This window comes from Streptosporangium sp. NPDC000396, assembly GCF_042898655.1.
GTDB lineage: Bacteria > Actinomycetota > Actinomycetes > Streptosporangiales > Streptosporangiaceae > Streptosporangium.
Genome location: NZ_JBIAZA010000008.1, coordinates 224,648 through 281,906, shown reverse-complemented (window position 1 = coordinate 281,906; position 57,259 = coordinate 224,648). Strand labels below are relative to the sequence as shown.

General features: G+C 70.6%; 47 protein-coding genes and 2 pseudogenes (2 of these 49 cut by a window edge). 22 read left to right on the top strand and 27 right to left on the bottom strand.

Annotated features, from left to right (window positions below):
- The 3 genes from ACFY2X_RS15735 to ACFY2X_RS15725 all read left to right on the top strand — a co-directional run.
- Positions 1–1,578 carry the 3' portion of a DUF5682 family protein gene (locus ACFY2X_RS15735; RefSeq protein ID WP_389938399.1) on the top strand. The gene continues 759 nt to the left of window position 1, outside the view, so 1,578 of the gene's 2,337 nt are visible here — the last part of the coding sequence; its start codon lies off the left edge, out of view; it ends in the stop codon at positions 1,576–1,578.
- Positions 1,578–2,732 (top strand): VWA domain-containing protein, encoded by a 1,155-nt coding sequence (locus ACFY2X_RS15730; protein WP_389938396.1) that lies wholly within the window; start codon positions 1,578–1,580, stop codon positions 2,730–2,732. The genes ACFY2X_RS15735 and ACFY2X_RS15730 overlap by 1 nt, the downstream gene beginning before the upstream one ends.
- Positions 2,733–3,026: 294 nt before the next feature.
- Positions 3,027–3,743 (top strand): sulfotransferase family protein, encoded by a 717-nt coding sequence (locus ACFY2X_RS15725; RefSeq protein WP_389938393.1) that lies wholly within the window; start codon positions 3,027–3,029, stop codon positions 3,741–3,743.
- A gap of 52 nt (positions 3,744–3,795) precedes the next feature.
- Here ACFY2X_RS15725 and ACFY2X_RS15720 read toward each other — a convergent pair whose 3' ends face one another.
- Entirely contained in the window at positions 3,796–4,236 is a 441-nt protein-coding gene (locus ACFY2X_RS15720) for an acyl-CoA thioesterase (RefSeq protein WP_389938389.1), read from the bottom strand.
- 1 nt (position 4,237) lies between these two features.
- On the bottom strand, positions 4,238–4,867 hold the full coding sequence (locus ACFY2X_RS15715; protein WP_389938387.1) for a TetR family transcriptional regulator C-terminal domain-containing protein: 630 nt from the start codon (positions 4,865–4,867) through the stop codon (positions 4,238–4,240).
- Positions 4,868–5,017: 150 nt separating this feature from the next.
- Between ACFY2X_RS15715 and ACFY2X_RS15710 the strand changes: the two genes are divergently transcribed.
- A complete protein-coding gene (locus ACFY2X_RS15710; RefSeq protein WP_389938384.1) occupies positions 5,018–6,229 on the top strand; it encodes a low temperature requirement protein A in 1,212 nt (403 codons plus the stop codon).
- A 23-nt stretch (positions 6,230–6,252) separates the two neighbouring features.
- On the opposite strand, the gene ACFY2X_RS15705 is transcribed toward ACFY2X_RS15710, so the two are convergent.
- Complete coding sequence (locus ACFY2X_RS15705; RefSeq protein ID WP_389938382.1) at positions 6,253–7,713, bottom strand: MFS transporter; 1,461 nt, start codon at positions 7,711–7,713, stop codon at positions 6,253–6,255.
- Between the two features lie 150 nt (positions 7,714–7,863).
- On the opposite strand from ACFY2X_RS15705, the gene ACFY2X_RS15700 reads away from it, so the two are divergent.
- The 3 genes from ACFY2X_RS15700 (at position 7,864) to ACFY2X_RS15690 (ending at position 11,128) form a co-directional block, all read left to right on the top strand.
- Positions 7,864–8,604, top strand: coding sequence for a TetR/AcrR family transcriptional regulator (locus ACFY2X_RS15700; protein WP_389938379.1), 741 nt, complete (start codon positions 7,864–7,866; stop codon positions 8,602–8,604).
- 129 nt (positions 8,605–8,733) lie between these two features.
- Positions 8,734–10,014, top strand: coding sequence for an MFS transporter (locus ACFY2X_RS15695; RefSeq protein WP_389938553.1), 1,281 nt, complete (start codon positions 8,734–8,736; stop codon positions 10,012–10,014).
- A 109-nt stretch (positions 10,015–10,123) separates the two neighbouring features.
- Positions 10,124–11,128: an enolase C-terminal domain-like protein gene (locus ACFY2X_RS15690; protein ID WP_389938377.1), complete on the top strand. Its 1,005-nt coding sequence runs from the start codon at positions 10,124–10,126 to the stop codon at positions 11,126–11,128.
- A gap of 82 nt (positions 11,129–11,210) precedes the next feature.
- Here the strand turns inward: ACFY2X_RS15690 and ACFY2X_RS15685 are convergent, their stop codons facing one another.
- The 3 genes from ACFY2X_RS15685 to ACFY2X_RS15675 form a co-directional block, all read right to left on the bottom strand.
- On the bottom strand, positions 11,211–12,080 hold the full coding sequence (locus tag ACFY2X_RS15685; protein WP_389938374.1) for a fructosamine kinase family protein: 870 nt from the start codon (positions 12,078–12,080) through the stop codon (positions 11,211–11,213).
- 130 nt (positions 12,081–12,210) lie between these two features.
- Complete coding sequence (locus ACFY2X_RS15680) at positions 12,211–13,428, bottom strand: 4-hydroxybenzoate 3-monooxygenase (RefSeq protein WP_389938371.1); 1,218 nt, start codon at positions 13,426–13,428, stop codon at positions 12,211–12,213.
- 276 nt (positions 13,429–13,704) lie between these two features.
- Positions 13,705–14,001, bottom strand: coding sequence for a hypothetical protein (locus ACFY2X_RS15675; RefSeq protein ID WP_389938368.1), 297 nt, complete (start codon positions 13,999–14,001; stop codon positions 13,705–13,707).
- Positions 14,002–14,209: 208 nt separating this feature from the next.
- Here ACFY2X_RS15675 and ACFY2X_RS15670 point away from each other — a divergent pair, with 208 nt between their 5' ends.
- Together ACFY2X_RS15670 and ACFY2X_RS15665 are read left to right on the top strand one after the other, a co-directional pair.
- Positions 14,210–14,518, top strand: coding sequence for a hypothetical protein (locus ACFY2X_RS15670; protein ID WP_389938365.1), 309 nt, complete (start codon positions 14,210–14,212; stop codon positions 14,516–14,518).
- A 40-nt stretch (positions 14,519–14,558) separates the two neighbouring features.
- The gene (locus ACFY2X_RS15665) at positions 14,559–16,541 is read left to right on the top strand and encodes a hypothetical protein (protein ID WP_389938362.1); all 1,983 of its coding nucleotides are present in this window, start codon (positions 14,559–14,561) and stop codon (positions 16,539–16,541) included.
- A gap of 10 nt (positions 16,542–16,551) precedes the next feature.
- Here the strand turns inward: ACFY2X_RS15665 and ACFY2X_RS15660 are convergent, their stop codons facing one another.
- Positions 16,552–17,028, bottom strand: a complete 477-nt coding sequence (locus ACFY2X_RS15660; protein ID WP_389938359.1) for a hypothetical protein — start codon at positions 17,026–17,028, stop codon at positions 16,552–16,554.
- 499 nt (positions 17,029–17,527) lie between these two features.
- On the opposite strand from ACFY2X_RS15660, the gene ACFY2X_RS15655 reads away from it, so the two are divergent.
- Positions 17,528–18,355, top strand: coding sequence for a helix-turn-helix domain-containing protein (locus tag ACFY2X_RS15655; protein ID WP_389938356.1), 828 nt, complete (start codon positions 17,528–17,530; stop codon positions 18,353–18,355).
- On the top strand, positions 18,346–18,552 hold the full coding sequence (locus tag ACFY2X_RS15650; RefSeq protein ID WP_389938353.1) for a DUF397 domain-containing protein: 207 nt from the start codon (positions 18,346–18,348) through the stop codon (positions 18,550–18,552). The genes ACFY2X_RS15655 and ACFY2X_RS15650 overlap by 10 nt, the downstream gene beginning before the upstream one ends.
- A 379-nt stretch (positions 18,553–18,931) precedes the next feature.
- On the opposite strand, the pseudogene ACFY2X_RS15645 reads toward ACFY2X_RS15650, so the two are convergent.
- Positions 18,932–19,090: pseudogene (locus tag ACFY2X_RS15645) on the bottom strand (transposase); the annotation flags it as partial.
- 423 nt (positions 19,091–19,513) lie between these two features.
- Between ACFY2X_RS15645 and ACFY2X_RS15640 the strand changes: the two are divergent.
- Together ACFY2X_RS15640 and ACFY2X_RS15635 are read left to right on the top strand one after the other, a co-directional pair.
- On the top strand, positions 19,514–21,295 hold the full coding sequence (locus ACFY2X_RS15640; RefSeq protein ID WP_389938350.1) for a hypothetical protein: 1,782 nt from the start codon (positions 19,514–19,516) through the stop codon (positions 21,293–21,295).
- Between the two features lie 3 nt (positions 21,296–21,298).
- Positions 21,299–21,637 (top strand): annotated as a pseudogene (locus ACFY2X_RS15635) (transposase); the annotation flags it as partial.
- Positions 21,638–21,724: 87 nt separating this feature from the next.
- Here the strand turns inward: ACFY2X_RS15635 and ACFY2X_RS15630 are convergent.
- Positions 21,725–23,182, bottom strand: a complete 1,458-nt coding sequence (locus ACFY2X_RS15630) for an LCP family protein (protein ID WP_389938347.1) — start codon at positions 23,180–23,182, stop codon at positions 21,725–21,727.
- Positions 23,183–23,361: 179 nt separating this feature from the next.
- Here ACFY2X_RS15630 and ACFY2X_RS15625 point away from each other — a divergent pair, with 179 nt between their 5' ends.
- Both ACFY2X_RS15625 and ACFY2X_RS15620 read left to right on the top strand, forming a co-directional pair.
- Positions 23,362–23,574, top strand: coding sequence for a hypothetical protein (locus ACFY2X_RS15625; RefSeq protein ID WP_389938345.1), 213 nt, complete (start codon positions 23,362–23,364; stop codon positions 23,572–23,574).
- 4 nt (positions 23,575–23,578) lie between these two features.
- The gene (locus tag ACFY2X_RS15620) at positions 23,579–24,517 is read left to right on the top strand and encodes an alpha/beta hydrolase (protein ID WP_389938342.1); all 939 of its coding nucleotides are present in this window, start codon (positions 23,579–23,581) and stop codon (positions 24,515–24,517) included.
- A 48-nt stretch (positions 24,518–24,565) separates the two neighbouring features.
- Here the strand turns inward: ACFY2X_RS15620 and ACFY2X_RS15615 are convergent, their stop codons facing one another.
- On the bottom strand, positions 24,566–26,056 hold the full coding sequence (locus ACFY2X_RS15615; protein WP_389938339.1) for an alpha/beta hydrolase family protein: 1,491 nt from the start codon (positions 26,054–26,056) through the stop codon (positions 24,566–24,568).
- Positions 26,057–26,222: 166 nt separating this feature from the next.
- On the opposite strand from ACFY2X_RS15615, the gene ACFY2X_RS15610 reads away from it, so the two are divergent.
- Both ACFY2X_RS15610 and ACFY2X_RS15605 read left to right on the top strand, forming a co-directional pair.
- Positions 26,223–27,350, top strand: coding sequence for an exonuclease SbcCD subunit D (locus ACFY2X_RS15610; RefSeq protein ID WP_389938336.1), 1,128 nt, complete (start codon positions 26,223–26,225; stop codon positions 27,348–27,350).
- The gene (locus ACFY2X_RS15605) at positions 27,351–31,253 is read left to right on the top strand and encodes an AAA family ATPase (RefSeq protein ID WP_389938333.1); all 3,903 of its coding nucleotides are present in this window, start codon (positions 27,351–27,353) and stop codon (positions 31,251–31,253) included.
- Positions 31,254–31,356: 103 nt separating this feature from the next.
- On the opposite strand, the gene ACFY2X_RS15600 is transcribed toward ACFY2X_RS15605, so the two are convergent.
- From ACFY2X_RS15600 to ACFY2X_RS15585, 4 genes are read right to left on the bottom strand one after another with little or no spacing between them, the layout of a single operon-like run.
- The gene (locus tag ACFY2X_RS15600; protein WP_389938331.1) at positions 31,357–32,706 is read right to left on the bottom strand and encodes a threonine/serine exporter ThrE family protein; all 1,350 of its coding nucleotides are present in this window, start codon (positions 32,704–32,706) and stop codon (positions 31,357–31,359) included.
- A 39-nt stretch (positions 32,707–32,745) separates the two neighbouring features.
- Positions 32,746–35,814, bottom strand: coding sequence for a chromosome partitioning protein ParA (locus ACFY2X_RS15595; protein WP_389938328.1), 3,069 nt, complete (start codon positions 35,812–35,814; stop codon positions 32,746–32,748).
- Positions 35,815–35,837: 23 nt separating this feature from the next.
- Positions 35,838–37,019 carry a hypothetical protein gene (locus ACFY2X_RS15590; protein ID WP_389938326.1) on the bottom strand — a complete coding sequence of 394 codons (1,182 nt, stop codon included), beginning with the start codon at positions 37,017–37,019 and terminating at the stop codon, positions 35,838–35,840.
- Complete coding sequence (locus ACFY2X_RS15585) at positions 37,009–38,226, bottom strand: hypothetical protein (RefSeq protein ID WP_389938323.1); 1,218 nt, start codon at positions 38,224–38,226, stop codon at positions 37,009–37,011. The genes ACFY2X_RS15590 and ACFY2X_RS15585 overlap by 11 nt, the downstream gene beginning before the upstream one ends.
- 147 nt (positions 38,227–38,373) lie before the next feature.
- Here ACFY2X_RS15585 and ACFY2X_RS15580 point away from each other — a divergent pair, with 147 nt between their 5' ends.
- The 3 genes from ACFY2X_RS15580 (at position 38,374) to ACFY2X_RS15570 (ending at position 41,868) form a co-directional block, all read left to right on the top strand.
- A complete protein-coding gene (locus ACFY2X_RS15580; RefSeq protein ID WP_389938321.1) occupies positions 38,374–39,507 on the top strand; it encodes a winged helix DNA-binding domain-containing protein in 1,134 nt (377 codons plus the stop codon).
- Between the two features lie 354 nt (positions 39,508–39,861).
- Positions 39,862–41,004, top strand: coding sequence for a Scr1 family TA system antitoxin-like transcriptional regulator (locus ACFY2X_RS15575; protein WP_389938318.1), 1,143 nt, complete (start codon positions 39,862–39,864; stop codon positions 41,002–41,004).
- 90 nt (positions 41,005–41,094) lie between these two features.
- Entirely contained in the window at positions 41,095–41,868 is a 774-nt protein-coding gene (locus tag ACFY2X_RS15570; protein WP_389938315.1) for an SAM-dependent methyltransferase, read from the top strand.
- Between the two features lie 6 nt (positions 41,869–41,874).
- Here ACFY2X_RS15570 and ACFY2X_RS15565 read toward each other — a convergent pair whose 3' ends face one another.
- The 7 genes from ACFY2X_RS15565 to ACFY2X_RS15535 form a co-directional block, all read right to left on the bottom strand.
- The gene (locus ACFY2X_RS15565) at positions 41,875–43,881 is read right to left on the bottom strand and encodes a prolyl oligopeptidase family protein (protein WP_389938312.1); all 2,007 of its coding nucleotides are present in this window, start codon (positions 43,879–43,881) and stop codon (positions 41,875–41,877) included.
- Positions 43,878–45,569 carry an ATP-binding cassette domain-containing protein gene (locus ACFY2X_RS15560; protein WP_389938309.1) on the bottom strand — a complete coding sequence of 564 codons (1,692 nt, stop codon included), beginning with the start codon at positions 45,567–45,569 and terminating at the stop codon, positions 43,878–43,880. The genes ACFY2X_RS15565 and ACFY2X_RS15560 overlap by 4 nt, the downstream gene beginning before the upstream one ends.
- Before the next feature lie 100 nt (positions 45,570–45,669).
- Positions 45,670–47,337 (bottom strand): ABC transporter ATP-binding protein, encoded by a 1,668-nt coding sequence (locus ACFY2X_RS15555; RefSeq protein ID WP_389938306.1) that lies wholly within the window; start codon positions 47,335–47,337, stop codon positions 45,670–45,672.
- A gap of 102 nt (positions 47,338–47,439) precedes the next feature.
- Positions 47,440–47,571 (bottom strand): SapB/AmfS family lanthipeptide, encoded by a 132-nt coding sequence (locus ACFY2X_RS15550; RefSeq protein ID WP_389938303.1) that lies wholly within the window; start codon positions 47,569–47,571, stop codon positions 47,440–47,442.
- A gap of 38 nt (positions 47,572–47,609) precedes the next feature.
- Positions 47,610–47,741 carry a SapB/AmfS family lanthipeptide gene (locus tag ACFY2X_RS15545; protein WP_389938300.1) on the bottom strand — a complete coding sequence of 44 codons (132 nt, stop codon included), beginning with the start codon at positions 47,739–47,741 and terminating at the stop codon, positions 47,610–47,612.
- A gap of 4 nt (positions 47,742–47,745) precedes the next feature.
- The gene (gene lanKC, locus ACFY2X_RS15540) at positions 47,746–50,382 is read right to left on the bottom strand and encodes a class III lanthionine synthetase LanKC (protein WP_389938297.1); all 2,637 of its coding nucleotides are present in this window, start codon (positions 50,380–50,382) and stop codon (positions 47,746–47,748) included.
- A gap of 358 nt (positions 50,383–50,740) precedes the next feature.
- Positions 50,741–51,454, bottom strand: a complete 714-nt coding sequence (locus ACFY2X_RS15535; protein ID WP_389938294.1) for a M50 family metallopeptidase — start codon at positions 51,452–51,454, stop codon at positions 50,741–50,743.
- Between the two features lie 82 nt (positions 51,455–51,536).
- On the opposite strand from ACFY2X_RS15535, the gene ACFY2X_RS15530 reads away from it, so the two are divergent.
- Both ACFY2X_RS15530 and ACFY2X_RS15525 read left to right on the top strand, forming a co-directional pair.
- Complete coding sequence (locus tag ACFY2X_RS15530) at positions 51,537–52,457, top strand: amidohydrolase family protein (RefSeq protein WP_389938550.1); 921 nt, start codon at positions 51,537–51,539, stop codon at positions 52,455–52,457.
- A 128-nt stretch (positions 52,458–52,585) separates the two neighbouring features.
- Positions 52,586–53,728 (top strand): magnesium and cobalt transport protein CorA, encoded by a 1,143-nt coding sequence (locus tag ACFY2X_RS15525; protein ID WP_389938291.1) that lies wholly within the window; start codon positions 52,586–52,588, stop codon positions 53,726–53,728.
- Positions 53,729–53,750: 22 nt separating this feature from the next.
- On the opposite strand, the gene ACFY2X_RS15520 is transcribed toward ACFY2X_RS15525, so the two are convergent.
- The 6 genes from ACFY2X_RS15520 to ACFY2X_RS15495 all read right to left on the bottom strand — a co-directional run.
- Positions 53,751–54,818, bottom strand: coding sequence for a hypothetical protein (locus ACFY2X_RS15520; RefSeq protein ID WP_389938288.1), 1,068 nt, complete (start codon positions 54,816–54,818; stop codon positions 53,751–53,753).
- On the bottom strand, positions 54,811–55,161 hold the full coding sequence (locus ACFY2X_RS15515) for a hypothetical protein (protein WP_389938285.1): 351 nt from the start codon (positions 55,159–55,161) through the stop codon (positions 54,811–54,813). The genes ACFY2X_RS15520 and ACFY2X_RS15515 overlap by 8 nt, the downstream gene beginning before the upstream one ends.
- Positions 55,162–55,346: 185 nt before the next feature.
- Positions 55,347–55,763 carry a DUF2730 family protein gene (locus tag ACFY2X_RS15510; RefSeq protein ID WP_389938547.1) on the bottom strand — a complete coding sequence of 139 codons (417 nt, stop codon included), beginning with the start codon at positions 55,761–55,763 and terminating at the stop codon, positions 55,347–55,349.
- Positions 55,764–55,920: 157 nt separating this feature from the next.
- Positions 55,921–56,502 (bottom strand): hypothetical protein, encoded by a 582-nt coding sequence (locus tag ACFY2X_RS15505; RefSeq protein WP_389938283.1) that lies wholly within the window; start codon positions 56,500–56,502, stop codon positions 55,921–55,923.
- 102 nt (positions 56,503–56,604) lie between these two features.
- Positions 56,605–57,024, bottom strand: coding sequence for a cupin domain-containing protein (locus tag ACFY2X_RS15500; RefSeq protein WP_389938280.1), 420 nt, complete (start codon positions 57,022–57,024; stop codon positions 56,605–56,607).
- 101 nt (positions 57,025–57,125) lie between these two features.
- Positions 57,126–57,259 carry the 3' portion of a thiamine pyrophosphate-dependent enzyme gene (locus ACFY2X_RS15495; RefSeq protein WP_389938277.1) on the bottom strand. 2,077 nt of this gene lie beyond the right edge of the window, so 134 of the gene's 2,211 nt are visible here — the last part of the coding sequence; the start codon falls outside the window, past its right edge; its stop codon occupies positions 57,126–57,128.

Below are 57,259 nucleotides of genomic sequence, written 5' to 3'. Positions count from 1 at the left end.
AGCGGATACGGCGCGGGGGTGACGTCGCCGGGCTGGTACCACCACCTGTTCGTCTCGCCCGATCGCCCGGTGGAACGGTGGCTGACGGCGGCCGCGGGGGTGCTGCGCGACGAGGACCTGCCGGTTTCCTCCGCGCACGTCATCGAGGCGGTACGGCTCGCGCAGAGCCTGGCCGTGCTCAGGGGGCGTCCGCTGGCGGGTCTGGAGGAGGCCACCGAGGCGGTCAGAGCCGTACTGTGCGAGGGCGACGACCTGCCGGTGGAGCTGATCCAGCGGCGCATGGTCGTGGGAGACAGGTTTGGCCACGTCCCCGACGCGACCCCGATGGTCCCCCTCCAGCGTCACCTTCGCGAGGAGCAGCGCCGGCTGAAGCTCAAACCCGAGGCGCTGGACCGCGAGCACGATCTCGACCTGCGCAAGCCCCTCGATCTGGAGCGCAGCAGGTTGCTGCACCGGCTGCGGCTGCTCGGAATCGGCTGGGGCACTCCTCAGGAGAGCCGGAGCAAGGGCACCTTCCGAGAGTCGTGGACGCTCGCCTGGCGTCCCGAGTTCGACATCGACCTGATCGAGGCGAGCGCCTGGGGCACCACCGTCCCCGCCGCGGCCACCGCCCGCGTCCGCGATCTCGCGGACGGAGCACGGCCGACCGGCTCGGCCACGCCGCAGGGAGCCTCCGGCCAGACGGCGGCCGGGCCGGGGTCCGGGATGCCGGGTGGCGGGCCGGGCGCCGCGTCCGCCGGGGTCTCGCTGGCCGGCCTCACCGGGCTGGTCGAGCGGTGCCTGCTGGCGGATCTGCCGGACGCGCTGCCGTACGTGCTCGACTCGCTGTCGGCGCGGGCCGCGCTCGACAGCGACGTCACACACCTGATGGCCGCGCTTCCCGCGATGGTCCGCGCCCAGCGCTACGGCGACGTGCGGGGCACCCCCGCCACCGGGCTGGCCGCCATCGTCGACGCCCTGCTCACCAGGATTTGCGTCGGGCTGGGCGGAGCGGTCACCGGGCTGGACGACGACGCCGCCCGCGACCTGCTGCGCCACATCGACGGGGTGCAGGCCGCCGTGGCGCTGCTCGACGGGGGCACCGGGGAGGAAACGCCCCAGGCGCGGTGGCTGAGCACGCTGCGCGGCGTGTCGGGCCGCTCCGACGTGCACGGCCTGATCGAGGGGCGGCTCACCAGGATCCTGCTGGACGCCGGAGACCTCGACTCCGGGCAGGTCGGCCCGCGGATGTCGCGGGCGATGTCGGCCGGGCACCCCCCGGCCCGGGCGGCGGCCTGGATCGAGGGATTCCTGTCGGGCGGCGGGCTGCTGCTCGTCCACGACGCCCGGCTGCTCGCACTGGTCGACGAGTGGCTCACCGGGCTCGCCCCGGAGACGTTCGTGGACGTGCTGCCCCTGCTGCGCCGGACGTTCGGTGCCTTCGCCGCGCCCGAGCGGCGCTCGATCGGTTCGCGGGTCCGCTCGCTCGCGACCGGAACGACCTCCGGAGCGGAAGGCGCGGCGCAGCTCGACGACGAGCGCGCGGCGGCGGCCGTGCGGACCGTGCTGATGATTCTGGGAAAGACGGAGGGCCAGTGATGGACGAGAGGCTGCGCCGCTGGCGGCTGGTGCTCGGCGGGGACGCCGACGGCACCGGGTGCGCACTCGGCGGAACCGACGCCCAGATGGACGGTGCCCTCGCCGCGCTCTACAACAGCGGGGGCACGGGCGAGAGCGAGCGGAGCGGCGGGCTCGGCGCCTCCGCGCCCAGGGTGGCGCGCTGGCTGGGCGACATCCGCTCCTACTTTCCCTCGACCGTCGTCCAGGTCATGCAGAAGGACGCCGTCGAGCGGCTGAACCTGACCCGGCTGCTGCTGGAGCCGGAGATGCTGGAAGCGGTCGAGCCGGACGTTCACATGGTCGGCACGCTCCTGTCGCTCAACCGGGTGATGCCCGAAAAGGCGCGTGAGTCGGCCCGCGCGCTGGTCCGCAAGGTCGTCTCGGAGCTGGAACGGCGGCTCACGCAGAAGACGAAGGCGGCCGTGACGGGGGCGCTGGACCGGTCGGCACGGACCCACCGGCCCAAACGGGTCGCCGACATCGACTGGGACCGCACGATCCGGGCCAACCTGAAGAACTACCTGCCCGAGCGGAACACCGTGGTGCCGTCAAGGCTGGTCGGGTACGGCAGGCGGCAACGGGCGGTTCAGCGCGAGGTCGTGCTCTGCATCGACCAGAGCGGGTCGATGGCCGCCTCCGTCGTCTATTCGAGCGTCTTCGGCGCGGTCCTCGCCTCGATGCGCTCGCTCAAGACGTCGCTGGTGGTCTTCGACACCGCGGTCGTCGATCTCACCGACCAGCTCCACGACCCGGTGGAGCTGCTGTTCGGCACCCAGCTCGGCGGCGGCACCGACATCAACCGCGCCATCGCCTACAGCCAGGGCCTCATCACCCGGCCCACCGACTCGATCTTCATCCTGATCAGCGACCTCTACGAGGGCGGAGTCCGGGAGGAGATGCTCCGCAGGGTCGCCCAGATGACCGCGGCCGGAGTCCAGGTGATCGTGCTGCTCGCGCTGTCGGATGAGGGCGCGCCCTTCTACGACCGCGACAACGCCGCCGCACTCGCCGCCATGGGGGTGCCCGCCTTCGCCTGCACGCCCGATGCCTTCCCCGGCCTGATGGCCGCCGCGATCGAGCGCCGCGACATCGGGCAGTGGGCCGAGCGGGAACTGGAGCGCACGGCCACCTGACCGGCGTCGTGGCGAGGACGGCACGGCGGCCCGTCCCCGCCACGAGGCCAACGCGACTCGGCGCGCCGTTCATACCGCGGTTTTCGTTTGCCTTCCAACTCATAGACAAGATCGCCTGTAAGGGAGCAAGATCGAGAGCGGGGGAGGGGCTCCGGCCGGTAGCGCGCCGCGGGCTCCTCCGGGAGTTCATGCGCGGCCGGGCCCTCGCGGATGCCCCGTGGCGCCGAGGACGCCCCGCCGGAGGGCACACGCCCGCCGAAGCCACGTGGCGGCACCCGACAGGAGGCACGAGAGATGTTGAAGGTGATCGGCGCGGGGTTCCCGCGCACGGGGACGACCTCGCTCAAGGCGGCCCTGGAACGGCTGGGGTTCGGCCCCTGCCATCACATGTTCGAAGTGCTGACACGCCCCGAGCAGGTCGACCGGTGGCTTCCTGTCGCCACCGGCGAACCCGCTGACTGGGACCAGATGTTCGACGGTTACCGGTCGGCGGTGGACTGGCCGGCCAGCTACTTCTGGCAGAGGCTGGCGGAGGCCTACCCCGACGCCAAGGTCATCCTCACGGTCCGCGACCCTCACCGCTGGTATGCCAGTTTCCAGACCCTGATCTCCCGCACCCAGGGCCAGAACCCACCGAACCCCGGCGGGCGCTCACCGGAGGAACTGCCCGAGGCGTTGCGCGCCATCATGCGCTTCCAGCCGGCGCTGGAGGCGATGGGGAAGTCCACCTTCGGAGCGGACTGGCGCTTCGGACAGGACCCGCTCGACGAGGAGCACGCCGTCCAGGTCTTTCGCCGGCACGTGGCCACCGTCCAGGACAGCCTGCCCGCCGATCGCCTGCTCGTCTTCGAGGTCGGTCAGGGCTGGGGGCCGCTGTGCGACTTCCTCGGTGTCGAACCCCCGGCGGACGAGCCTTTCCCGCACCTCAACGACTCCGAGTCGATGCGGCGCAACATCGCGCGGATGATGGCCGGGGAAGAGATGATCTCGCCCTTCGGCTCTGCCCCCTGATGTTCTGAAACCACCGTCTTGATCCGCCCGGCAGGTCTCCCCGCCAGGTGGATCAAGGCGTGACGGCCGTCAGCCGCTGGAGTGACTCGCGCAGGGCCGGGCCTATCGGGCGCGGTTTGCGCGTGGCGGGGTCCAGGAGAACCTGGACGCGGCGGCCCTCGGCGTGCACGACGTCGTGGCCGGGCGACAGCAGGCGGAAGCCGTACACCAGGCTGCTCGTGCCGAGGTGCTCCACCCAGAAGTGCACCGCGGCCTCGCCCACATCGCTGATCGGCACGTGGTAGGTGATGGAGAACTCGCGGACCATGAAGAAGATCTCGGCGAAGTGCGGCTGGGCGGGGTTGAAGATCCAGCCGTGCTCGGCCCAGTAGCCCGACAGCGCCCGCTCCAGCAGCAGGACGTAGCGGGCGTTGTGCACGACGCCCATGGCGTCGAGGTCGTCGAAGTGGACCTGGACGGGCTGGATGTGCCCGATTCGCAGGGCGGTGGTCATGTCAGGCCTCCGGGAGGATGCTGGGGTCGGTCGCGAGGGCGCGGAGCCGGTCGAGGACCGCGCGGCGGGAGTAGGCGTAGGCGCGCTCACGGTGGAGCAGGTGCGTGAGGATCACCACGGCCTTGCCCAGCGCCTCGATCTCGAAGGCGAGCTGTCCGGTGTCCGTGCCGGGTCGCAGATCCCCGGCCTCGACGGCCCGTTCGACGAGCCCGGTCAGCAGGTCCATCCAGGCGCGGCCGGCGGCGGCGATCGCGTCGTGCACCGGCCCCGGCCGGTCGTCGAACTCGCCGTCCACCGCGTTGAAGAAGCAGCTGCCGGGGAGTTGGCCGCCGCCGTAGAAGGCCAGGCGATTCTCGTGCAGTGCCCACAGCCTGCGCAGGCCCCGGGGCTCGCGGAGGGCCGGCCTGACGATCTGGTCGACCCACTGCTGCCGGGCGTGCTCCACTATCGCGAGCTGGAGCGTTTGTTTGTCAGGCCAATGTGCAAAAAGTCCGGATTTGCTGACGTTAAGAGTCTGGCTGATGCGGGCGAGTGACAGGCCTTCGAGTCCCTCGACCGAGGCCAGCCGGACGGCGCTGTCGAGCACCGCCTGGCGGGTCCGCTCTCCACGCTGGAGCCGTCCGTCGATCACGTCGTCACCATAGCAAAGAATATGACCGACCGGTCGGAAATATTTCTCCGCGAGATGGGGAGCCGGGCCGTCCGCCGGTAGAGGTCGCGGTGCTGTCAGCCGCAAACCGGCTTGAATGTGACGAAAGTGAAACGTGGGATAGTAACGGTCATGAGTGATCAGGGGGCCGCGGCGGCTCAGGAGCATGAGCGGCGTGTGAGCTGGCTGGAGTTGTTCTTCGACCTCGTCGTCGTCGCGGCGATCGCTCAGCTCGCCCACCGGCTGGTGGACATCCACGACGTGTGGGCCGTCGCCGCGTATGCCGCGCTGTACTACGCCATATGGAGCGTGTGGACGGCGTTCACCCTCTACGCCAACGTCTCCGCCGAACGGACCCGGCAGCGGTTGATGCTGGTCGCCATGTTCGGGATCGCGGTGATGGCCGCCGCGGTCCCGAGCGCGGCCGGTGGGCATGGCGCCCACCACGACCACACCGACGTGTTCATCATCGCGTACGTCCTCTGCCGGGTGCTGGCCGCTCAGACCTGGCAGCGAACGGGAAAGATCATGGGTGACTGGCCCGCCGTGCAACTGGGGGCGGGCATGACCCCCTGGATCGCCTCCATCTGGGTGGAGCCCCCGGCTCGTTACTACCTGTGGGCGGCGGGCATCGTGCTCGACATCGTCTCCTCGATCGTGCACAGCCACAATCCCGACAAGCTGGTGGCGGTGGTGCGGGCGAGGATGGAACAGGGGCTGAACCGCCGCACCCGGCGAGGAGGCAGGCCGATTCCCTACTCGCTGCCCTCCGCCGCCGAGCTTGACGCCGGTCACCTTCAGGAGCGGCTGGGCCTGTTCGTGATCATCGTGCTGGGTGAGGCCGCCCTGCAGGTGGTGAGCGCGGCCTCGAAGGCCGAGTGGACGTACGAACTGGGCGCCGCGGCCGTGGCGGGCTTCGCCCTGCTCGTGGGCCTGTGGTGGCTCAGCGTACGGTTCGACGTCAACGGTCTCCTGCTGGCGGCGCCCGGTACCCCGCCCGCGCGGGTGATGCTGCCTCTTCACTTCACCGGGACCGCCAGCATCACCGCTGTCGCCGCCGGGCTCGGGGCCGTCGCGAGCGAGCCGGACGGAAGGCTGGGGGCGGGCACGCTCTGGGTGCTCTGCGGCGGCCTCGCTGTCCACCTTCTGTCTTCCTCCGCCGTCGTGATGACGGTGAAGGCTCCGCCGCACTGGCTGCTGGGGTGGGTCCTGCCCTGCGTCGCCGTCCCGGTGCTGCTGGGGGCTTTCGGCGCGGGGCTGCCCGCGTGGTCGATCTCCGTGGCGCTGGTCGCCGTCGTCGGCTGGTACGTCTCCTATCCCCGCGTCAAACGGCTGAGGGCCTGACGCCCGCCGGCCGAAGGCCGCGTTCAGGACTGGGTGGCTTTCTCCGGCTCCTCGGGCCGGGCGCGGAGCGGGAGCAGGAAGGCGGTGAGGAAGGTGGCGGCGAGCATCCCCACCGTGATCCAGATCGTCAGCCGCATCGTCTCGTCGAACCTCCAGTGCCGCTCCAGCAGGCCGAAGAAGATCGTGCCGATCGCGGCCGTTCCCAGCGCGCTGCCGAGCTGCTGGACGGCCGTGAGGGTGCCGCTGGCCGTGCCGGACTCGTGGGGTTCCACCGCCGCCAGCACGATGTCGAAGAACGGAGCCATGATCAGGCTCATCCCGGCGCCGGTGACGACCAGGGCGGGGGCGAGTTGCCACGGGGTGACGCCCATGCCTGCCAGGTCCAGGGTGACGCCTACCCCGATGACGCCCGCCATCATGATGATCGCGCCGATGTGGATCAGCTTGCGACCCGCCTTCTGGGCCAGTCCGGAGGCGTTGACGGCGATGAACCCCACGAGGGTGCCGACGGCGTTCGGCAGACCGGCGAGACCGGCCTTCAGCGGGTCGTAGCCCAGGGCGATCTGGGTGTAGAGGCCGAACACCAGTGAGAAGCCGACCATTCCGGAGAAGAAGACGACGCCGGTGAGCAGGCCGCCGCTGAAGGCGCGCTTGCGGAGCAGGCTCATCACGACCAGGGGGTCGCCGCCCGCGCGCTCCTTGCGGGACTGGTGGCGGCCGAAGAGGACGAAGAGCACGATCGAGGCGGCCATCGAGGCGAAGGTCCAGGCGGGCCAGCCGAGGTCGCGGCCCTGGACCAGCGGGAAGATCAGCAGGAACAAGGCGGCCGACACGAGTCCCACTCCCGTCAGGTCCAATCGTGCGGCGTGCGACGGCCTGGACTCGGGCAGGTAGGAGATCGCGCCTATGAGGGCGAGCAGGCCGATCGGCAGGTTGATCAGGAAGATCATGCGCCAGCCGGTGCCGAAGAGGTCGGCGTCGACGAGCCAGCCCCCGAGGACCGGCCCGGCGACCGTGGACAGGGCCATGACCGGGCCGAAAGCGCCCATCGCCGCGGCCATCTCCTGCGGCGGGAACATCTCCTTGATCATTCCGAGGCCCTGGGGGATCATCGCCGCGCCGAACAGGCCCTGCAGCACCCGCGCGCCGATGAGCATCTCGGGGGAGAGGGCCAGCCCGCACAGCAGCGAGCTCGCGGTGAATCCGAGGACGCCGATCGCGAACATGCGCTTGCGGCCGTAGAGGTCGCCGAGACGGCCGCCGGTGACGAGGCCGACGGCCATGGCCATGGTGTATCCGGCGCCAAGCCACTGGATCATGCTCGACGAGCCGCCCAGGTCGGTCTGGATGGACGGTGCGGCGATGGTGGTGATCATCGCGTCGAGCAGGTCCATCACCTCGGCGGCGAGGATGACGAAGAGCGCGATCCAGCGCCGGCGGTACGGCGTGGCGGTGGTGGGTCCGGTGTCGATCGTGTGGGTCATCGGAGGGCTCCGGTCTGGGAGGTCAGTTGACGAACGCTGTTCGTTTTGTGTGAACACTGTTTTATGGACGAACACTGTTCGTGTCAAGTACAGGGTTCGTTATTAGTACGGTGTTCGCGAACGCGGTTCGTCGCGGTATACGATCGGCGCATGACCGACATCCCGGCTCCTCCGTGGCGCAAGGCACGCAGGGCGAACGCCCCGCGAACCGTCCTGAGCAGGGATCTCATCGTCGCCACCGGCCTGCGGATCATCGACTCCGAAGGGCTGGACGCGCTGAGCATGCGGCGGGTGGCCCAGGAGCTCGGCACCGGCCCCGCCTCGCTCTACGCCCACGTGGAGAACAAGGAGGAGCTGCTCGACCTGATCTACGACGAGGTCATGGGTGAGATCCGGGTGCCCGATCCCGATCCGGAACGCTGGCTGGAGCAGCTCAGAGAGCTGATCATGGATGAGTTCCGGGTGTTCCGCGCCCATGCCGACATCGCCAAGGTCGGCCTCGCCACGGTCCCGACCGGGCCCAACGCGCTGCGGATAGGCGAGGGGCAGCTGGCCATCATGCTCGCCGGTGGGGTGCCCCCCAAGGTCGCCGGCCTGATGGTCGACCGCCTCGGTCTCTACGTCTCCTCCGACGCCTACGAGGGTTCGCTCTACATCACCAGGCAGCGAGCCAGCGGCAAGGACCTGGAGAGTTTCATGGGGGAGTTCTTCGGCCAGGTCGAGGAGTTCTATCGCGGCTTGCCCACCGACCGCTTCCCCAACCTCGTCGCCCAGATCGACAACCTCATGAACCCCGGAGGCGTGGAGCGGTTCGAGTTCGGCCTCGACCTGATCCTGCGCGGCCTGGCCTCCTGCGTCGAAGAGGCGACGGGTCCTACGACCAAGGGCTGACCTGCGAGGCCGATGTCCGGTGCCGGGTGATGACCGTATTGTCTGATCATGTCTACTGCAACGGCTTTTGTATCCCCTGCACCCGCCGTAGGAATATTCGCCGATCGATTCCGCGCCCTCACGATCGGCATGGTGGCGCTCATCTCCTTGGTCGCCTACGAATATCTGGCAGTGGCGACGGCCATGCCGGTCGTGGCGGACAAACTGGACGGGCACGCGCTGTACGGGCTGGCGTTCAGCGGGGCGCTGGCGGCCGGGGTGATCGCGACGGTGCTGAGCGGGAGATGGAGCGACGTCAAGGGACCGATCCCGCCGCTCTGGGCGGGCGTGGCGATCTTCGCCGCCGGGCTGCTGGTGGCCGGGACGGCCTCGACGATGGACGTGTTCATCGCGGGCCGGTTCGTCCAGGGCTTCGGCGGAGGCGTCTTCCAGGTCTCGATGTACGTGCTGGTCTCACGGGTCTACCCGGCCGAGCTTCATCCCCGCGTGTTCTCGATCTTCGCCACCGCCTGGGTGGTGCCCTCCATGGTGGGCCCGGCCATCACCGGCTTCGTGGTGGAAGAGGCGAGCTGGCGCATGGTCTTCATCGGCGTGATGATCCTCCTTCTCCCGGCCGCGCTGCTGCTCTGGCGTGGCCTGGCCGTCGCGCCGATGTCGGACCAGCCGCGGCTGGAGGCACGGCCTCCGATCCTGCGGCGGCTGGGCTGGGCGGCGCTGACCGCGATCGGCGCGGCGCTCATGCAGTACGGCGGCGCGGCCCGCGGCGCCGGGCTGATCCTGCTGCTCGCGGGCCTGGTCCTGCTGGCCATGTCGCTGCCCCGGCTGCTCCCCGCCGGCACCCTGCGCGCGGCCCGAGGCCTGCCCTCGGTGATCGCCCTGCGGGGGTTCGCGGCGGGCGCGGCCATCGGCGGCGAGGCGTTCCTGCCGCTGATGCTCAACCAGGAACGCGGCCTGTCGCTCACCATGGCCGGGCTCGCGCTGACCGGCGGCGCGCTGAGCTGGTCGTTCGGCTCGTGGGTCGTGGGCCGCAAGCGCTTCGACCGGGTCCTCGTCCTGCGCGCCGGCTCCCTGCTGGTCGCCTCGGGTCTCGCGCTGATGGGCCTGACCGCGTTCGCCGTGGTTCCGGTCGCCACCGCCTTCCTCGGTCAGATCGTCCTCGGGCTCGGCATGGGAATCGTGTACCCGACGTTGTCGGTGCTCGTCCTGGAGCTGTCGCGCCCGGGGGAGGAGGGAGAGAACAGCGCGTCGCTGGGCGTCGGAGAGTCGGTCTACACGGTCGTCTCGGCCGCGGTCACCGGCTCGCTCCTGGCGGCGCTGGGCCCTGCGACCCTCACCTACATGCTCTGCTTCGCGCTGACCGCGCTGCTGGCGGTCTCGGGGGCGCTGGTCGCGGCCAGGGTCAGAGCCTGACTACCGTGGCACCATGGGAAGAACGCCACCCTTCTCCGCGTTGAGGGGTGAGTCCCGCCTTCGGGCGGGATTCGCGTTTTCCCGAGCTTGAAGAGATCGAGGGGGGTTCATGCCACGCGTGCGTGAGCTTGAGGTGTTCAGGGTGGTCCTGCCGTACGGCAGGCGGCCGGAGAGCATCCTTGTCCGGCTCATCGATTACGGAGGCATGACCGGGTGGGGCGAGGTCGTCGATCCCGACCCCAAGACCTGGGCGTTGCTGGAAGAGGGGCTGGGGCAGGCGCTGATCGGCGTCGACTGGGAGCACCCCGACGAGCTGGGCGTCGTCCCCGGCGGGTCCGCCGCCGACATGGCCTGCTGGGACTTGTGGACCAGGATGCGCGGAGTCCCGCTCTCCCACGCGCTGGGCGGCAGCCGCACCTCGCTGACGGCCACCGTGAGGGTCGGCACCGAGCGTGACCTGGAGAGCCTGGTCGCGCGGGTGAACCGCCACGTCTGCGCCGGATACTCCCACATCACCATCGACGTCTACCCCGGCTGGGACATCGAGCCGCTGCGCGCCGTCCGTCAGGCCTATCCGGCCCTGGGCATCGGGGTTGACGCGCGCGGTGCCTACACCGACATCGCCGCTCTCGAGGCGCTGGACGCCTATACGCTCACCTCCATCGAACGCCCGTTCACCAACCTCACCGACCATGCCGACCTGCAAGAACGCGTCGCCGCCCCGGTCCTGCTCGAGGTGTCCTCGGTGGCCGAGCTGGACGAGGCGATCACCGTGAAGGCGGGCCGGGCGCTGCTGCTGCGTCCCGCCGCCCTGGGCTCGCTGCGTGAGGTACGGCGGGCGCACGACCGCGCCGTGGCGGCGGGATGGGAGATCGCCTGCGCCGGAGGCCAGGGCACCGGCCTGGCCCGGGCGGCCACGGTCGCCGCGGCCAGCCTGCCCGGCTGCGGCCTGCCCTGTGACGTGGCCGAGCCCCCGCGCAGCGCGCAGATGGTCATCCCGCCGGTCGGCGCCTCCGGCGGCGTCGTGGCGGTGCCGCTCACCCAGCCGGGTCTCGGCCACACCGTCGACGTGGCCCGGGTCCGCCGTCTCGCCAAGGACTCATACGCCATCTGAGCGCCTCCGGTGAGGTTTCCCGGCGGCGAGGCGACGGCCTGTTCTCCAGGTGCCGAGATCGTCCGCCGTGCGGGACACGGTCTCAGCGCCGCCGGGCGAAAGGACCGGCGATCTTACGGACGGTCTCGGCGGCGCCCCAGTCGTCGTGGCCGTGGGCGATGGTGGCCAGCAACTCCCGCAGGTGGAACAGCGGCATGCGGTCCTGCCAGCCGTCGGTCATGGGCGCCGTCTCGGCGTACACGGCGAAGAAGCGGTCGGAGGCGGGCGGGCGCGGTGTGCACCACAGCATGCTGAGGTCGACCTCGGCCCAGTTGTAGGAGACGGCCGGATCCACCAGCGCCGGGGCTCCGGCATGGTCGGACAGGATGTTCCCGCTCCACAGGTCGCCATGGGTCAGCACCGGGGGCCGGGGCGGCACCAGCTCGGGCAGGGCGGCGCACAGACGTTCCAGTGCCTGGCGGTCGCCGCGGTCGAATGCCGCCTCCACCGGCGGCTCGCCCAGCCAGCGCAGGACCCGGTGCCGCGCGAAGAAGGAGTACCCGTCCTCGTCCCAGGCGTTGTCCTGCCGGAGGTGGCCCAGCCAGCCGTCCCGGTGCCAGCCGAAGCGGTCACCGGCCGTCGTGGTGTGCAGGGCGGCGACCTTGTGGGCCAGGTCCTCCCAGAACCGCTCCTCGCCGTCACGGCGGGGCCGGAGCGGCTGGAGCACGAGGAGGTCGGACGTCACCGCCAGCACGTCGGGGGTGACGGCGCCGCCCGTCTCGCGAAGCGCGCGCAGGCCCTCGGCCTCGATCTCGAAGAGGTCGGAGCCGGGCCCGCGCAGCGTCTTGGCGAACACCCGGGAGCCGTCGCGCAGGGTCGCCATGCCCGCCACGGCCACCGTGCCACCGGTGGCCACGTGTGCGGACTCGGCGGCGAGCCCGGCGTCACGAAGCCGCCCCAGAAGAAGATCCATATCGACCACGGGGTCATGGAATCATGACATTTCCGAAAATAACCAGACTCTCCGTGAGGATCATGCGGAAAAGGGATTCGGATCGGCTCTCCACGGCGGCCGCGGTGTTCCGGTCCCCCGCCGATCCGGGTCAGAGATCGATGTCCTTGCCGATGTACAGCTCGGCGAAGGCGGCCGCGGCGGCCCGCGAGCCGAGGATCCGCCGCAGCCTGGCAGCCCCGGAACCCGCGCGGAAGAGGTCGCCCGACGAGGCCCCGTGCAACACCTCCGAAAGCCAATGCGAGAACTCCTGGCATTGCCACACCCGCGGTAGGCAGGCCGCCGAGTAGCCGCTCAGGCCGCTGCCGTCGCCCTTGCCGCAGTACGCGACGAGGGCCTCGCCGAGCAGCAGCGCGTCGTGCAGCGCGAGGTTCATGCCCTTGGCGGCGATGGGTGCCGCGAGATGGGCCGCGTCACCCGCCAGATACAGCCGTCCGTACGCCATCGGCTCCACGACATAACTGTGCATGTCCAGCACGCGTTTCTCGATCAGCCGTCCCTCGGCGAGCGGCCGGGCCCCGTCCGCCGACAGCCGGGCGCGGAGCTCGGACCATACCCGCTCGTGCGGCCAGTTCTCCGGGTCGTCATCGGGCGGGCACTCGAGATAGTAGCGGGTGACCTGGGGGCTTCGAGCCATATGGGCGGCGAAACCGCGCGGATGGATGCCGAAGACGACGCAGTCGGAGGACGGCGGCGCCTCGGCGAGGAGGGCCAGCCAGCCGACGCCGTAGTCATACCGGGCGACGGTGGCGTGTTCCGGCGGCAGGCAGGCGCGCGTCACGCCGCGTGCGCCGTCGCAGCCCGCGATGACATCGCAGTCGACGCGCCGGCGTTCGCCCGTCTCGGGGTCCGTATACGACACCGAGGGCCGATCCGTGTCGATGGCGTGCAGTTCCACATCGCGTACGCCGAAGCAGACATCGCCGCCCGCGTCATCCGCGTACGCCCGCACCAGATCCGTCACCAGCAGCTGCTGCGGGTAGACGAAGTGATGCTGCCCCGACAGCTCGCCGTACCGGAACCTGTGGCGCTCACCTGCGAACCGGAACTCGCATTCGCCGTGCGCCTGCGCGTATTGCAGCAACCGGTCAGCCAGTCCGCGCCGTTCAAGGGCGCGCACCGCCCACTCCTCGATGAAGCCCGCGCGGGGCCGCTGCTCGATGAATTCCCTGCTCTCGGTCTCCAGCAGCACGCAGTCGACGGAGGCGGCACGCAGGATGTTGGCGACCGTGAGACCCGCGGGTCCGGCGCCCACAATGACGACACGGGTGCGCTGTATCGGTGTAGAGGGGGAGGAGGCGACAGTCATCCGAACTCCATCTCGACGGCCTTCCACGGGGGCGGTGTCACCGGGTGCGAAGTGGCTGTGAGCGATCGGCTCCCATCATCTGTCAGGAGCCGGAGCTTGAGAAACTTCGACATTCAGAGCCTGCTCGATGAGCGTGCCAAGGCGGTCTCGCCGGCCCCTGGCCGGATGCGAGAAGAGTCATTCCGTCGGGACGGGAACGCGTCTTCGGGGCCTTCTTGCTGAGCGAAGGAACGTATCCAGCCGTGGGCAGGTGTGATGATTGGGGGCAGCGTGCGGCTAACGGCCCGGCCGCTGTAGCCGCTGGATCTGGAGGCGCAGCTCTCGTTCACGATTCTCACGCTGCTGCTCGCGACGGAGTTCCCGCTCTTCGGCGTCCTTCTCGTCCCAGCGGGCCCTGGTCTCCTTGATCTGGTGCAGGGTGATGTTGGACACGCAGATGATGACGACCGCGATGGCCAGGGGCGTGCTCGCATGGCCGGTGAAAAACAACACGAAAATGGCGATGAAACACACCCATGACGCGGTCTTGGCGGCGATTTCTATCGCGTCGATGTGCTCTTCGAACAGTGACATCCGTTACTCCGATGCTATTGGGGAGTAGTCCGTTCGGCATGAGGGGAAATGACTGAAATGTCACACCAATCCGCTCTCATGGCTATGGCTCCAACGACAGAAGCACGATGGCGGCGGCGTCCGGGCCTTGTCGGCATAGACGATCTATACCTAGTGTGGTATTAAATTTTCCCTTCCATAGCGGGGTCCTGGAGAAGACGGGGGCGGCGTGGCCGAGCGGATGGTGCCCAACCCCCGGCACGAGCGGTTGAGGCAATTGCTCGTGGAGGCCGAGGGCAGGGCACAGGAGGTACGGCAGGCCTACCAGCGCGCGTCCGGAGCGATGCGGTCGGGAAAGGTCTGGACGGGACCGACCGCCGCCAGGTGGACCACCGAGCTGGAAGACCGGCACCACCGGCTGGGGCGGCTCGCGCAGCGGGTGGTGGACGCGATCGAGGAGGAACTGCGCCGGCATCCTCCGCTGGTGACCGAGGCCGAGGCGAACGCCATGCGCCGGGAGATGGCCAGACGCGTGTGACCACCGTGACCGCCCTGATCACGAAGGGGGACGACGCCCCATGGCACCCACCGGCGAGTTCTGCGGGATCGACCCCGGCGAGATGGGGCAGCTCGCCACCTCCCTGAGCGGCGGGGCCGATCGGCTGACCGCGTTCAGCAAGGAGTTCGAGGCAAAGCTCCGCCAGCACGGGATCAGCACCCCCGCGCTGCGGGAGATCGCCGACATCGCCGACTGGGGCAGGACCCAGGTCTCCATGCTTCACGGCCGGATCGACCTGATCAAAACATTGGGCAACGGCGCCCCGGAACTGGGCGGTGGAGGCGGCCGGTCGCCGCTCGTCCGCCTGCCCGACGAGCTGGAGGGGTTCGAGACCGCCCAGGGACTGGCCAGGATGTACGGCGACGACATCCTCGTGAACCACAGCGGCGAACTCCAGGCCGCGCTCATTCACGACCACTCCGACGAGGTCGCCCAGTTGGCGAAGAACCCCCAGGCAGCCGCCGCCTTCTTCGCCCTGTTGCCTGCGAAGGTCCGCGACAGCCTGCCCAGCCTCATCGCGGGCACGGGCAGCAAGACCGCCAAGAAAGACCTGGCCGCCTTCAGCGAGGCCCTCGGCGCTGCGCTGCGCGCCCCCACCCTGGTCCCGGCGTTCGCCAAGGTCAAAAGCGACCTGGTGAAACCGGCCGGAAGCAAGACCGCCGCGTGGAACCGCCTCGCGCTGCTCAAGGGAGCGAACGCCCCTTCCGGCGTCCGCAGCGCGGCGGCCCGCACCCTGGCCCTGGACGAGTTCGCGAAGAAGCCCCGGCAAGACTGGCGCGCCGCCGGACCCACCGAGACGAAGGCGTACGGCCTGCCCTCCGACCTGGTCGCCATGGGATTGGAGGTGCTCGCCGGAGACGGTGCGGCCGCGCGAGACGCGTTCGCGAAGATGGGCGGAGCCGACGTCAAGCTGAGCCAGGCCGAGAAAATGAAACGGTTCCTCGACTACGCCAAGAGCACAGGCAACGGGGACGAGGTGGCCGATGCCTTCGGCCGGGCGCTGGAGGCCGGGACCGGGTCCACGACCGAGAAGCCGGGACGGCACAGCCCGGAGGCCGCCGCCTTCACCCTGGATGCGATGAAGGTCGCAGGCTCTTTCGGTGACGACCTGCCGAGGATCGCCAAGGACTCCATGGTCACCATCGCAAAGTCCTACATCCACGAACTGGCCTCGGGCGCCCGCTTCGACAAAGCCGTGGACCGGGCATCCGGGATGGGGGTCCCGGAGAACTGGATCGCCCTTCCCGGGGTGACCCCGACGTTCTACCTCAGCCCGGGGGATACTCATCGTTTCCTGAAGACCTTTGTTGGAGACAAGCGGCTTACCAATGACTTCGACGCGACCGCAGCCCAATTCCGCCACGACACGCTGAAGGCGGCGGCCCGCCTGGACGCACAGGGCGGGAGCAGGTACTTCGAGGACACGGCGAGGGTGTTCGGCGACCTCGCCAGCGTGGAGTTCAAGGCGACGCTAGATGTGCGCGGCGAGCGGGACGCCACCGACGACTTGATCCGCGACATCACCAAGAACACCTTTGCCCTCGGGATCGACCGGATTCCCCTCATGGGTCCCCTCGCGGATGAGGGCGTGAAAGCGGGATGGGAACTGGCCAAGGCATATGGAATCAGCACCGCCCTCGACGGCTGGGCCGACAGCTTCGAGACACGGGTCGAGGAGGTCACCGGCGCTCGGTCGGACTTCGTCCTGCGCCAGAAGTACGACGTGGCTCACATCCTTCATGAGGCCGGATACCCAGCGAGCGAGCCGCCTGCCGAGCTCATCAGCAAGAGCACTGGCAATCTCAAGACCTATGACGAGCTCTTGGCAGAGGCGAAGCGGGAAGCCAGTGATGACAAGAAATGGGAGCATGTGCTGCGGGAGAAAATGACACCCTACGAACGCTGGATGGACAGTAACGAAAGGCTAGATAAAAAGATCGAGTACTCCTCGCAGTTCCTGACCAGCGAACAAGCCAAAGAGCAGCTAAGAGTCTGGAACTAACTCGACTTCTTTACTGCGGCAAGCAGGGAGTCATCGCGTCCAGTCGCCATGTGGGAGCCTCAGGGGCTACATATACGGTAACCGTGATACCTAGGTCTTTCTTGGTGCCATGGATGAACCGTCCCTCATTGGTATTCATCTGACTGTAGTCATACTCCAACTTGTATCCGAAATTCTGGACAAGAACGTTCTCCATCAGCGCTTGGGCTCGTCCCAGGTGAGAGTCCAATGGTTCGTTGACGCGCTCATCATCTGCCGTAGCCCGCAGTACCCGCCTGAATTTGTCTTTGTCGCAGCGGATATCCTGGTCTGGGCGCTGTAGGATGCGCAGTTTCATCAGTGGGTTCTTGAAGAGATCATTTGTCTCTAGTCGTTGCGCGTCCTTCTGCAGCTCCGCTGCCGCATCCTTCAGCGAAGGCCCGGAAGTGCATCCCGATGACACCATCACCAGTGCCAAACCGGCGACCATTAACCGGGCGAAACGCATTCAGTACCTCCAGGGGGCGGCTGGCGCTGGGACGTACCCAATCCTTACCCACTTAGCCTGCCTTCGCCACACCCTTCCCATGCCCATCCGTCAGCGATGGTTGCCTTCAAGTCGATCGATAGGCCCTGCCTGCCGTCGGCCTCCGTAAGGACATCTCCTCGCGGACCAGAGCCGAGACCCGCCCGGCCCGCGACTTACCTGCTGTCATGGTTTCGCCTTTCGGGTGCTTCCCGATGTCCGCGTCCGGATGCGAAAGGGTGCTTTCTCATTCATGTGTGGCCTGATCCGTCTCCGGTTGAACAGGTGATGAACTGCTTTCTTTATCGCGCTGTCGCGAAGGGAATTTCTGTGCCTAGAATGCCTTGCCGATAGCGGATCGACTACCGGATCGGCAGTCCAAGTTAGAACAGGCGATGACAGTCGTTGGTCTACCAAGGGCTGGACCCGGTATTGCTGATCGGATAATAGGTCCGTTTTTTCTAATTCGAGAGGAAATGCGATGGAAGTGGTGCCGTCTCTCGACCCCGGATCCCCGCGCGTGCGGTTCGGCACCGAGTTGCGCCGCCTTCGGGAGGCCGCACAACTCTCGCAGGCCGCCGTGGCCGGGCGCCTCGGCTGCACCCAGACCCAGGTGAGCCGCCTGGAGAAAGCCACCCGCACCCCGTCGAAGTCCGACGCCGAGAGGCTGGACCAGCTTTTCGGGGCGACCGGCGGCGTCTCCTTCACTCGGCTCTACCAGCGCATCATCGCCCAACCCGGTGGCCCGATCTGGTTCCGAAGCTGGGTCGAGGAGATCGAACCCACCGCCCGTGTCTTGCGCTCCTGGGACCCCCTTCTTGTCCCAGGCCTCCTCCAGACGGAGTCCTACGCTCGCCACGTGCTCGGTCAGGAACCCCGGATCACCTCTGAGGATGTAGAGAAACGTATCCAGGCTCGCGTACAACGTCGGAGAATCCTCGACCGGGACGATCCTCCGCTGCTCCTGGCTCTCATCGACGCCAGCGTGCTGCGGCGTCCGGTGGGGGACTCCGTGGTGATGCGCGAACAGTTCGACTATCTACTGGAGATCGCGCAGCGTCCCAACGTTTCCATCCAGCTCATTGACCAGCGGTGCCTGTCGGGACTGCTGGGAGCGTTCATGATTGCCGAGCTTCCAAATGGACAGCCAGACGTTATCCACTCGGACTCTCCAGCCGAGGGGCAGATTTCGGCTGATTCTGGACTTGTGGCCTCGATATGGAATCGATATGAGGCGATACGACGGTGGGCTTATCCTGATCACATGTCCCTCAAAATGATCGAGGAAGTGAAGCGGGAATGGACCTGAGCGCCGCCGTGTGGCGGAAGTCATCGCGTTCTGGATCGAATGGCGGCCAGTGTGTTGAGGTGGCAGCCAACCTGCCCGGAGTGATCGCCGTTCGTGACAGCAAGAACCCCGACGGCCCCAAGTTGCTCTTCACTCCCACCGAGTGGAAAGCGTTCGTCGGCGGCCTCAAGACCGGCGAGTTCGACTCTCTGTCCTGACCTTTTCCGCTCCTCGGGTCGGCTACAACACCTCCGAGCTCTGAAGTAACGGCCGCGACGCCTGGGCGGACAACGGCAGTCCCGTCCCCGTCCAAGGCGTCGCAGAGCCGGGCTTCGTCAGAAGAGGGCGGGCAGCCGGGGCCAGGCGGCCCTCCGCCGATAGCCCCGGGCGTCACCGTGCCTGCTCCACGCCTCCTCCAATGCCGCGACGGATGTCTCACCGCAGTCGGTCCGGGTCAGGACAATGCACCGCATGAAAGGCCTGGAGTTTCGCTGCGTCGCCGTCGTGGGCGTGGGCGTGGGCGACGGTGTGATCCCCGCCCCGTTCGCGGTCACGCCGAAGGACGAGGACGTAGTGGCTCATCGTGGCTCTTCGAAGTTAAGCGGGGTTGAGGCATCCGCGGTTCTTGCGAGTGGTGGCGCAGCGGGTACGTAACCGCTGGTTCTCGGGGTTGCGGAAGCCGTACGCGTCCCGCCCGACCGCCTTGGTCACCCGGTTGGTGTCCTCGGAACCCGCGTTGGTGATCCCGGTCCGTAGGACAGGCCCCTGACCAGGTTGTTGTTCTCGGTATCGACCTTGGTGACCGCCACGCCTTCCAGGCCCAGCAGCCGAGTCGTATCGTTGACCACGTTCGCGGCTCTTCTGTTGTGAGATCTTGCTTCGACAACAGGAATGATCAGCGAGAGTCGCGAGCTCTCTCAAGACACCGGCCTCACCCCATCGGCAGCACGCTCCGGCGCTCAACCCCGATCAAGTTCGAAGAGCCTGGAATCCCCAGTGTCCATCCCTCCTGGGATCACTCCTTTTTCGACTACGTAGCCTGCAACATCCTGGCCATCCAGCGCCTCACCATCATCGAAGCCGCATCGCGTCGAAGATCATGGAGTCTGATCGGCGGGGCGGGACCGCTCGTTCCGCTGCGTCCGCCTGTATGGCGGTGCCGCGCTAAGATCGCGTCCCGTGCTTTCGGATAGTTCCTGGCGAATTATCAGGATTGGACTAGTAGGTCTGGTCCTTGCGGCGGCGGTCGCGGGCCTGGTGCTCGGCGACGCCTGGCTCTGGGTGGCCGTCGAATGGTCGCCGCCGGCCTATGCGGATGCGGAGTTCTACGCGCGCGGCGGGTTTGACACCCCGACGGCTGTGGCGCTGCTCGTGGCCGCCCTGGTGAAGGCCGCGCTCCTGTGGCTGATCCTGCGTGCCCCCGCGCCGGGACCGCTGGACCGCCGGGCGAAGGCGCTGCGCCGACTGCTGTATCTGGCGGTGGCGTACACCCTCGTGCTGTGGTACCCGATCGCGCTGCTCCCCGACGCGGTCGACGCGGCATTCCAGCTCGCGCTGTGGATCGCGATCGACGTCCTCTACCTGCTCGTTATCCGCTGGCGGTCCCGCATGCTGCGCGCGGTGGCCGGAGCGATGTTCGCGGTCGAGCTGGCCGGGATGGCCAACGAACTGCTCGACGAACTCGACCTCCCAGAGCTTGGATCGGGCGGCATCGTCGAACTGGGCTTGATGCTGGGTGGAGTGGCGGCGACCATCATCACGGTCGTCGGGCAGCGGCGCGACGGCCGGTGGAGCCGCGGCACGCAGGTCGCCGGGTGGTTGTCGGTGGGCGTCTACGCGCTGGTGATCCCGCTCAACATGCTCTTCGGAAGGATCTTCAGCGGCAATCTGGCGATGCTGGTCATGATGGACGCGGTGGGGCTCGTCAGCACCGTGTGGATCGCGGCGACCGCCCGTGAACTGCCCGCCGAGGGCCGCCCGGCGGACCTTCCGCCCGCGCGGCGGCGCGTGATCCGCGTCGCGGTGGCGGCCGTGGCCGTACTGCCGATCATCGCACTGATCCACCCGGAGCAGACTCCGCACCTCACCTACACCGGCTGGTCGATGGGCTGCTATGACCGGCCCAGCTTCGGCGACCTGAAACCTGCGGAACGCGACGCCGCGTTCCTGTGCCGGGCGCGGAGCACAGAGGGCGGGGTCCCGCCCATGTTCCCGGACAACCTGTCGGACCAGGGGATCCTCGCGTACGGGCGGGCGCTGTGCCGTACAAAGGACCGCGACGAGCAGGAGGCGATTCTGACGCGGGCCGGTTCCGCGCGGCCCGCCTGGGGCGTGGACCCGTGGGACCTCGTCTACGTCTGCCCGGAGATCGTCGGCGCAACCCATCCCGAGCTGCTGCGGTCGACCACGGAGATGGAGGCGGCGAACGCCGCGTACATCGCCGAGGAGGACGCGAAGTGCCGCGCCCCGTGGCCCCGGACGAAGGGGGTCGTCCAGGCCACGGCCAAATACTTCCTGTTCGTCGACGGCGATCCCGGTTATCTGGTCCACGACCCCGAAGACGAAGCGGCCGACGAGGCGGCGGAGCAGGCGATGGACAAGGTCTACGACGACAGCACCCTCGTCGGGGTGGCCAGCAGCGCGGTGCTCATCGGGCACGTCGAAGACGTCGTTGATCTGTGCCTTACAGTGAAGGCCTTCCGTACCGCGCCGCCACAGCGGACGGCCGGGTGGGATCAGGTCAACGAGGTGCCGATCGTCAGCCGCAGCGGCCGGCTCACCGTGCCGGAGATGGGCAAGGGCGGAGAGGTGGGCGCGGGTGCCCCGATGCCGAACTTGGCGATCGCGGGGAAGGGCCGCTACCGGCTCCGTGTCTACGTGCGGGTCGGCGACGCAGGGGAGGAGCACCTGGTCGTCGTGTTCCCAGGTGCGTCGAGGAAGAGGCTTAAGCTGAAGCCGTGAGCGGTGGCGGGGCGCACACTCTCCTCCGTCGCCCTTCTACGGGCGGCCGGAGATAGCCACCAGGTCTACGGGCGGCCGGAGACAGCCACCAGGACAGGGCCTGCTCGGTCAGGTCGAGGGCCGCACCGCCCGGACGGTGGTCGACTGGCTGGACGCGCGCGGTGCGGTTTCTGCGACCGGTGCGCCGCCTCGCGCCTGCCCGGACTGGAGCGGCCGGCCACGACGGTGCAGACCTGGTGGCCGGAGATCTGCGCGTTCATCCGCACCAGGATCACCAGCGCGGGTTCCGAGGGCGCCAACCGGGTGATCAAGACGGTCGGGCGGGACGCGTACGGCTTCCGCAACCCCGAGAAACAGGGGTTACGTACCCGCTGCGACACCACTCGGAAGAGCCGCGGATGCCTCAACCCCGCTGCGTGCGGTGCCGGGTCAGCCGCACCCTTCGGTGATGCCCTTGGGGGCGGCCGGGTCGGCCGCCGTGGCGGTGGGCGTGGGGACCGGCCTGGTGGTCGCCGTGGCGCTGGGCTTGGCGGTCGGTGTGGTGGCGGGCGTGGCGGTGGCGGCCAGGTGCTGACGGGGCTGGGCCGAGGAACGGATGGCCTTGGCCGTGATGGCGCGGATCTTGTTCCAGTCGGGGTATCCGGTGCTGATCAGCGGCGGGACGAACTGGACGCTGGTCACCTTGGCGTTCTTCACCTTCAGCGCCAGCGGGACCAGGTGCTCCAGCATCGGACGCGGGATGTCGGTCCGCAGAAGCTCCTTGGTGGCCAGCGCGATCCGGTTGAACCGGGAGAGCACGGTCGCCGGATCGGCCTGATCGAGCAGGGCGCCGAGCACGCAACGCTGGCGGCGCATCCGGCTGAAGTCGTCGCTGTTGGTCCGCGAGCGGGCGAACCACATCGCGTCGGCCCCGCTGAGCCGGCGGGTGCCGGCCTTGACCAGGCCCTCGTTGTATTTGCCGAACACCACGTCCTGCGGGACGGTCAGCTTCAGGCCGCCGATCGCGTCGATCAGCCGGGCGAAGCCCCACATGTTCACCAGGGCATACCAGTCGATCTTCAGTCCGAGCGTGTATCCGACCGTTTCCACGAGCGTCCGGGTGCCCTGGCCCTTGCGGCCGCCGAAGATCTCAGGATGGGCGTCGGCGTATTCCCAGACCGCGAAGAGCAGGTCCTCTCGCGAGCCGTCGGGGTTGGCCGGAAGCCGGAAACCGTCGGGGAACCGCTTGGCCATCGGCGACCCCGGGACGAAGCGGACGTTCTCAAGGTTGCGCGGCAAGCTCAGCAGCACGGTGTTGCCGGTGGCGATGTCGATGCTGGCCACGTTGATGCTGTCGGTCCGCACGCCCACCCGGTGGGTGTCCGCGTCGCCGCCGAGCAGGAGGATGTTCACCCGGCTGCGGCCCGCCCACGGGTCTTCCCTGCCGGCCTCGGGCATCGGCGTGGCCGGAGCGGTGAAGACGTTGTCCAGCGTCGAGTCCGAGACGGAGGCGTACCGGCCGACCAGGCCGAACGGCAGCAGCACGGCCACCGCGAGCATCCCGGCCACGCTTCCGGTGATCGCCTGGCGGCCTCTCGGCAGCCTGCTGGGCCTCAGCACCACGAACGAGTGCACGACCAGCGCGAACCAGGCGACGCCGAAGGCCAGGGAGACCACGATGAGACCGCTCAGCCAGGACGAGGTGACCAGCCGCCCGGCCAGGCCGCCGAGGTCGGTGGTGAGCGCGATCCACAACAGGCCCAGCAGGAGCGCGGCGTAGACGGACAGGAGGGTCAGTCCGGTCTTGCGCCAGCCGGCGCGCAGGTGCGCGGCTCCGGGCGCGACAACGGACAGGGCCGTCCATCCGATGATCGCACCGGCCCCGGGAGGCCTTGGTTTGTCGCGCAACTGCTCCCCGATTCCCTCTCGCTTGGGCGCCGCAGGGAGATGGTAGGGCGACGGTCAGGACCTGCGGGCGACGAGTGAGTGAACAGCGTGAAAAGCAATCCGGCCTTATCATCATAATTCCGCCGGAATAAGATTCCGGTCATGTCTTTCATCGAGATCGAGCAGGACATTGCCGACGGATGGTCGCCATCACGCCGAACCGGCCCCACCGCCTCAACGCCTTCACCCACGTCATGCGCGGTGAGCTGATCGAGGCCCTCGGCCGGTCGGACGCCGCCGAGGGCGGCACGGCCTTCCTGGAGAAGCACCCGGAGAAGTTCCCGATGAGGGTCAGTGAGGATCTTCCAGACGTGATCCCCTCATGGCTCGCCGACCCATACGAACTACCCTGACCCAATGCCTGACGTTCTCGGTCCCGATTACGAGCTCACCGTCCTGCCCATGGCCGACGACTACGAGGGGCCGGTGGTCGCCTCACTGGTACGGCGGCGCGCCGCCGAGCCCACCGGCAGAGCCGTGCTCTACCTCCACGGCTTCACCGACTACTTCTTCCAGACACACCTGGCCGATCATTTCGTCGCCCAGGGCATCGACTTCTACGGTCTCGACCTGCGCAAGTACGGCCGCTCGCTGCTGCCGCACCAGACCCGGGGGCTCGTGCACAGCGTCACCGAGTACTTTCCCGAGATCGACGAGGCAATCCGGATCATCCGCGAAGAGGACGGGCACGACGAGGTGATCCTCAACGGTCACTCCACCGGCGGCCTGGTCGCCGCCCTGTGGGCGGACCGGGGCCGGGGCCGGGGGCTGATCCAGGCCCTGGCGCTCAACAGCCCCTTCCTCGACCTCAACGTCCCGGCTCCCCTGCGGGCGGCCGCCGACCTGCTGAAGGGGCCGTTGTCCCGGATGTCCGCGCGCGTCGTCCTGCCTCTCGGGCTGGCCACCGCCTACGGCGTGAGCCTGCACCGCGACCATCACGGCGAATGGGACTTCGACCTGGAGTGGAAGCCGATCGGGGGGTTCCCGGTGCACGCGGTCTGGCTGTCCGCGATCCGCCGCGCCCAGCGGCGGCTCCACGGCGGCCTGCGGGTGGACGTCCCGACCCTGGTGCTCTGCGCGGGGAAGGGGCTGCGGCTGCGCGACTTCGCGCCGGAGGCCCAGGAAGCCGACATCGTGCTCGACCCGGAGCAGATCGCCCGCTGGGCGACCAGGATCGGCCCGCACGTGACATGCGTCCGGGTACCGGGCGGCATGCACGACCTGGTGCTGTCGCCCGAGCCCGCGCGCAAGCAGATGCTCGCCGAGATGGACCGCTGGCTCAACGGCTATTTCTGACCGGCGGCTCCCGCCCGTCGCCGCGGTCCCCACGCCCGCCTCCGGGATCTACCAGGGGAAGGCGAACAGGCTGTAGTAGGCCGCGGCGACCAGGAGCAGAGCGGTGCCGCCGAGCACCCCGGCGATCGCGACGTGTTGCGCGCGGCTGGGCTGCCAGCCCTCCCGCAGCCCCGAGACGACGGCCCCCACCGCCGTGACCTCCTGCAGCAGCATGAGCAGGGCGAGGATCCGGATGATCAGCCACCCGGCGAGCACCGCCGGCCAGGCTCCGGCCTGGTTGACCGAGAACAGCACCAGCAGGGTGATGAACGCCACCACCGAGGCGAGCAGCCCGGCCCCGGTCCACGCCATCCGGCGGAACCGGCGCCGGATCGGCGGCCAGATCCGGGCGTTGGCCTCGGCGGCCAGCTGCCGGCCGCGCAGCCGCAGCACCATTTCCGCGACCGGGCCGACCACGTATCCGACGGCCGCCAGGCAGAGCGTGAGGCCGAGGACCGTGCCTCCGGCGTACCACGGAGCGGTGGGGACCTCGCTGGCCTCGTAACGCTGGACAGGGGTGGCGCCCGCGATGCGCGTCAGCGGCCTGGCCGTACCCGGCAGGCCCTTGACCCAGTTGGCCAGCGTCTCCAGATAGCCGGGTGCGAACGGCCCGCCGTGGATGCGCATGCCGTGGTCGGCCCGGTCGAGGTAGCGGATCGTGTAGTCGGAGTTGCGGCCCTCGGCGAGCGCGCGGGTGAGTGCCTGGCTGCTCTCCACGAACGGGATCGACGGGTCGCGCGTGCCGTACAGGGCCAAGACCGGCTGGTGGACCTTGCGCAGGGCGGGCAGGCCGTCGTAGCGCAGGAAGTTCATGTGAACCGCGCTCATCGCCCGGGTGATCAGCTCGCGCACCCCGCCGGGCGCGTGCAGCCGGTCGAGCTGCTCGCCCATCGCCCAGGTGACCTGCCGCATGGGCGACACGTTGGGCGACGACACCAGCACGGCGAACCCGACGTCCCGGCTTTTGGCGGCCGCGATCGGAACCACCCAGCTGCCCTCGCTCACCCCCCAGAGCCCGGTCCGGGCCGGATCGACGTCGGCGCGCATGCGCAGCCGCGCCAGGATGTGCAGCGCGTCGTCGGCGAGCAGGGTGAAGTCGCGGTTGCGGAAGTCGTAGCGCACGGTGCGCTTGTCGTAGACGAGCGTGACGATTCCCGCTCTGGCCAGCCACTCGGCCTGCGTGGTGAACTCGCCCTGCACGCCGGGCCCGGCCCCCTGCACGAAGATCAGGGCAGGATGCCTTCCGGGCGTGAGCGGCGCGCGGATCGTGGCCTCAAGAGTCGTGTCACCGACGTCGACGGTGATGTCCTGCGTGGTGATCTGCCCGGTCGCGGCGACGGGTCTGACCTCGGCCGGAGGCTGGACGGGCAGGGTCTGGAAGACCGGGTCCGCGGTCAGCGGCGGTGGGTCGAACGGCGGTGGCAGGGTGTAGCCCAGTGTCGCGAGGCCCACCAGGATCAAACCCGCGGTCACGCTCAACACGCCCCGGCCAACCTGCATGCAGACCCGCTCCCGATCGTCGCCCGCCTTTGTGAAGACCGTGTGACCGGTATCGTTCCCTCTGATCTTCAAGCGTACCCACGATCGGAATCCCGCGACAGAGGCGCGAGGCCGCTGCGGCGAGAGTGGCCGCATTTACCTCTGAGTCCTGTTAGCTTCAAGCGACATGCGGGTGTTGCACACATCGGACTGGCATCTGGGCCGTTCGTTCCACCGAGAGAGCCTCCTGGCCGCCCAGGGGGCCTTCGTCGACCACCTGATCGAGACGATCAGGACGGAGCGGGTCGACGTGGTCGTCGTCTCCGGAGACGTCTACGACCGGGCGCTGCCCTCGGTCGACGCGGTGGACCTGTGCAACCAGGCCCTGCGACGGCTCGTCGCCGAACGCGTGCGGACGGTCCTCATCAGCGGCAACCACGACTCGGCGCGCCGTCTCGGCTTCGGCGCCGACCTGATCGACGCCGCCGGTGTCCACCTGCGCACCGACGCGGGACGGGTCGGCGAGCCCGTCATGATCGACGAGGTGGCGTTCTACGGCATCCCCTACCTGGAGCCCGAGCTGGTGCGCGGCCCCTGGGAGCTGCCCGAGCGCACCCACACCGCCGCGATCGAGCACGCCATGTCGCTGATCCGCGCGGACCTCGCGCACCGGGGCCCCCGGTCGGTGGTCCTCGCCCACGCGTTCGTGACCGGAGGCCGGGCCAGCGACAGCGAGCGCGACATCAGCGTCGGCGGTGTCGCCCACGTCCCGCTGTCGGCTTTCGACGGTGTCGACTACGTGGCGCTGGGACACCTGCACGGCCGGCAGCAGATGAGCGAGACCGTGCGCTACTCCGGATCCCCGATCGCCTACTCCTTCTCGGAGGCCGGTCAGGTGAAGGGCTCGTGGCTGGTCGACCTCGGTCGTGACGGTCGCGTGAGCGCGGAGTTCGTCGAGGCGCCGGTGCCCAGACCCGTCAACCGGCTCCGCGGCCAGCTCGACGACCTGCTGACCTCGGCCGAATACACCCCCTACGAAGACCACTGGCTCCAGGTGACGCTCACCGACCCGATCCGGCCCAAGGGCGCCATGGAACGGCTCAGATCCCGCTTCGAGCACACCCTCACGCTGTCCTTCGAACCCGAGGGAGGCGTCCGGGAGACCGCGGCTCGGCCGAGGCTGGCCGGTCGTCCCGAGATCGAGGTGGCCCTCGACTTCATCCGCGAGGTGCGTGGCGAGGCCGCCGACGGCGACGAGACCCGGCTGATCCAGGAGGCCGTCGAGGCCTGCCGTACCAAGGAGGCGATGGCGTAGATGCGTCCGCACCGTCTGTGGATCACCGCGTTCGGTTCCTTCCCGGGGGAGGAGGAGATCGACTTCGACGCCCTCTCCGAGGCCGGGCTCTTCCTGATCCACGGTCCCACCGGCGCGGGCAAGACCACCGTGCTGGACGCGCTCTGCTACGCCCTCTACGGCAGGGTGCCGGGCAAGCGCGACAGCGCCAAGAGCCTGCGTTGCGACCACGCGCCTCCGGGCCGGGGACCCAGCGTGACCCTGGAGGTCACGGTGCGGGGCCGGCGGCTGAAGATCACCCGATCGCCCGCCTGGCAGCGTCCCAAGCTCAGGGGGACCGGCACCACCAAGGAGAACGAGAAGGCCCTTCTCCAGGAACTTTCCCCCTCGGGGGAGTGGACCGGGCTGACCACACGGGTCGATGAGGCCGGAGAGCTGATCGGCACCCTCCTGGGCATGAACGCCGAACAGTTCTTCCAGGTCGCGATGCTGCCGCAGGGGGATTTCGCGAAGTTCCTCCGGGCCGACGGCGAGGACCGCCGTAAGGTCCTGGAACGTCTTTTCTCCGTCAGGATCTACGCCGCGGCCGAGTCCTGGCTCGCGGACAGGAGGACCGAGGCCTACCGCGAGCAGCAGGCCCTCCGCAAGGAGGTGGATTTCGTCGTCAAGCGCCTGGAGGAGGCCGCGGGCCCCGGCCTTCTCGCGGACCTGACCCGGGACGCCTGTCCGGACGACCCGGCCCCCCGGGACGCCTGTCAGGACGACCTGGCCCCCCGGGAGATCACCGGCTCTGCGGTCTCCGCCCTGGTCTCCGCGGAAGACGACCCGCTGGGATGGGCCGGAGCGCTGGAAGGCCTCGCCGCGGAGGCGGCCGTCCGGACCGGCCGCGGCTGCGCTGAGGGAGAGGCGGCGGTGCTGGAGGCGCGCGAACGGCTGGAGAACGGCGCCGCGCTGGCCGACCGGCGGCGGCGTCACGCCGAGGCGCTGACCCGGAGCCGGGCGTTGGAGGAGACCGCCGAGGAGCGGGCGGACCTGGAGATCATCCTGGCGGAGGCGGCCCGTGCCGACCGTGTGCTGCCCCTGATCCAGGGTGCCGAGCAGCGGGCGGAAGCCGCGGCCAAGGCCCACCGGCTGGCCGCCGACGCCGCCGCCCGCGCGCTTCCCCTCCTCCAGGACGCCCAGGACATCACCCCGGATCACCTGGCCGCGCTGGAGCGTGACCGCCAGGACGAGATCAGCCGGCTGAGGGAGCTGCATGCCGAGGAGTCACACCTGGCGAAGATCCTCAAGGATCGCGAGCATGCCGCCCGTGAGATCGCCGAGCTGAGCGCCGCGCAGGAAGACGCCGACACCCGCCTGGCGGTCCTTCCCGGTCGCCGGCACGATGTGGACACCCGGCTCACGACCGCCCGCCTGAACGCGGCCCGGATCCCGGCCGCCGAATCCGCCAGGGACAGCGCGGCCACCCGCCTCCAGGCGGCCGAGCACCGTGACCGCCTCGCAGCCGAGCTGGAGGCCGCCCGCCACGACCTGGCGGCCCGCCTTTCCACCCTGCCCGTCACGCCTGAGGAGACCGCGGCGCCCGTCGTGCCTGAGGAGACCGCGGCGCCCGTCATGCCTGAGGAGACCGCGGCCCGCGAACTGCTGAGCTCCTGGGAGCGCGAGCGCCGCGAGGACCTCGCCGTGCTGGAGGGGCTGCGCGCCGACGAGACGCGGCTCGCCGAGCTGGCCGGGCTGCTCGCCGCGCTCGACATCGAGCTCCAGGAAGCGGCAGGGCGGCAGGCCTCGCTCCGCGAGATCCAGCGGGAACTGCCCGCCGCGCTGGCGGACGCGTCGGCGCGGCTGGCGGCGACCAGGGCCCAGGCGGCCAGGGTCCCCGCCGCGCAGGCAGGCGTGGACACCGCCACCGCCAAGCTCGACGCCGCCCGGCGGCGCGACGCCCTCCGCGTCGAGCTGGAGGCCGCGCGCACGGTCCGGACGGAGGCCACCGACCACGCCCAGCTGCTCCGCGACCGTCATCAGGACCTCCGCCAGGCCAGGATCGAGGGCATGGCCGCCGAGCTCGCGGCCAAACTCGTCCCCGGCGAACCGTGCGCGGTCTGCGGCTCACCCGACCACCCCGCCCCGGCCGCCCCGGCCGACGAGGCCCCCACCGCCGAGGACGAACGCGCCGCCCAAAGCGCCTACGACGCGGCCATGGAGCGGCGGCAGGCCGCCGAGAACACCGTCACGGCGCTGGCCTCCCGCCTCGACGAGGCCATCGCCGTCGCCGGCGATCTGACCGTCCACCAGGCACGGGAGAGTCTTGAGGAGGCCAGGCGGGAGCTGGCCGCCCTGACCGTCGCCGCGGAGGCGGAGGCGGCGCTCGCCGCGGAGGCGGACCGCGTCGCGGCCGAGCTGGACGACGCGAAGACCCGGACCGAGGAGACCGCCAGACTGCTGGCCGAGGGCCACGCCCGCCTGGCCGGGTGGCAGGCCGAGCGTGACCGGCTGACCGCCCGCCTGGACGGAGCCCGCGGCGCCGATCCCACCGTTCAGGCCCGTCGCGACCGCCTCACCGAGGAGGCCGCCCGCTTCGCCGCGGCCCTCGCCGCGGCCAACCGCACCGCCGACGCCGCGGCCGCCCACCGTGAGGCGTGCGGCAAGACGGATTTCACCGTGGAGCGCGCGGCGTGGGAGCTCTCGGAGGCCGAGCGGGCGCTGGCCCAGCTGCGAGACTCGGCCGGGACCGAGCCGGGGCTGGTGGCGGAGGCGAGCCGGATCGTGGCCGAGATCGGGGCGCTGGAAGAACGTTCACGCGGGATCGCGGTCACGCTGGCCGCCCGCCGTACGAGCGTGGAGAGGCTCACCGCCGACGCCGAGCGGCTGAGCGCACGCATCGACGGGGCCCGAGGCGAGGATCCGACCCTGGCCGCCAGGCTGGACCGGCTGGCCGACGAGGCCGAGCTGCTCAGAGAGGCGGTCGAGGCCACCCGGGAGGAGCGGGCCACCGCGGCCGAGCTCGCGACGGCCCAGGAACAGGCTCTGGCCGCCGTCGTCGAGGCGGGATTCCTCGGGCTCGACGACGCCCGCGCGGCGGTCCGCCCCGCCGCCGAGCAGGAGGAGAAGGCCGAACGGCTCCGCGAGCTCGACAGGGAGCGAGCCGCCGTCACCGCCGTGCTGGAAGATCCGGAGCTGATCGCCGCGGCGGCGGAGCCCGAACCCGACCTCGGCGAGTTGCAGAACGCGCGAGACGAGGCGGAGGCGGCTCACGCCGGCCGGCTCTCCGCCATGCACCAGGCCGAGGCCCGCCAGGCACGGCTGGCCGCGCTCCGCGCCGAGCTGGCCGCGTGCCTGGAGCGCTGGCGGCCCGCGGCGGAACGGCACCGTCTCGCCGACCGGCTCGCGGCCCTGACCGGCGGCAACTCCACCGACAACCAGTGGAACATGCGACTGTCGTCCTATGTGCTCGGCGAGCGCCTGCGCCAGGTGGTCGAGTCGGCCAACGAGCGGCTCGACCACATGTCGGGTGGGCGCTACCTCCTGGAACACAACCTGAACCGCTCGGCGGGAGATCGGAGCAAGTCGGGCGGCGGGCTCGGCCTGCGCGTCCTGGACGGCTGGACCGGGGTGGACCGCGATCCGGCGACCCTGTCCGGAGGGGAGAGCTTCATCACCTCGCTGGCGCTCGCCCTCGGCCTGGCCGACGTGGTCACGGCCGAGGCTGGGGGAGTGGAGCTCGGAACGCTCTTCGTCGACGAGGGTTTCGGCACCCTGGACGAGGACACCCTCGACGGTGTGCTCGACATTCTCGACGGCCTGCGCGACGGCGGCCGGGCCGTGGGCATCGTCAGTCACGTCGCCGAGCTGCGCACCCGCATTCCCGCGCAGTTGCGGGTCCGGAAGAACCGCCACGGCTCCACCCTGTCGGTGGCCGTCTCCTGACCGTGCGGGGGCGGGCGCGGTGGGTGGCCCACCCGGCGTGGCTCGCTCTCCGGCGGCCCCGCGCCACGAAACAGCTCAGCCGGGCCGCCAGAGGGGGGCGCGGTCAGTAGCCGCGGGTGCGGCGGGCGGCGGGCCTGCTGATGAAGGGCTTGCGGGCACGGCGGGCGGCCGGGCGCACCCGCCTGGCCAGGTCGGAGCCGGTGATCGCGCGCAGGATCTCCGCGCCGAGCATGACCCCCGCGCCCAGGGCGAGGGCGCTGGACAGGGCCTGCATCAGGCTGGCCACGCCCGCGTCCGCATGGCCGAGGCTGACTTCGAGCATGCCCCGGTAAAGCGCGCTGCCGGGCAGGAGCGAGCCGATCGCCGGAATCGTGAGCACCATCGCGGGCACCTGCGCCCGCCTGCCGTAGGCGGTGCCGAACAGGCCGATGACCGCCGCCGCGACGGCTGTCGCCAGGATGACGGGGACCTGCCAGATGTAGAGCTGCACGAAGACCACCCAGACGACCGCGCCGCCGATCGTCGCCGGGATCAGATGGCGGGGCGGCACGAGCAGCGCCACGGCGAACGCCAGCGTCAGCCCGATCGCGCCGAGAAGCTGCTCCGGCTTGATCAGCAGCGGTGCGGCGGGCACGTTCTCCACGCTCAGCGGCACGCCGAGGCGGACCGCGGCGTAGAGCGTGACGCCGATCCCGGAGATGATCGCGGTCAGGATGAAGAAGATCTCGAACAGCCGGCCGGTCGCCGTGACGTATTCTCCGGCGATACCGTCCTGCACGCAGGCCACCATGGGACGTCCGGGCAGCAACGCGACGACCGCGCCGACCACCACGGCCGGGGCCTGCACCGGCGCGCCCATCCAGATCATCAGCACCGCGAACAGCGAGCCGAGCATCGCCGCCACCGCTAGCTGGAAGAACTCCGCCACCCCTCGCCTGGCCAGCCAGGCGCCGGCCCGGTCGCCCAGCACGGTGGCGACGAACGCGGCCGCCGCGACCAGCGCGCCGCCGCCGACCAGGATGCTCGCCGAGGAGGCGATCAGCGCGAGCGCCGCGATCAGGAACCAGTTCGGGTAGACCTGCACCCGCCGGGTGATCTCACGGAGCCTGGCCTCGGCCTGCTCCAGCGTCAGCGATCCGCTGGAGGCCTCCCTGACCATGTCGTGGACCGCGATCAGCCGGTCGTAGTCGGGCAGGCGGCGGCGGACCCGGCGTTCGGCGGTGACCGGCGGCCGGCCGTCCGAGGGGACGTGCGACAGCGTGATGGCCGACAGGTTGACGTCGGCCTCGCAGTGCGGCACGCCGTACGCGTTGGTGATCCTGCGCATGCTGCCGGACACCGTCTCGGTGGCCTCCCCGCTGCCGAGCAGCAGCTCGCCCACGCGCAGCGCCAGCGCCATGGCCCGGTAGAGGTCGCGCTGGGTCGGTGCCTGTTCCAGCGGTGACGCCGACACCGATCCTCCCGCCTTTGTCCAAACCGACCCCTGCCGAGGTTATCTGCTCACCGCGGCCGCCAGAGCACGCACCCGCCCGGCATGACCGTCATGACCGATGATCACCGGCGGCTCGTTGTACGGCATGGCGTCGGACGAACGGCGCAACTTGATGTACTGGCCGCAGGCGTCGACGGCGTAGGGCTCCATGTCATCCTGGAGCGCCCCGATCACGGTGATGCCGTAGGTCTCGCCGATCCGGCGGAACAGCGCCACGGCCTCCCTGCGGTGCTCCTTGCCGAGGTTGCGGCCCAGCTCGTCCAAGACCAGGCACAGATGGCCGCCGCCGGAGGAGGCGATCGCCGCCGCGCAGACCAGCTTCACCGCCTTCTCGTCCATGAGCGCCGTGTTGGCCCGCCGGTTGTACGGCACGAAGCCCTGGCCCTCGCCCCTGCGCCACTTGGGCGTGACCCGCCACGCCCAGCGCTGCTCGGGGTCGGCGGGTGCCGGCGGCATCGGGAACTCCAGCGTCGCGCCATAGCCGCCGTAGGAGGTGTCCAGCTTGTCGAACTCCTCGGCCACCCGGGTCAGCCGCGCCTTGATCGCCGCGGTCAGCGCCGCCCGGTGCACGGCGGTGGACTGGGCCGCCTCCTCCGCGCCCTTGGTCGCGGCGGTGAGGTCTCGCTGCCGGGTGGCGATCTGGCTCTCGATCTGGCGGCGCTGGTGCCGTTCGTACTCCTCCTGGCCGCGCAGATAGGACGAGAGCGCCGCGCACACGCCGGGGAACGTCGCCTGCTCACGCGCGGTACGGCCGGCACCGGGCTCGGCCCGCTCCCGGACCAGGAACCGCAGTTCCTCGGGCATCTCCTCGTCCTCACCCGGGAAGGTGTCGCGCAGCGCCTCGTCGAGGCGGCGTTCGGCCGCCCGCCACCACTCTTCGGCCGTCAGCGGACGCTCCTGCTCGCCCAACGCCTCCAGCCACTCACGCGCCCCGTCGACCGTGCCGCCCCATTCTTCGGCCAGCGCGTCCAGCCCGAGCACGTCCCGCTCCACCGTGATCTTCGCCGCCTGGTCCCTGGCCTGGTCCCGGTCGGCCTCGTGCCGGGCCCGGCGGCCCTCCAGGCGCTCGATCTCCATGTTCCGGGTCCGGGCGCGGAAGTCCAGCGTGCTCGCCCGCTGCTCGGCCTCGGCGACCCTCGGCCCGATCTCGGCCAGGGCGTCCGCCAGTTCGGCGAGCGCGCTCCTCCGCTCGGCCATCCGCCGCTCGACATCGGCGAGTCGCACGGCGGCCCTGGCGCCCTCCAGCCGCCGGCCGGCCTCGGCCGTCCCGTCCTCGGCGGTCCGCACGGCCGCGGCCGCGGTCTCCTGCGCGTCTCGCGCCCGGTGCAGCCGCTGCTCGGCGGCCTTGATCCGGGCCTCCCGGCCGGTGGCCACCGCCTCGAACGACCCCACGACGGTGACGCCCGCCGCGCTGACCAGCACCGACCCGGGCAGCGACGCCAGCGCCCGCGCCGCGGCCGTCAGATCGGCCGCGTCCACGATCACCGCGTGTTCCTGCGGCCACCCCCGAGCTCCCAGGGCCGTCGCCGCCTGCCCCGCGCGGTCCGGCGCGGCCCCGTCGTCGCGGGCGTGCTCGGCGACGTCGATCGCGTCGAGCAGGCCGGTCGCCGCGACACCGGCTCCGGCGAGCGCGTTGAGCTGAACCGCGGCCGGACCGCCCTCGGCGTCCTCCAGCGCGGCCCCGGCCCCCTCGACCTCCCGGTCGGCCACGCCCAGCGCCTTCAGAGCCTCGTTGAGCCGGAGTTTCGCCTGGGTCAGCTCGTTCTCGGCGGTCTCCACGTCGCGGCCGTCGGCCAGCCGCCGCTGCTCCTCCAGCCCGGGGATCCGGCTTCGCAGCTCGTCCACCGAGTTCTCCGCCACCGCGCGGTCGGCCTCCAGCTTGGCCGCGCGGGCCTGCAGCTCGGCCAGCTCCCTGCGGGCCCCGGCCAGGCCGCGGTCCAGCGTGTCGTCCTTGAGCGTGGAGATCTCCGCCTTGACCTCGCTGATCGCCTCCGTCGCGCGCTCGCCCGCCGCGTGGATCCGCTCCAGGTCGGCGGCCAGCGACTCGTCCCGCCGGGCCGCGTCGGCGAGCCTGCGCGCCAGCCTGCCCCGCCAGCAGCGCAGGGCGTCCGCCAGCCGTACGCGGGCACGATCACGCCGGTCGAAGGTTTCCAGCAGCGTCCGGGACTCGCCCTCGAACTCCTTGAGCAACTCCGCGGCCCGCGTCGCCCGTACCCGCTTGGCATGCTCGTCGCGCCGGGCCTCCCGTTCCTGGTCGAGCTCGGCGTCCAGCCCGGTCAGCGCGGCGATGGCCTCGAAGACCCGCTCCGGAGAGATCTCGTTGAGCGGCTGGGAGAGCAGGTTCGTGGCGACCTTGCTCCGCACCGAGGTCGACAGGAACGACACGCACCTGACCCGGTCGCCGTACAGGAACCTGGTCAGATCCCTCGCGACCACATCCCGGCGCCCCGCCGAGCGCGGCAACGCCGCCCACATCGCGTCGGCCCGCGTGACCCGCTCCGCCTCCGAGGCGGCCGAGGCCACGCACACCCCCGGGGTCCATCGGATCTCCAGGTGCGGTGCCTCCTGATTGACCCGCAGCCACACCGTCACCGCGTCGTCAACGGAGTCGGCCCCGGCGAAGACGCCGACGATGTAGCCGTGATCGGCGCTGGCCCACGACCTGCCGCCGCCGCCCGCCGCGAGCTCGGCGTTGAACAACAGCTCGGACACCGCCTTGGCGCCGGAGGCGAAGCGCCACTGCTCGTCGCCGAGCAGCGCGGTGATCATCGCGATGAACGAGGACTTGCCCGCACCGTTGGAGTCTTTCGGCCCCGCGCCCGCGACCACGATCAGCGTGCCCGGCACGGTCGGCACCGGGTGGGTCGACAGCCGGGAGATGTTGATCGCCTGCACGGCGATCAGCACGCGGTCACCGACCACGTTCTCGCTCGGCGCGTCGGCCCGGGCCTCCACCGGCACCAGGCTCGCCTGGCTCCCCTGCTCCCGCTTCGTCGCCTCGGCGTCGTCTGCCGCGCTCGCCTCGCTCTTCCGCGAGCTCCTGGCGGCCCGGTTCGGCTGGTCGGTCAACCCTGTCTTCCCTTTCATCGGCTTTATCGGCGGTTGGCTCTGATGGCCGCCGCCAGCGGGGTGTGCGGTCCCGCGGCGAGGATGAGCTCTTCCTGCAGGCGCCGTCTCGCCTGCGGGGTCAGTCGGTGGAACTGCGGGCCCGGCACGTAGCCCCCCGCCTCCTCGCCCGCCTTGACCTGGGTCACCAGACCCGCGTGGCGCAGGGCGCGGAGCGCGGCCTCCAGCTCGCCGATCGGCAGCTTGGTGTGCCGCCGCAGCTCCTCCACCTGAGTGGGGAACGGCGACAGCCAGCTGTCGGCGGGCAGCACGCCGTCGGCCCGGGGGATCGCCACCGAGTGCACCAGCACCAGCACCAGAACGGCCCGCTCGGACTCGCTCACGAGGGTGCCCGCCTCGGCGGCCACCTCGCCGGCGTAGCCCGAGGTCCACGTCTCGCGATCCTGGATCAGGACCCGGCCGCGGCGCTGCAGGGTCTCCGCGAGGGTACGGCGGAGCGCCGGGTCGCGCAGCGCGGGGAAGCGGGACTCGTGGACCGGTTCGGCCGCGTGCTCCACCGCCATGAACGCCGCCACGATCTCCGCCCTGCGCCGCTCGTCGAACGGGCCGAGCAGGTCCTCGTCCACGCTGTCGGGGATCGCGACGCTCGCGGCCGTCTCGGCGGGGGCGTTCTCGGCGGCCGGGAGCACGTCCAGCCCGGCCGACCCCTCCCGCCCGGTGGGCAGGCGGCGCATCAGCTCCCTGAGCTGGGCGTGTGACCCGGCAGGCCAGCAGGCGCAGCGGGGGCCGAGCCGGACGACACCGGAGTCCACCTCCAGCCAGGCCGAGTCGTGCAGGCGGCGCAGCGCGCCGACGGCCCAGTTGCGCATGAGGTCGTCGCCGCGCCCGATCAGGGCCCGGTAGGCGGCCAGCACGTCATCCACCGGCGCGGGGGTTCCTGGCCACGGATCGGCGGTCAGGTCCGTCCAGCAGCACTTCAGGGCCGCGGCCAGCACCCGCCGGGTCTCCCCGGACCGCTCCACGTTCACCGGCGCGACCTGGTATTCCTCCAGGAGCGACGGGGTCGCCCCGTCGGGCCACGCCGGCAGCGCCAGGCCCGTTCCGTCGCCGTGCGCCAGCCGTGTCATCCCCCGGGGGGCGGGCTCACCGGCGTCCAGCGGAAGCGGACCGGTCGCCCTGGCCCGCGCGTGTGCCAGCTCAGGCGTCATCGTCGGTCCTTTCCAGGTAGCCGTGGGACAGCCAGGTGGGTTCGGCGCCGGGGTCGGCGGTGAGGGCGTCGGACCAGCGCAGGCGGTAGGGAGACTCCGGTCGCAGGTCGGCCGAGACGAGGTCGGCCAGCAGACGGCGGGCGGAGACCCACTCGCCGCCGGCGGCGAGCAGCTCCTCCATCGGGGCGCGGGCGCGGCCGGCGAGCGCGGCCTCGGCGACGGAGGCCAGGTGGTCGAGGCCGCCGGTGCCGGGGTCGTGGGAGTCGGCGGGTCCGGGGTCGGGCATGGCCGAGCGCGGGGGAGTGGGCTGGGTGGGAGCCGGCCGGGGGCTCTCGTCCACCGCCCGGACGATCGCCGCCGGGTCGTGCCAGGGCGCGGGGGCGTCGAAGACGAAGCCGTCGAGCACGGCGGCGAGGCGCTCCCTGGTGGCGGTCTGGGCGAAGGTCCGCCAGGTTTCCGCGGGCAGGAGGGTCAGGTTCCTCGTCGTGCCGGCGGAGTCGGCCAGGCGGCCGGCGGCGCGGCGGGAGGCGTCGCTGTAGGAGTAGATCGCGGCGCGCAGTTCGGTGCAGGTGCGGTCGAGATCGGGCCAGCGGGTGAGGATCGTGCCGTGCAGGCTCTGGGCCCGGCGGGCGATCTCCTCGGTGCCCCAGAGCTTGGGTGCCTGCTCGCGCAGTTCCTCGATGGTGCCGCTGGTCAGCGTGATCAGCTCCAGTGCCCAGAGCCGGAACGCCCGTGACAGGTTCTGCGCGCTGAGGCGCGCCTCCTCCATGGTCGTGCGGGGGTCGGCGACGTTGAGGTCCTCGAGCGCGAGCAGCCGGTGCATCTCCGACTGGCCGCCGTCGTCCATCATCCGCCGGATGAACATCAGCCCCACCACGCTGGTGAACGACGCGCGGTAACGGAGCTGGTTGGGCTTGGGGAACACCTCACGGATCGCGCCGAGCCCTTTGAGCACCCGCAGCCGGTTCTCGAACTGGTCGAGCGGGTAGGCCCGGCAGGCGTGACGCATCTGCTCGTGGGTCAGCCATTCCTCGCCGGCCTCGGCGAACGCCGCGAACAGCGTCTCGGCGATGTCGACGAGCACGGGCTCGTCCACCACCGCGCCGCTGTCGCGCGCGAGCGCGGCGAACATGCGGCGGTAGGTCGCGAGCACGGCCTCCTCGGTGAGGACCGAGTCCAGCGTGATCTCGTGGTTCGTCTCTGGCACGCGCCCTACCGTAAGGCTTGCGCCCGACAATGCCCGCCCAGACGCCGGTGAGTGATGACGATGACGCGCCCGCGGCCACGGCCGGCATGCCAAGGCACCCCGGCAGAAGTGGATGATACTGACAATCGGCCCGCTAGGATCCACGAGGTGGACGATCTTCGGCGGGAATGGCTGGCGGCGCAGTTGCTGCATCGGCCCGGTTCCCTGGCGGTGCCCGAGGTGGTGGGACGGCTGCTTGCCGTACAGGCCCAGGACGTCACCGCCGCGGCTCTCGCCTTTCGCGCCCGCTCGACCGGACTGACCTGGCAGGACGTCGAAGCCGCCCGCCAGGAGCGCGCGATCGTCCGCGCGTGGGGGCCGCGCGGAACCCTGCACTACATCCTGCCCGAGGATCTGGGCTGGCTGACCTCCCTGTCCGGCCCGTCACTGGCCCGCGACGCGATCCGCCGGATCGGCCAGGAAGGGGTGGCCGGATCGCCGGAGGCGCTGCTCCCGGTGGTCGTCCGGGCCCTCGAAGGGCAAGGCCCGCTGACCAAGGAGGAACTGGGGGAGCGGCTGTCCTTCTTCGGTGTCCACGCCAGGGGCCAGGCGATCGTCCACCTGGCGGCCCTGGCGGCGGCTCACGGCCTGGCCGTGCTCGGCCCCGGCAGGCGGCGGGACGCGAGACGGGCACCGGCCCGTACGGCCGGCATACAAGGATCACCGGGTGCGCGGGCCGGGACTCCCGAGCCTGGTGAGGCGTTCAGCCCGGGTAAGCCGACCTACGTGCACGCGGCCGACTGGCTGGGCGCTCCGGTGGCCTCCCCGCTCGACCGGGACCGCTCCCTGGCCGAACTCGCCCGCCGCTACCTGCTCGCCCACGCCCCCGCCACCCCGGCCGACCTCGCGGCCTGGTCCGGGCTGCCGCTCAGGGACGCCCGGACCGGCTGGAAACTGATCGCCGGCTCGCTTGAGGAACTGCCCGGTGCCGGCTGGCGCCTGCGCGGGACCGCGTCCGAGGCGGTGGCCCGTACCGTGCGGCTGCTGCCCGCCTTCGACGAGTATCTCCTGGGCTGGCGCACCCGTTCCGGCGTCCTGGCCGACGCCCACGCCCGTTCGGTGCATCCCGGCGGGGGCATCCTGCGTCCCACGGTGCTCGTCGACGGCCTGATCCGGGGCACCTGGAGCCTGAACGGCCCCAGGCTCACGGTCTCCCCGTTCGAGGAGGAGATCCCGGCCGGGGAGGAGGCCGAGGACGTCCGCCGTTTCCTCGGCCGCGACGGTACGGCGACGGCACCCTGACGCATCGTGACGGCCTCCCGCCCGGGGTGCTTACCGGATCCGAGTTCGCTCCGTGAACCGTATCCCCGCCCGGCGACGACGAACTGACATCTCTCCGCTCTCCGGGGACATCTCTGAAGACATCTCCGGAGACGTCTTCAGAGACGGTGGCTTCTCGCTTCCCCGGCCGGCGCGGGTAACGGTCGCGCCCTGACCGTTTTGCAGAGACGAGTCATAAGGGAAGCGGTTCCGGGTAAACCCGGCAGCCTCTTGACCAGGCATGACGGGATTAGGGCTGTCAACTACGAGTTAACGGGCGTATTCTGGGCTTCTCGCGTCACGCACAGGACCGTTTCCGAAAAGGAGCTTTATCAGGTGGCACAGCTCGCCGACCGCCTGGAGGAGGCACTGCGTCGCCGCGGTTACTCCACTCGCAAGGCGGCGAGAGCCATCACCGACGCGGGAGTGCAAACCACTCACGTCTACATTCACCAGCTGAGCAAGGGACAGCGGACCAATCCGACCCTGGAGCAACTCACGGCGCTCGCCGTATTGCTTCAGGTGCCTTTGGGGTGGCTTGTGGGGGATGACATCCCTAGCCCTTTCTCTTCCGATGACAGCGTCCCGGCTTTTCCGGATATCGAGGAGAAACCGATACGCGTCGTCGGGCAGCTCGGCGTCGGCCAGCGCGCCGTCCTGGGAGGGCGGCTGCGGCTCCTCCGGGAGGCGCGCGGGCTGTCCCCGGCGGAGGCCGGGGACATGGTCGATGTCGACGAGCGGGTGGTCACGTCCGTGGAGAACGGCGTCGCCGAGACTGAGACCCCACTCGACGACGTCGAAGCGCTGCTCACCCTCTACGGTGTGACCGCCCGCTTTCAACGGGAGGCGGTCCTGTCCATCGCCCGTGGCGAGCGCGAGCCCGGATGGTGGGACACACCCGCCATCCCGCTGTGGGTGTCGGCGACCTTCGGGCTGGAGCAGCGCGCGGAGCTGATCCGCACCTACCAGCTCCAGTTCGTCCCTCCGCTGCTGCAGACCGCCGAATACGCGGCGGCGGCCGTCCGCGTGTCCCAGAACCCCCCTCCGGACCGGGCCATGGTCGCGGGGGCGGTGGAGACGACGATGCTCCGGCAGGACGCGCTGGCCCGGGAGGGCGGCCCGAAGCTGTGGGCCGTCGTCGACGAGACGGCTCTGATGCGGTGCATCGCCGGGCCGCAGATGCAGACCGAGCAGCTGAACCACCTGATCAGGATGTCGAAGGAACCCCACATCACACTGCAGGTGACCAGGCTGACGTCGTCGTATCTGCCGAGGTCGTCGCCGTTCACGATGTTCCGGTTCCCCGACGCGGATCCGGTGGTGTCGGCCCACCAGTTCAACAACGACTTCATGCTGGACGGCACGGATGTGGACGGCTACCACGAGGCGTTCGCCCGGTTGACGGTGGCGGCGTGCATGCCGGAGGAGACGGTGGACGTGCTCACCGAGATCCGGAACAGGTTCTCCTGGCCGGAGTGACCGGCATGCGGGCGGGACGGTCTACGCTCGGGGACCGCCCGAGGATGACCACGGCGGCCCGCCCTGCCCCGGCAGCGAAGGTGATCACACATGAATTTCGACACGACCAAGCCGCACCCGGCTCGGGTCTACGACTGGATGATCGGCGGGCGGGAGAACTTTCCCGCCGACCGCGAGGCCGCGCGGAAGATCCTGGAGCTCAACCCGGACGGGCGCAGGTCGTTCGTGGAGAACCGCCGGTTTCTCGGCAGGGTGGTGACCCACCTGGTCGGCCAGGGCGTCCGCCAGTTCCTCGACATCGGCGCGGGGCTCCCGGCGAGCGGCAACGTCCATGAGATCGCTCATGCGATCGCCCCCGACACCCGGGTCGTGTACGTCGACCACGACGAGATCGTCCTGGCACACGCCCGCGCGCTCATGGCGGGGTCGGACAGGGTGCGCATCGTCGCCGGTGACGCCAGGAGACCGGAGGAGATCCTCGACGAGCCGGTGGTGAGGAACTTCATCGACTGGTCACAGCCGGTCGGCCTGCTGATGGTGGCGCTGCTGCACTTCGTGTCCGACGAGGAGGGCCCCGCGCGGATCGTGGCCGCGTTCCGGGACGCGCTCCCGGCCGGGAGCTTCCTGGCGATCTCCCACGGCGGGGTGGAGCAGTGGGGGGAGGGGTGGGAGGAGCGCAAGGAGCGGGTACGCAAGGCGTCGCAGGCCTACCTCCGCACCCGCGAGGAGATCATGGGGTTGTTCGCCGGATTCGACCTGCTGGAGCCCGGCCTGGTGGATCTGGCGCGGTGGCGCTCCGCCGACTCCGACCCCGCCCCCACGGGGCTGTACGGCGGAGCCGGGCGCCTGTCCGCCGGAGCTTGACCGCGGTCACCGCCCGCCGACGCGATCCCCGAGGCCGGTGTGCTCGGCGAGGAAGGCGAGCATGTCGGCCGCCAGCCCGACCGACCGGCTGACCGCCCGGGATCCGTGTCCGACGTCGCTCTCGTGACGCAGCAGGATCGGCCGTGACCCCGAGGTCGCCCGCTGCAGAGCCGCGCACATCTTGCGGGCGTGCAGGGGATCCACGCGGGAGTCGCCGCCGAAGGCGGTCAGCAGCGTCGCCGGGTAGTCCACCCCGTCCCTGACCCGGTGGTAGGGGGAGTAGCCCAGCAGCCAGCCCAGCTGCTCCGGATCGTCGGCCGAGCCGTACTCCGACCGCCAGGAGGGGCCGAGGCCGGATCGCTCGTAGCGGACCATGTCGAGCACCGGGGCGGAGCAGACCGCGGCGGCGAACAGGTCAGGCCGCTGCGTCAGCGCGGCACCGACCAGCAGCCCGCCGTTCGACTCACCGCAGACGCCCAGCTGTTCCGCCGTGGTCCAGCCGTCGGCGATGAGCCGTTCGGCCGCCGCCACGAAGTCGTCGAAGACGTTCTGCTTGCGGTCGAGCATTCCGGCGTGGTGCCACTGCGCGCCCTCCTCACCGCCGCCGCGCAGCTGGGCCAGCGCGAAGACCCCTCCGGCCTCGACCCAGGGCAGGATGTAGCTGGAGTAGGCAGGCGTGAGCGAGCGCCCGAAGCCGCCGTAGCCGTACAGGATCGTCGGCCGGGGACCGGTTCCCGGGCGCGCGAGCACGACCATCCGCACCGGCGTGCCGTCCGCCGAGGTGTAGACGAGCTGACGGGCCGGGAGTTCCGGCACCTCGACGGTGCCGGGCGCGGCGGCCCACAGCGTGCTGCGGCCGGTGCGCGCGTCGTAGCGGTGCACGCTTCCGGGCGTGACGCTGTCGGTGTAGGTGAACCAGACCTCGTGGCCGCCTTCGGGGCGGGTGAACATCCGCCCCGCCGATCCGAGGCCGGGCAGCGGCACCTGGCCGAGCGCTTCCCCGGTGGTCAGGTCGTGGACGCCGATCTCACTGATCGCGTGCCGGGTCCGGGAGACGAGGAGCACCGAACCGTCGAGGATCGCGAAGTCGCCGATCACCGCCTCCGGATCCGGGCCGACCAGGTCGCGCCAGTTCTCGGGTTCGGGCCGTTCGGGGTCGGCGACGCACAGGCGCCCCCGGGGAGCGCCGAGGGTGGTGAGGAGGTACAGGCGCCCGTCGTGGCCCACGGCCGGTATCGTCACCGCGTCCGTCCCCTCCTGGACCACCCGGAGCGCGGGGCGATCGGGAGGGGAGGCGGACAGGTCGGCCAGCCAGAGGTCGTTGCCGCCGCCGGCCACGGCGGAGATCGTCAGCCAGCGGCCGTCATGGCTGATCCCCAGACCGTAGGACCGGTCGGCCGCGCAGATCACGGCGTCGTCTTCGGCGGGGGTGCCGAGCAGGTGCAGGCGCACCTGGCGGGAGCGGACGTAGAAGAACGCCTTGCCGTCCGGCAGCCACGCCACGGGCGCGTAGCGGCAGCGGTCGATCGGGCCGTCGATGACCTGCCGGGTGGCGACGTCCATGACGTACAGCTCCGACCGTTCGTCCCCGCCCCTGGACAGCTGGTAGGCCAGCAACCGGCCGTCCAGGTCGGGTTGCCAGTGATCGAGTGTGGTCAGGCCGGTGGGGTCGAGCTCCACGGGGTCGATCAGCGGCTGTTCGGCCCGATCCGGCCCGGTGGTGTAGAGCACCGCGTGTTCCTGCCGGGCCGTACGGCGCAGGAAGAACCGGTGCCGTCCCCGCCAGAGCGGAGGGCTGACCATTCCGACGCCGGTGAGTTCGGCCACCCGCGCGTGCCACCGGTCGCGCCCGGCGAGCGTGGCGGCGTGACCTCGCCACAGCTCGTCCTGGGCGGCCAGCCAGCTCTGGGTCTCCGGACTGGCCGGATCCTCCAGCCACCGGTAGGGATCGGGTACGGCGTGGCCGTGCAGGTGATCGACGATCGGCTGCCGCTCGGCGGGTGGATAGATCATGGCACCAGCTCCTGGGTGTTCGAGGGGATCCAGTGGCCGACCAGGTCCGCGTAGAGGGGTGAGGCGGCGAGCATCTCCTCATGTCTCCCGATCCGGACGTCGGTGCCGTCCATGACGAGAACCCGCCGCGCGCGCAACGCCGAGGTCAGCCGGTGGGCGACGACGAGGAGTGTGCCGCCGCGACGGGCGAACGCCTCCTCCGCGCGGGCCTCGGCCGCCGGATCCAGGTGGCACGTCGCCTCGTCGAGAATCACCAGGCGGGCCGGGGACAGGTAGGCCCTGGCCAGGGCGATCAGCTGGCGCTCGGCCGGGGACAGCACGCCGGAGTGGACCTCGGCGGAGTAGCCGCCCAGCCGCGCCACCAGATCGGTCAGGCCGACCGCCGCCACGGCGTCGTCCACGACCGCCCGAGAGGCCTGGGACAGGTAGGTCAGGTTCTCCATGAGCGAGCCCCGGAAGACGTAGGCCTCCTGGGGGATGAGCACCCGGTGGACGGGATCGAGCCGGTCGGCCCGCACGCCGCCGACCAGGATCCGTCCCGCGTCCGGCTGGAGCAGTCCGGTGACGAGCGCCGCCAGCGTCGACTTGCCGATGCCGCTGGGGCCCACCACGGCGATGTGGTCCCCGTCGGGGACGGACAGGTCGAGACCGGAGATCACCGGTTCCGCGTGCGGCCCGTAGGCGAACGTCACCGCACGCAGTTCGACCCCCGCGTCCCGGGCCGGGCTCCGCCCTGCCTGGGGGAGGGGATCGGTGCCGGAACGCAGGATGCGGCCGAGGGACACCCGCAGCCGGACCCCGCTGACCCCCAGACCCTCCACGAGGTTGCCGAGCGCCGGGGCCAGTGACTGCGTGACGTAGGCCAGGGAGCCGAGGATCACCCCGGCCCCGGCTCCCTGGCGCAGCAGCCAGGGGGTGCCGGCGAGCACGAGCAGAACCGGCAGCCAGCCCCCCACCGCCAGCGCCACCGTGCGCAGCGCGGTGACCCGGGCGAGCGATCGGCCCGTGCCCGCCTGTTCCGTCACCCGGCGGCCGACCGCCGCGGCCACCCGGTCCTGCGCGACGCAGGCGGTGATGTCGCGCAGCCCGCCGACCATGGCGGTGACCGACTCGGCGAGGTGCTCGTCGGCCACGAGGAACGCCCGCTGCCGCCGGGCCAGGGCGGGCAGGGAGAGCAGGAAGAGGCCGAGACCGGCGACGAACGGGGGCAGGACCAGCACGAGCACCTGGGGAATCAGCGTCATCAGGCCGAGAACCACACTGATCACGGTGAAGGCGAAGGACCTGACCACCGTGATGACCGAGGCGAAGGCGTCACGGGCCAGCTCGACCTGCAGGTTGGACCGGGCCACCGCCGCCGCGTCCGGCCCCCGCCCGGACGCGGCGGACAGGTCCAGCGCGCTCTCGACGACGTGGCCGAGCAGCTCTTCCCGGAACGGTTCCACGATCGAGGCGACGGCCAGCACGACCTGACGGGCACCGGCCGCGGCCACCAGCCAGGCGCCGCCGAGAACGGCCAGCCAGGCGAAGCCGACGCCGGGCCGGCCTGCGGCGAAGCCCTCGTCGACCGCCCGGGCGATGGCGAGGCCGATGAGGAGAGCGGGCGCGGCCTCCGCGACGGACCAGGCGCCGAGCCTGAACAGCTGGTACGGATCCCGCCGGAGGGCCCGGCGGATCGGGTGTTTCATCTGGATCCTTCCGGCGCGGAGGCCGCGGACTTCAGCCTCGCGGACTTCAGCCCCGCGGACTTCAGCCCCGGGGAGGAGGCGCGGCGCGGTGGGGAGGACGTCAAGAGGCACCCGCCTGGAAGACGGCTCGATAGCCGGGATCTTTCCAGAGCACGCGGTGCTCGCCGTAGGCGCGTACGCGGCCGCCGTCCAGCCAGATCACCCGGTCGGCGGCCGCCGCGGTCGCGACCCGATGGGTCACGATCAGGCGCGTACGGCCCCGCAGGTCTTCGGCCAGTGTCCTGCTGATCTGGCGCTCGGTGACGGTGTCCAGGCTGGAGGTGGCGTCGTCCAGGACGAGCAGGCGCCTGCCGTGCGCGAAGGCGCGGGCCAGGCCGAGGCGCTGCCTCTCCCCGCCCGACATCGGCGCGTCCCGCAGCCGCGTGTCGTATCCCATCGGGAGCCGCCGGACGAACGGGTCGGCGCACGCCGCGCGGGCGGCCGCGCGCACGGTCTCCGGGGCGGGATCGCCGAGGCCGATGGCGTCGGCGACGGTGTCGCCGACGAGGACGGGCCGTTCGAAGGCGTAGCCGACCGCCTGGCGGAGCGCCTCAGGGGAGAGGTCGGGCAGCGGCACACCGTCGAGGGACACCGTTCCGCGAGGAGGATCCACCAGGCGACCGGCGAGGGCGGCGAGCAGGGACTTGCCGGCGCCGGACCGGCCGACCACGGCCACCGCGCACCCGCCGGGGATCACGAGGTCGACGTCGCCGAGGCCGTCCACCGTGACCCCTCTCAGCTCCAGGGTGCCGTGACCGGCGGGCAGGGGCCGCTCGCCGTACGTTCTCGGCCGCTCGGCGGCCAGCTCGACGAGCCGGCCGGCGGCGGCACGCGCCCGGGCCAGGCGGCCGACGTAGCCCAGCGCGGAGCCGAGACCGGCTCCGAGCACGACGTAGCGGGCGGCGGAGTAGAGCTCGCCTGCCGTGAGGTCGCCGGCCGCCAGGCGCAGCCCGCCCATGCCCAGCACGGCCACCTCCAGCAACGGCACCACGGCACCCGCCTGCACGCCGGCTCGGGCGTTGGTCCGCCACATGTCCATGGCGTGCGCGCGCAGCCGGGGGAGCACGGCCAGCACCCGCCGCTTCTCCTGGGCGGCGGTGCCCGCCGCGGCGATCGTCCGGGCCCCGGCGAGGGCGTCGACGAGGCGGGAGGCGATGTCGCTCTGGGCCTCCTGATAGTCGCCGGCGATCGAGGTGGTCGTGTGGAGGAACGCCCTGAGCACCAGTGCGATGAGAACGAGACCGGCGACCAGGGTCAGGGTCAGCCGGTAGTCGATGAGGGTGAGCGCCACGAGGCTGCCCGCCGCCGGGATGACCAGCGCCGCCCCGGTGACGATCGCCTCCGGCGCGCGCCCCGCCTCCTCGGCGTTCACCCCCATCCGGGTGACCAGGTCGCCTTCGGGGAACCGGCGGGTCATCGCGGGGCCGACCCCGAGAACGTGCCGCAGGGCCCGGTGACGGAGCCACGCCGAGGCCTGGGCGCTGCTCGCTCCGGCGCCCCAGAGGCCGAAGGCGTCGCAGGCCACCGCGACGGCCACGATCGCGGCGCAGGCGCCGAGCCAGGCCCCGCTCGCGGATTCGGCCGCGACGAGGCTGTCGACGGTCCTGCCCAGGACGAGCGGGAGAGCCAGCTTCGTGAAGGCGCCGACGACGGAGGTGACGGCGAGCACGCCCAGCCAGGGGCCGCCGCGCCGTACGGTCCGGGCCACCAGCCGATCCGCTGTCCGCACCGATACCTCCTCGGAGGAAGCCGTGAGAAGCCGTGAGAGGTCAGGGGAAAAGGCCGTGCCCGGGGCGGCCGCCGTCGCGGGCCGCCCCGGGCACGCGGTTCACTAGTGGCAGAGCAGGAGGCTGAGGTTGCTCGGCTTGTAGGACTCGCAGCCGAGGACGGTGAGCGTGCTGCCGCCGCCGCCTCCGTGGTCGCCGCCGGGGGCTTCCAGGGCCTGAAGGTCGAGAAGAACCATGGTGTTACTCCATTTCTGATTCTGATGAACCGGAACGACTAGTGGCAGAGCAGCAGGCTGAGGTTGCTCGGCTTGTAGGACTCGCAGCCGAGGACGGTGAGCGTGCTGCCGCCGCCGCCTCCGTGGTCGCCGCCGGGGGCTTCCAGGCTCTGCAGGTCGAGAAGTACCATGTGATCACACCTCCTTCAGTGGCTTGTGGGAGTGAAGCCGCTCGGCGGATCCGTGCACAGGCAGTGCCGTGGTCGGGGCGCCTGTGCCGCCGGGCGGCTCGGTAAAGGGGAGGAACACCGGCTGGTCGTGCAGCGCGGTGCTCATCGCGAACAGGACTCCGGCCGTGCCGGTCGCGAAGTCCATGGAAAGCCTGAGCAGCTGGTCGCCGGGGAAGGCCAGGCCGCCGCCGTACGGCAGCGCGTGCCAGCCCAGTCCCCGGATCTGCTCGGCCAGGTCGACGCCGGGATCGTACGGTGCCGCCCCCAGGCCCGTGCCGAGAGCCGCGATCATGCCGCCTCGCCCGGTGAACAGCCCGGACTGGACGAAGTATCTCCCGCGGGTGACGAGCCGGAGGCCGCCGAGCGCGGTCTGGAAATCCTCGTCGTCACGGTGGGCCAGGTAGCGGGCGAGGACCAGGCCGATGCCCACGGATCCCTCGTCCAGGTAGGGAAGGGTGCGCCAGCCCTGCGTGACCTGGAGCGAGCCGTCCTCGACCGGCACGCAGCGCCGTAGGTCCTGACGGAGCGCCACGGCGGCCCGGTCGAGCAGCGACGCGTCGCCGGTCCGCTCGTAGGCGTGGAGGAAGAGCAGGGCGGGTCCGGACGAGCCGTACATCAGCCCCGCGCGGGGGTTGGACCCGCCACTGGTCTCCGGCACGTCGCCGGGTCCGCCAAGCCGGTCGGCGCAGACGTCGACGACCTGGAGGGCCACATCGGTGAACGTCCGCTCGCCGGTCGCCGCGCCCAGGTGAAGCAGGTTCAGCCCGATTCCCGCGAGCCCGCCGAACAGGCCCAGCTCAAGGGAGTCCCATTTTTCCCGCAGGCACGCCGCCACGACGTCGATCGCGTCCTGGCGGTGTCCGAGCAGGTCCAGGACGTAGGCCACGCCGTGGAGCCCGTCGTAGAACCCGATGCCCGTGCCCTGCTCCGGGGTCAGCGCGCGGCGGCGTAGCCAGTCTTCGTGCTCGGGGAGGCGATCCGCCCCGGCGGCCTTCAGCGCGTAGAGCACCCCCGCCGCGCCGTAGGCGAGGTTGACGCCTCCGCCGGGCCGGAACTGGGCCACGTCGCCGGGGAAGAGCCGGTCCTGGCGGCCGGGGGTGGCGCTGGCCAGGATCGCCTCGCACATCGCCTCCCTGACGCGCGGCCAGGCGTCCCGGCCGAGCCGGGGGATCGGCCGCGCCGTCACCGACGCCGCACCCATGATCGTCCGTACGGCCTCCTCGATCACCGCGGGCGGCACGGGGAAGGTCTCCGTGATGAGTCCGGCCAGCTGGACGACCTTGGCCCGGTCGAGCGGCAGCATGATCGTGAGCTGGGGGGCGAACAGCCCGAGGCAGAGGCAGGCGAGGGCGTAGGCGTCGACGTCGACGCCCTGCCGGTCGGGCGGGGCGCCGAAGGCCGGGTGGGCCAGGGCGGCGCGGCCGCGGTCCGCCGCGAGGGTCGCGACCTCGTAGTCGATCAGGACCAGGCGGTTCTGATCGGTGAGGAGGATGTTGTTGGGGTGCAGGTCGCCGAAGACCACCCCTCGCCCGTGCAGGGACTCGACCGCTCGCCGGACCTCGGGGAGCACGCCGAGCACCCACGAGGTGTATTCGGCGATGGCCTCCTGGTCGCAGTTCGCCCTGGTCAGGGGGTATCTGTGCACGAGGAGCCGTTGCAGGGGGTTGCCGTCGACGAACTCCTGCACCAGGAAGTGATGCTCGCCGAGCGTGAAGTAGTCGAGCAGGGCCGGCACCGCCTCCAGCCCGGACAGGCGCTCCAGCATGTCCCGCTCGTGCGCGAGCCGTGTCACGGCGTCCCGGTCGGCGGCGTCGAGCCCCGCGTACGGGCGGGCCTCCTTCAGCACCACCCGCTCGCCGGTGCGCAGGTCCCGTCCGAGGTATACGCCTCCGCCGTTGGAGAACTGTATGACGCTCTCGATCTCGTACGGCAGGCCGTTGGTCGTGACCGCGTTACGGGCCGACAGGTGGGGCTCCAGGAACTCGGGCAGCGTCACCCAGGACGGCACGCCGAAGGCCGGCCCTCGCACGTCGGGAACCAGCCGCCCGTCACCGTCCTCGACGGCGAGCACCAGTTCGCCGTTGTCACCCAGGCAGTGCCGCGCGGCGAAGCCGCCGTACCGCACGAAGAGCGGGCCCTCGCCGTAGCGGAGATCGCTGAGAATGTACGGCCCCTTCACGCCCCGGAGCAGCTCGTCGAGCTCTTTCAGCGTGAGTTCGAGCTGGCCCTCGTCCAGCGGGTAGATCGTCACGAGCTTGCCACTGGACCCGCGGGCGGCGGCCTTGGAGTTCAGCATCGTCATGACCGGCCGGTTGCGCAGGAACTTGAACGCGATGTCCCGCGGCACGCAGTAGTCCCAGACGATCTCCAGGGCGCGCTCGGCATCCTCAAGACACGCCGACACGTGGATCTTCCAACCCTGCGACGGCGTCCGCGCGGCAAGGGGCGCGTAGTGCATCCAGGTGTCGGTCGCCCGGTGTGCCCAGCCGTCCGGGACATCCCTTGCGGCAAGGGGAAAGTCGGGGTGATCGCCCCGGTTGTTGTCAAGGGTGTCGTAAAAGAGCGGGTCGGCAAGGCAATAGAGCTCGTACTGGTCATTCACGGCAATCTCCCTGCTGTCTTCCAGAGGAGAGAATTACGGATAACCCGAGAAATGACTAGTTACAAACTCAACCACTCATATGTGCGAAATTCACGGGTCCAATCATGAAGGTGTGTTCTACCTGCGCTTTCGCAACGCAAGTGAGAATTGTTCGGGAAACTTCCGGGGTGCTTCGGCGGCCTCCACGGCGACGCGCGGCCGGCGCGGCGTCGGCTCGCTCTTCCCAGGGGGCGTGTCTGGTCGCAAATCCGGCAAATTATTTAGTCGCCACAAAAGTGCACGTTATTGGGTGAGTCGCCGGAAGTTCCGGCGTCGAACACGGCCGCCGTTGAGCCGGCCGGTCAAGGGCGACGGGTCCTCAGCGCAGGCCGGGCGGCAGTGGGAGCAGCAGATAGGCGCCGCCGAGCAGGGCGGCACACGCCACCAGCAGGAACAGCAGGACCCAGAACCCGGCGGGCAGGAAGGTCAGCCGGGCGAGCTGGTCGGCGTCGGAGTCGGGCGTGCGGCCCAGGCGGCGCTTGCGCTGCAGCTCGATGATCGGCCGGACACCGCCGAACAGCAGGAACCAGACGGCCAGGTAGGCGAGGACCGCGTCCATGTCGGGCGGGCAGTACCAGGTAAAGGCGAAGATCGCCCCGCCGGTGACCAGCAGGCTGACCGCGCCGAACAGGTTGCGGATCATCAGCAGCATGCAGAGGAGCAGCCCGATCACGACCGTGATCAGGATCGTCACGTAGCCCGAGGCGGTCAGCCACGCCCCGCCGAACCCCAGCAGGGAAGGGGCGACATACCCTGCGGCGGCGGTCAGGATCATCCCCGGGCCGGTGGGTCTGCCCCGGGTCAGCGTGACGCCCGAAGTGTCGGAGTGCAGGCGAATGCCCTGGAGCTTGCGCCGGGTGAGCAGAGCCGTCAGCGCGTGCCCGCCTTCGTGCGCGATCGTGATCAGACCTCGGGACAGGTGCCACGAAGCCGGCCACATCACCACGGCCAGCGCGGCCAGCGCGGACAACAGCGCGACCCACAGGGGCGGCCCCGGCTGGGCCGTGGTCAGAGTCACCCACACCTCGGACAACGGTCACTTCTCCTTCGTCACGTCGGAGCAAAGCGTCCCATGACATCCGGTGTGTTGACGATAAAGTCTTAACGTGCAGAACATGGTTCGGGAAATGGCGGACGAGGAGGTCCCCGCCTGGTGGCGGAGACTGGGCCTGCCCGGCCTGGCGGACGTGCACGTCCACTTCCTGCCCGAGCGGATGGAACGCCGGGTCTGGCACCACTTCGAGAACGGCGGCCCCCTGATGGGCGCGGGGTGGCGGATCCACTACCGGGAGCCCGTCGAGAAACGGCTCGCGCGCCTGGGAGAGCTCGGGGTGAAGGCGTTCTCCGCCCTGGCGTACGCGCACAGGCCCGACATGGCGGTCAGCCTCAACGCCTGGACGCTCGATTTCGCGCGCCGTACTCCCGGATGTCTTCCCTCGGCCACCTTCTACCCCGAACCTGGAGTCCTGGGCTATGTGCGGGACGCCCTCGATCAGGGCGCGCGCATCTTCAAGGTCCACCTGCAGGTGGGCGACTTCGACCCCAGGCTGAAGGAGATCGACGACGTGTGGGGGCTGCTGGCCGACCGGGGAGTCCCGGTCGTGGTCCACGCCAGCTCGATCCCGCTGCCGGGCCGCTGCACCGGTCCGGTGCCGATCGCCGAGGTGCTGGCCCGCCACCCCCGGCTGCCCGCGATCATCGCTCATCTCGGCATGCCGGAATACGACGAGTTCTTCGAGATCGCCGAGGCGTTCGCGAACGTACGGCTCGACACCACGATGACCTTCACCGACTTCTCCGAGCTCCGCATGCCGTTCCCCGGCCGCCTCAAGCCGCGCCTGCGCGATCTCGGCCTGGCGGGCAAGGTCCTGCTGGGCAGCGACTTCCCGAACATTCCCTACCCTTACGCGCACCAGCTCCACGCGCTGGAGCGCATGGACCTCGGCGACGACTGGCTGCGGGCGGTGTGCTGGGACAATGCCGCGGACCTGCTCGATCTGACCCCCGATCACAGCCGGCCGGCGGAGGACCGATGATCGGGAAACCCGCGATGGTCACCGTCCCGGGCGGACTCCGGCATTCCGCGCGGTGATCCGGGTAGGGCGATGCGGTCCATGGTGCGGTCCATGAGGAAGCGCGTGAGCGCCGGACAGGGGAGATGAGCGTGGCCGATCGGCAAATGCGGGGCCTGCGGAGCCTGATGCGCGGGCGCCCCGGCATCGTGAAGGACTCTCCCGAGCGGTCGATGGACCCCCGCCCCGCCGACGAGGAGCCGCCTTCGTCGCTGTCGCACGTCATCGACAACGCGATCTACGTGAACGGGCGGCGGGTCGCCACTCCCGAGTCGCTGCCCGAGGCCTTCGAGTGCCTGAAGAACACTCCCGGAAGCATGGCCTGGATCGGCTTCTACCGGCCGGCGGACTCGGTGATCTTCAACGTCGCGGAGGAGTTCGACCTGCACGAGCTGGCCGTGGAGGACGCCATCGTCGCCCACCAGCGGCCCAAGGCCGACCGCTACGGGGACACGCTGTTCGTGGTGCTCCGCCCGGCCAGATACCTCGACGAGAGCGAGGAGGTCGACTTCGGCGAGCTGCACGTCTTCGTCGGCCAGAACTTCCTGATCACCGTACGGCACAGCGAGGCCCCCGACCTGTCCCAGGTCCGCCGCCGTATGGAGGGCGATCCCGAGCTGCTCGGCCAGGGCCCGCAGGCCGTCCTCTACGCCATCGTGGACGCGGTCGTGGACGGCTACGCCCCGGTGGTCGCCGGCCTGCAGAACGACATCGACGAGATCGAGGTCCAGGTCTTCGGCAACGAACCCGCCGTGTCACGCCGCATCTACGAGCTCTCGCGCGAGGTGATCGAGTTCCAGCGGGCCACCCGGCCGCTGCTCGGCATGATCGAAGGGCTCATCGCGGGGGCGGCCAAATACGGGGTGGATGAGGAGCTGCAGCGATATCTCCGCGACGTCGCCGATCACGCGATCACCGTGGCCGAGCGGGTCAGCGGCTTCCGCCAGATGCTCCACGACATCCTCGTGGTCAACTCGACCATGGTCGCCCAGGCCCAGAACGAGCACATGACCAACCTCACCGAGGCCAGCAACGCCCAGAACGAGGAGGTCAAGAAGATCTCCGCCTGGGCCGCGATCCTGTTCGCCCCCACCCTCGTCGGCACCATCTACGGCATGAACTTCGACGTCATGCCCGAGATCCACTGGGCCTGGGGCTACCCGTTCGCGGTGCTCCTGATGGCGGCCGTCTGCACGACCCTGTATCTGGTGTTCAAACGCCGAGACTGGCTGTAGGCCCCGGGTCGCGCGGCCGGCGTCAGAGGAGCTCGCGGTGGAGAGGAGGCGCGGCCGGGGCCTGACGGCGTGCGCGCCTGCGGTGCAGGCCGAGGATGAGCAGGAAAGCCACCGCGGCGATGACGGCGAGCAGCCCGGCGAGCGTGAGGGTCAGCGTCAGGGGAGAGTCCAGGGAGGCCGGCAGGCCCCAGGTGCCGGGTTTGGCGGGGAAGGTGAGGGTGCCTGTCGCCGTGTGCTCGACATGGCCGCTGCGGAGAGTGAGACGGAACGTCCACGGCCCGTCGGGGAGGTGCCTGCCCAGCAGGATGGCGATGTCCGCCTGGTCGCCGGGCGCCAGGGTGGTGCCGCGGGTGACCCGGAAGGGGCCGGCGCTCAGGGAGCTCGGCCCCTCCGGCAGCGACAGCTGCCCGTCGAGGTCGAGGGCGCGGTGGCCGGTGTTGGTGACGGCCACGACGACCTTCGGCTGCCCGTCTTCGGCGCGCTGGGGAACGATCTGGCCGATCTGGAAGTCCGAGGGCGGTTCGGCGCCCGGGCCGACGTCGAGGTAGGTGCGGACCCCGACGCGGTTGACGACGGCGACGTTCCCCTTCGGGCCGGGGGAGGGGGAGGAGACCTGCGCCCAGATGACGGCGTATCGCTCCGCCTCGCCGGCCCACGCCGGCACCGAGACGGTGGTCTTGACCGTCGTGCTGCCACGCGCCGGAAGGTCGACCGCGGGACGGTCGAGCCTGATCCATGAGCTCAGCTCGTTGGAGGTGCGGTCCGGGGCGAAGGTGAAGCGGCTGCCTTTGATGCCGGCGGCGCTCGCGTACAGCTCCACGTGCTGGGGCTTGGGCGAGGTGCTGGAGACCTCCAGACGCCGGGTAAAGGTGGTGCCGGGATTGACGTGGTCGACGATGAAGTACCGCGCCCGCGGATCGTCCACGCGGTTGGAGGGGATTTCCAGCAGCCGGATGCCGATGGTGTTCTCATCGGCAGGACGCCCGCTGTCGCCGTCCGCCCGCGCGGTCGCTGGAGCGCTCATCATTCCGTGCAGCAGGAGCACGAGCAGCGTCGCCAGGACGGGCCGGCGCGTCAGTGGGTTAGGCAACGGAGTGGTTCACCGTTCCGGTGTAGGTGCCTTCCACCGCCTGGGCGGGGACGTTGATCACGAGAGTCGGATTCCAGGTGACGGAGTTGCTGCCGGAGCCGGCCGTCTTCCTGAAGGCGGTGCGCAGGACGCTCAGCGACTGCGCGGCCCCCGCGTTGAGCTGCCCGGGAGTCACGTCTCCGGGGCTGGTGCCGGTGGTGTTGGTCGCGGGACCGGACCAGTACAGGACGGAGCTGTTGGGGATGGTCTCGGGGGTCGTGCCGCCGCCCGTGGTGAAGGCTCCCGCCGCCGCGATCACCGACGCCGTCCATGTGGCGGTGAGCGCGGCGCGCTGGTCGGACACCGTGATCGAGCCGAGCTGCCCGCTGATCGAGCCTCCCGGAACGCCGCCTCCGATGTTGACCGGACACCTGACCAGCCGGTCGGCCGCCGCCCCACGGGTTGATCACGGCCACCGGCCGGCGGGCTTGCCGTACCAGAATGTGAAGAAGCCCTGGACCGCGCGGTCCAGGGCTTCTTCACGGAAAGTCAGCCGAGCTTGGCCAGAATCAGATCGAGCTTCCCATCCATAGAATCCATCCTGACCTCCATGGAATCCATCCGGCTTTCCATGGAGCCGACCCGGTCGGTCAGGGCATCCACCTTGGCTTCCAGATTGTCGACCTTGCTTTCCAGTCCGTCCACCTTGGCTTCCAGCCCGTCGACCTTGATCTCTAGTCCGTCTACCTTGGTTTCCAGGTTGTCGACCTTGGTGCTGAGTGCGGCGAGATCTTCCTTGGTGGCCATCCTGTTCATGATCTCTTCGAACATCGGAGAGGTGTACGTCATGACTTCCTCTCGGACGATCTCTGGAAGATCGTTCACTGTCTTCATGACGATGGTCAGATCCGAGTTCGTCCTGAAGGCCCAGGACTCGAGCTCCATCATGCGCTGACAGCTGCTCATCGTCGCCACGCCGGGCATGGTACCTCCTGGTGGGGGGCAGTGGAGGGGCTGCCGGTCGGTGAACCCGGGCCACGGGTTCGTAACGGTGTGCGACTGATTGAACACGATCCATGGGGCGTGAGGGGCGGATTTCGCGGCAACCCGTCGGGCCTGAGATCTATGGCGACGGCGTGCCGGTTCGATCCCACTCGGGGGTCTGACCGGCGTCCACGGGGGTGCTCACCAGGTCTGGCCCGCGCCATGCACCGATCAGCACGGCCATGGTCAACGCAGGGACGGCCAGCACGGGACTCAGCCACAGCAGAGCCCGTATTCCGCCGGTCAGCAGTCCGGCGGCGGTGTTCAGGCCGCCCACGCTGAGCGCGCAGGCCGACGCGCCCATCACCCGGGCCGCCCATGGCCTCCTGGCCGACCACCGGGCTGCGGGCACCAGGATGATCAGGGCGGGCAGTGCGACAAGCGCCCCTGTCGGCAGGCCGGCGACGGCGCACAGGAGGGGAAGCCGCACCAGGGCAACGGCGAACTCTCCCCATCGGACGCTGTCGGCCTCGAAGGCCGCGCCGATGAGGAACACGATCGCCATGACCGCCCCGGTCGCGGCGCCGCCGAGAGCGCCCGTGCCGATCGTCCTGGCCACGATGCTCCGGATCCGGCGGGGACGCCGAGCCGGAACGGAAGGCGCGGGCTCCGGCGACGGGCCGGTCTCGCGCCGCCCCCGCCACCAGGAGGTCGAGTTCACCACAGGACATCCCCCCGCCCGTCGTCCGAAGCTCCGCCCGCGTGTCACAGGGAAGGTCGCCGACGCGACTCCGGTGACCGGCGGCGATCATATTGTCGCCGATCACGATTTTCCCGAACAGGCCGGGGCCGGGGCGTCCTGGGAGAGGGGGGAGCCCGCGGGCAGGACGTAGGTGACCAGGAGCACGACGGGTTCGGTGCCGAGATTGCGGCCCTCGTGAACCTCGTGGGCCGGTTCGACGAAGGCGGTGCCCGCGCGGTCGGTCCGCGTCGAGCAGTCGGACAGGGTGTGGGTCAGCACGCCCCGCCGTACGACCGCGATCAGCCGGCCGGCGTGGCGGTGCCAGCCGGTGGAGCCGCCGGGCTCGATGACGACCCGCCGGACCACCACGTCGGTGCGGCCCCCGCTCGTCACCGAGATCGGGCCGGGAGACACGCCCCGGGCGAGCGCGACGCCCGTGACGCCGCCGGACGAGGCGGGGGTCAGCAGCAGGGGCAGGACAACCAGCAATCGTGACAGCATGTAATCAAGTGAACACTCAACAGGATGGATCCGGGACGGCTTCCCGAAGACCCGGCCGGACGGCTTGCGCGTGTTTCCGGAGAACGCGTTTTCCGGAGAACTCAGCCGAGCAGCTTGCGGGCGGCTTCCTCGATCTCGCCCTCCGTCAGCAGCACGTGCTTGGACGCGTCGCCCAGCGGGATGAAACTGTCGGCCGAGGCCACCCGGGCGACCCTGCCGGTGAAGCCGGCGTCGA

What these genes read in the sequence shown, in the direction of transcription:
- ACFY2X_RS15705 (WP_389938382.1), bottom strand. Translation starts at nt 7,713, where the DNA reads ATGACCCACACGATCGACACCGGACCCACCACCGCCACGCCGTACCGC.
- ACFY2X_RS15690 (WP_389938377.1), top strand. Translation starts at nt 10,124, where the DNA reads ATGCCACGCGTGCGTGAGCTTGAGGTGTTCAGGGTGGTCCTGCCGTAC.
- ACFY2X_RS15720 (WP_389938389.1), bottom strand. Translation starts at nt 4,236, where the DNA reads ATGACCACCGCCCTGCGAATCGGGCACATCCAGCCCGTCCAGGTCCAC.
- ACFY2X_RS15700 (WP_389938379.1), top strand. Translation starts at nt 7,864, where the DNA reads ATGACCGACATCCCGGCTCCTCCGTGGCGCAAGGCACGCAGGGCGAAC.
- ACFY2X_RS15530 (WP_389938550.1), top strand. Translation starts at nt 51,537, where the DNA reads ATGGTTCGGGAAATGGCGGACGAGGAGGTCCCCGCCTGGTGGCGGAGA.
- ACFY2X_RS15560 (WP_389938309.1), bottom strand. Translation starts at nt 45,569, where the DNA reads ATGAAACACCCGATCCGCCGGGCCCTCCGGCGGGATCCGTACCAGCTG.
- ACFY2X_RS15550 (WP_389938303.1), bottom strand. Translation starts at nt 47,571, where the DNA reads ATGGTTCTTCTCGACCTTCAGGCCCTGGAAGCCCCCGGCGGCGACCAC.
- ACFY2X_RS15695 (WP_389938553.1), top strand. Translation starts at nt 8,734, where the DNA reads ATGGTGGCGCTCATCTCCTTGGTCGCCTACGAATATCTGGCAGTGGCG.
- ACFY2X_RS15605 (WP_389938333.1), top strand. Translation starts at nt 27,351, where the DNA reads ATGCGTCCGCACCGTCTGTGGATCACCGCGTTCGGTTCCTTCCCGGGG.
- ACFY2X_RS15680 (WP_389938371.1), bottom strand. Translation starts at nt 13,428, where the DNA reads ATGACTGTCGCCTCCTCCCCCTCTACACCGATACAGCGCACCCGTGTC.
- ACFY2X_RS15500 (WP_389938280.1), bottom strand. Translation starts at nt 57,024, where the DNA reads ATGCTGTCACGATTGCTGGTTGTCCTGCCCCTGCTGCTGACCCCCGCC.
- ACFY2X_RS15725 (WP_389938393.1), top strand. Translation starts at nt 3,027, where the DNA reads ATGTTGAAGGTGATCGGCGCGGGGTTCCCGCGCACGGGGACGACCTCG.
- ACFY2X_RS15565 (WP_389938312.1), bottom strand. Translation starts at nt 43,881, where the DNA reads ATGATCTATCCACCCGCCGAGCGGCAGCCGATCGTCGATCACCTGCAC.
- ACFY2X_RS15545 (WP_389938300.1), bottom strand. Translation starts at nt 47,741, where the DNA reads ATGGTACTTCTCGACCTGCAGAGCCTGGAAGCCCCCGGCGGCGACCAC.
- ACFY2X_RS15615 (WP_389938339.1), bottom strand. Translation starts at nt 26,056, where the DNA reads ATGCAGGTTGGCCGGGGCGTGTTGAGCGTGACCGCGGGTTTGATCCTG.
- ACFY2X_RS15660 (WP_389938359.1), bottom strand. Translation starts at nt 17,028, where the DNA reads ATGCGTTTCGCCCGGTTAATGGTCGCCGGTTTGGCACTGGTGATGGTG.
- ACFY2X_RS15710 (WP_389938384.1), top strand. Translation starts at nt 5,018, where the DNA reads ATGAGTGATCAGGGGGCCGCGGCGGCTCAGGAGCATGAGCGGCGTGTG.
- ACFY2X_RS15685 (WP_389938374.1), bottom strand. Translation starts at nt 12,080, where the DNA reads ATGGATCTTCTTCTGGGGCGGCTTCGTGACGCCGGGCTCGCCGCCGAG.
- ACFY2X_RS15665 (WP_389938362.1), top strand. Translation starts at nt 14,559, where the DNA reads ATGGCACCCACCGGCGAGTTCTGCGGGATCGACCCCGGCGAGATGGGG.
- ACFY2X_RS15675 (WP_389938368.1), bottom strand. Translation starts at nt 14,001, where the DNA reads ATGTCACTGTTCGAAGAGCACATCGACGCGATAGAAATCGCCGCCAAG.
- ACFY2X_RS15510 (WP_389938547.1), bottom strand. Translation starts at nt 55,763, where the DNA reads ATGAGCAGCTGTCAGCGCATGATGGAGCTCGAGTCCTGGGCCTTCAGG.
- ACFY2X_RS15730 (WP_389938396.1), top strand. Translation starts at nt 1,578, where the DNA reads ATGGACGAGAGGCTGCGCCGCTGGCGGCTGGTGCTCGGCGGGGACGCC.
- ACFY2X_RS15650 (WP_389938353.1), top strand. Translation starts at nt 18,346, where the DNA reads ATGGACCTGAGCGCCGCCGTGTGGCGGAAGTCATCGCGTTCTGGATCG.
- ACFY2X_RS15590 (WP_389938326.1), bottom strand. Translation starts at nt 37,019, where the DNA reads ATGACGCCTGAGCTGGCACACGCGCGGGCCAGGGCGACCGGTCCGCTT.
- ACFY2X_RS15570 (WP_389938315.1), top strand. Translation starts at nt 41,095, where the DNA reads ATGAATTTCGACACGACCAAGCCGCACCCGGCTCGGGTCTACGACTGG.
- ACFY2X_RS15620 (WP_389938342.1), top strand. Translation starts at nt 23,579, where the DNA reads ATGCCTGACGTTCTCGGTCCCGATTACGAGCTCACCGTCCTGCCCATG.
- ACFY2X_RS15610 (WP_389938336.1), top strand. Translation starts at nt 26,223, where the DNA reads ATGCGGGTGTTGCACACATCGGACTGGCATCTGGGCCGTTCGTTCCAC.
- ACFY2X_RS15625 (WP_389938345.1), top strand. Translation starts at nt 23,362, where the DNA reads ATGGTCGCCATCACGCCGAACCGGCCCCACCGCCTCAACGCCTTCACC.
- ACFY2X_RS15655 (WP_389938356.1), top strand. Translation starts at nt 17,528, where the DNA reads ATGGAAGTGGTGCCGTCTCTCGACCCCGGATCCCCGCGCGTGCGGTTC.